Origin of the sequence: Pseudomonas sp. MWU16-30323 (assembly GCF_020515595.1) — a bacterium.
GTDB classification, from domain to species: domain Bacteria; phylum Pseudomonadota; class Gammaproteobacteria; order Pseudomonadales; family Pseudomonadaceae; genus Aquipseudomonas; species Aquipseudomonas yamanorum.
This window is the reverse complement of sequence record NZ_JAIWYM010000001.1, coordinates 397,873-455,543: the sequence shown is the minus strand read 5'-3', so window position 1 is coordinate 455,543 and position 57,671 is coordinate 397,873. Positions and strand designations below refer to the sequence as shown.

Genomic DNA, 57,671 nt, shown 5'->3' with positions numbered 1-57,671 from the left:
TCCCACCGTTTGATCGGGGTGGTCATCGGGCAGTTGGGTTGAACCTGCTGGCTGTTTTGGCCTCCTATTCAGCATTGGCCGGTGATTCAAACGGCTGTTTTCAGGTTGTTGCCCTCGCAAACGATCGAATGCATTTGCGCCCTTGAGCGGCTGTCAGCGCTCGGGTAATGTCATCAGACCCACAGGACAGAGCACGCCCATGACTTCCAAGCTGGAACAACTCAAGCAATTCACCACTGTAGTAGCCGATACCGGCGATTTTTCTACCCTCGCCAAGCTCAAGCCGCAAGATGCCACGACCAACCCTTCCCTGCTGCTCAAGGCCGCGTCGATCCCAGGCTATGCCAAGCTGCTGGACGAGGCTGTTACCGACTGCAACGGCGACGTAGGCCTGGCGAGCGACCGTTTTGCGGTAGCCGTCGGCCAGGAAATCCTGAAAGTGGTGCCCGGCCGCATTTCCACCGAGGTGGATGCCCGTCTGTCGTTCGACACTGACGCTGTACTCAAGCGCGCGCATCGTCTGATCGACCTGTACGACAAGGCCGGCGTTGGCCGCGACCGTGTGCTGATCAAGATCGCTTCCACCTGGGAAGGCATCCGTGCCGCCGAGCAGCTGGAAAAGGAAGGCATCCAGACCAACCTGACGCTGCTGTTCTCCTTCGCCCAGGCCGTGGCTTGTGCTGAAGCCGGTGTGTTCCTGATTTCGCCGTTCGTAGGCCGTATCTACGACTGGTACAAGAAGGCCAACGGCAACGACTACACCGGTTCCGACGATCCGGGCGTGCAGTCGGTGACGCGCATCTACAACTACTACAAGGCCAATGGCTACAAGACCGTGGTAATGGGTGCGAGCTTCCGTAACCTGAGCCAGATCGAAGAGTTGGCCGGTTGCGACCGCCTGACCATCAGCCCGGACTTGCTGGAAAAACTGGCTGCTGACAATGGCAAGCTGGAGCGCAAGTTGGCGCCAGGCCATGCCGGTGAGGCGCGTGTGCACCTGACCGAAGCGCAGTTCCGTTGGGAATCCAACGAAGATGCGATGGCTACCGAGAAGCTGGCCGAGGGCATTCGTCAGTTCGCCCGCGACCAGGAAAAACTCGAAGCGCTGTTGGCCGCCAAGCTCTAAAAACGGCGGCGACAAAAAGGGCGGCACCTGTGAGGGTGCCGCCCTTTTTTTGTATTAGCCGATTTCGAGCCGAACTCAGTTAAAAATGTGGGAGGGGGCTTGCTCCCGAATACAGGGCGTCAGTCGCTGCATTCACTACTGACCCGCCGCTTTCGGGAGCAAGCCCCCTCCCACACTTTGACAGTGTTTCAGCTGGAAATTAGTGCCGCTCCAGCGCGTTCACCAGATCGTGGAACGCCTCACGATTGGAGTCGTTCAAGCCCATCAGGATCTTGTGGGCTTCCAGCACCTTGATCCTTACCACTTCCTCGGACTGGTCCTGGGACGGCAGGTCGGTCAGGCATTCCGGGCACGGGATCGGGCGGTCAACGATGTTGAACACTTGATCAAAGCCCATGGACTGCAGCAGACGGGTGATGTCTTCGTGGGTGGTGACGACGGTCGGCAGCAGTCCGACCTTCTGCCGAGACAGAATGGACAACTTGGCCAACAGCCCAAGGGTGGTGCTATCGATGCTGCGGGTTTCGGTCAGATCGATCACGATCGCCGAGAAATTCAAGGCTGTGAAGATCCGCTCAATCGTCGCATCCAGCGCCGAACACAAGGTCAGGCGCACTTCACCGACAAACTTCAGGACAAACGTCCCGTCTTGCTCGGCGAATTGGATTCTTCCGGTACTCATCAAAGATTCCTGCTCAACACCAATAGGGCGATATCATCCGGCATCTCCCCTAGCGTGGCCAATCCAAAAACCTGCCGCAGGCCATCCAGGCTGCCGCCCGCCGACCTGACCCGCTGGGGTAAGGCGGCTTCTTTCTCTTTGAGTGTAGGCTCTGGCAAAAGGTCCAGGATACCGTCGGACATCAGCGTCAGGCTGAAGGTCGGCGGCAGTTCCAGGATGTGGTCTTCGTAGGTGGCTTCATTGAACAAGCCCACTGGCAAACCACGCCCTTCCAGGTAGCGCACACTGTCTGGAGTGTATAAAACCGGCAATGGCAGGTGACCGCCAATGCTGTAGGTCAAGAGACCTGTTTCTTCATCAATCACGCCGCCGACCATCGTCACGTGCTTGCCCAGCTTGCAGCTGATCAGTCCCCGGTTGATGTGGCCCAGCACTTGCGAGGGAGTGAACTCCGGCAAGGTGCCATTGCGCTTGGATTCGAACAACAGCCGTGTGGTCATGAACTTCAACAACACGGTCACGAATGCCGAGGAGGCGCCGTGGCCGGAAACGTCGGCCAGGTAGAACGCGACACGCCGCTCATCAACGCGGAAGTAGTCGACGAAATCACCCGACAAGTACAGCGACGGGATGATCTGGTGGGCAAACTTGAACTCGTCGATGCTCCACGGGCTCACCGGCAGCATGTTCATCTGCACCTGGCGACCGGCGTTCTGGTCTTCCTGGAGCAGGTTCAGGCTGGCTTCGAGTTCGCGGTTGGCGGTTTCGAGCTTTTCACGGTAACGCTGGTTTTCCAGCAGCAACCGTGCACGATCCAGGGCACGGCGCACCGAGTGCTCCAGTACGGCCAAATCTTCCAGGGGCTTGATCAGGTAGTCGGCGGCGCCCAGGCGCAAGGCCTCGACCGCATCATTCATCACACCGGCACCGGACACGACAATCACCGGCGTCTGCGGAGAAAGGTCAGTCACCTGGCGGATCAGTTCGAGGCCGCCCACCTGGGGCATGCGCAGGTCGCAGATCACAAGGTCGGGCTTGTCGCGCTCGAATACCTGGAGACCCTGGAGGCCGTTGCTGGCCTGCAGGACGCTGAAGCCACTGTCTTCCAAATAGGCCGCAAGACTCGCGCGTACTACTTCGTCGTCATCGATTATCAGCAGCGTGGCACTGGTTTTCTGCATGTGGGCAAACGGCGCCAGAATTAGGTTGGCGTAGGCCGCTCGACAATGGCCGGGCGTACTACTGGATTCGCTTTCTAGCCTCTCTGTCCTACAAAGTGCCGGGATTTTGCCCATGCACAAAGGTAAAGCAGAGGTGCCCTTCTAAGGCGCAGACGGTACTCCCATCCGCCAGGGGTTTCAAGCTCATGGCGATGGTCGCCGGGCGTCTTTACATCGCAAATCACCGGTGGTTATAAGAACGCATAAAACCGCAACTTAAAGTAAGGACCTAACCCGCGGGAAAACCTCAAATTCCGCCCACGAAAAAGGCGACCCGAGGGCCGCCTTCTTGATTCAAGCCTGACGCTTAAAAATCGTCTACAACCTTGCCATCCTTGACCTTGAACTCGCGGTTCTGCAGGTAAGCGTTACGGATGAAGGTGTATTTGTCGCCGCTGATCAGCTTCTCGGAGGACAGCAAGCTGGCACGTGTGTCGACGATATTCAGGCCGAAGGTGCTGTTGCGCCAGCCGATATCGTTCATGTAGCGGTACGGCTGGGTGTAGCTGTCCACATACTTGGACGGTGCGTCACGCAGGGTGCTTGGGCCCAGCAGTGGCAGCATCACGTAAGGGCCGCTGCCGACGCCCCAGTGGCCGAGCGTCTGGCCGAAGTCTTCGTCGTTGCGTTGCAGCCCCATTTTGGTGCCGACATCAATGAAACCCAGCACGCCGAACGTGGTGTTCATCAGCAGGCGGGCAGTGTCGACGCCAGCCGCGTGGGGCTTGAGTTGCAGCACGTCATTGGCAAAGTTGCCGACGTCACCGATGTTGCGGAAGAAGTTGTGGATCCCGTCCTGCACGAACTGCGGGGTCACGAACTGATAGCCTTGGGCCAATGGCTTGAGGGCGTAGGTGTCAACGGTATCGTTGAAGGTGAAGATAGGACGGTTGACGCTTTCCCATGGATCGTCTTCCGAGGCCGCCTGGGCCACGAAAGGAACCAGCAAAATACTCGCACATACCGATAGCTGAGCTAGACATTGGCTCCAGCGCATAGCTTGAACTCCTTGAATGGTCTGTCATGGGCGCTATGCCCTGAATGAGGCCGTCAGTATATGCCGGAAGTGCCAGATTAGGCAGCCTTGCAGAAATGTCATTCAGCAAATGCACAAAATTCCTACAAATGCCGCAGATGTAACTTGCTTGTCATCCGCGTTCGATAGCGTCACTGCTATTTCAGGGACGTCGAAATGCCACACGCCGAAATTGTTACTGCCAGCGCCCCCTCCCTGACGGCCGTACTGTTCGGGCTTAGTGGCTGCCTGGTGGACTTTGGTTCCCAGGCCCGCGCCGATTCCGCGCCTTCAAGCGATACCCATGCCACTGTCGGCGCCCTGAAGATTCTGCGCAGCCTCGAAGAACAGGGCGTGCCTTGTGCATGGCTGGATGAGCTGCCGGCGTCCGTTTCCAAGCCCCTGGCCGCCGGGCTACCCCGCTGGATCAAGGCCACCAAGCCCTCCTCCACCCGCTGGCCGGCGCCCCACGCCTGCTGGCAGGCCTTGATGGAACTGAATATCGAACGCCTGGAAGGCTGCGTCCTGGTCAGCGGCGAGCCGCGTCTGCTGCAATCGGGGCTCAACGCCGGGCTATGGACCATCGGCCTGGCGTCCTGCGGCTCACTGTGCGGGCTGTCCCCGGAGCAATGGCAAGCACTTACCGAGAAGGAACGCGAGCACAAGCGCGCCAAAGCCACCGTCGCGCTCTATGGCCTGGGCGTGCATTCGGTGATTGACCACCTTGGCGAACTGCACACCTGCCTGGCCGACATCAGCCTGCGCCAGCTCAAAGGCGAGAAGCCCTGATCGAGATCATGCACAGTCGGCGCCAGTGGATTAATCTACAGGTCAGCCCGTAGACCTTTCACGGCGTGCCGCGGTCTATGCCAGTGCCTATCGATAAAAGGAAGAACGCCATGCCTGCCCGCGAACAACTGCAAGAACAGGTCAAAATTTTGCGCGAGCAATTGGATCAGAATCCAGAAATGCCACTCGAAAAGCGCGAAGAGCTGCAAACATTGATCGCTGAACTGGAAGTTCAGGAGCCGCTGGAAGGTGCTATCCAGGACCCAAGTATCGCCGACGGTGTGAACCTGGCAGTAGAACGCTTCGAACTGGACCACCCGGGCATTGCCGGGACCTTGCGCAATATTGTGGTGACCCTGGGTAACATCGGGATTTAATAGCCGGACACCTATCAAATGTGGGAGCGGGCTTGCTCGCGAATGCGGTCCGTCAGCTGATACACAGGCTGGCTGATACACCGCTTTCGCGAGCACGCCCGCTCCCACATTTATTTTTCGTGAAGGCTACTGACGAGCCAGGCGCAGGTTCTGGAACTGCAGCTCTTCAGTGCTGCGATACGGGTTGATATCCAGCCCGCCACGCCGCACATACCGCGCATACACCGTCAGCTTTTCCGGCTTGAGCAGGCGCTGCAGGTCGAGAAAGATCCGCTCCACGCACTGTTCATGGAAGTCCGAGTGCTGGCGGAAGCTCACCAGGTATTCCAGCAGGCTGGCGTGATCCAGCGCCGCGCCGCGGTACTCCACCGCCACGCTGCCCCAGTCAGGCTGGCTGGTCACCGGGCAGTTGGACTTGAGCAGATGGCTGTGGACGCTCTCCTCCACCACGCGCGAATCGTCGCAACGCAGCAGCTCCGGACGCGGGTGCTCATAGTTGCTGACGGCAATGTCCAGGTCATCAATGCACACACCCGGCAACGCGACCACGCCTTCGGCTTCAACCTCGCCCAGGCTGCGGATGCGCACGCCAACCGGCTTGCCGGCAGCGGCACTCAGGTCGGTGCGCAAGGTGGCCTCAAGGCTCTGCACATCGACAAACGCGGTCTGGTTCAGCGAGTTGAGGTACAGCTTGAACGACTTCGACTCAATGATGTTCGGCGAGTCGGCCGGGATGCTGAATTCACCGATGGCCACCACGGGCTTGCCGGAGGGCAACAGCCAGGACAGTTCGAAGCAGTTCCAGAAATCCACGCCTTTATACGGCAGGGTCTCGGCGCTCAGGCCCAGCTCGGCCCACTTGGCGGCGCGGGGAATGGGGAACAGCAACGACGGGGTGTAGGTGGAGATGTATTCACTGGACTTGCCCAGCGGCGAATGTTCGGCTGCGGGATGCATGGCGGAAACCTGGCTAAATAAACGCGGCTATTCTACCCGCCTTTGCATCCCAGTGGCTTACTGGCTGACCGTCAGCTTGCCCACCATGCCCGCCTGATAGTGGCCGGGGATGTTGCAGGCAAACTCCAGGCCGGTGGCCTTACTGAAGGTCCAGGTCAGTTCAGCGGTCTTGCCCGGTTCTACCAACACACTGTTGGGGTCGTCGTGTTTCATGCCGCCCATGTCGCCGTGGCCCATCGCACTGTGGTCCATTTTGCCCATGCCGGTAGCCGTCAGCATGCCGCTGGCCTGCATCTTGAGCATTTCTTGCTGATGCGCGGCGTGCATCGCAGCGTCACCGAGGTTGAACTCGTGGAGCAGTTGGCCTTTATTGATCAATACGAAGCGCACAGTCTCACCGGCTTTTACATCGATGGCCTTGGGCGAAAAGGAAATGTCCTGCAGTACCACTTCCACGGTGCGCGTGGCCTTGGCAGCGGGTGCAGCCTCACCGAAAGCGAAGGTTTCAGCCGGAGATGCCAGTACCGGAAAACTCAGCGCCATCAGGCAGCCCGTCAACAGCCAGGATTTACGCAAAAACATGGTCACACTCCAAAGGTTCGGAATCAGTCTGTGGGACACTTTACGAACGCGCCGCTGCCAGCCAGCTGACGGCCAGATTACAACTTTGTCAGCTTGAGCCTGCCACGGGACCTGCGATGTATAAAGCCTGTGTTCCCGTAAACCATGAGCCGCCCATGAAACTGCTGATCGTCGAAGACCAACCGAAAACCGGCCACTACCTGCGCCAGGGCCTGGCCGAGGCCGGGTTCAACACCGAACTGGTGGCCGACGGCACCACCGGCCAGCACCTGGCGCTGACAGGTGACTACGACCTGTTGATCCTCGATGTGATGCTGCCGGGTCGCGATGGCTGGCAGATCCTCCAGGCCGTCCGCAACGCCGGGCTCGACATCCCGGTACTGTTTCTTACCGCGCGAGACGCGGTGGAAGACCGGGTGCATGGCCTGGAGCTGGGCGCCGACGATTACCTCGTCAAGCCCTTCGCCTTCTCCGAACTGCTGGCCCGGGTGCGCAGCCTGTTGCGCCGTGGCAGCAGCCCGCCTCAGGAAACCAGCCTGCAACTGGCCGACCTGCGCATGGACCTGATCCGTCGCCGGGTAGAGCGCGACGGCCAGCGCATTGACCTCACGGCCAAGGAGTTTTCCCTGCTGGAACTGCTGCTGCGCCGTCAGGGCGAAGTACTGCCCAAGTCGCTGATTGCCTCTCAGGTGTGGGACATGAACTTCGACAGCGACACCAACATCATCGAAGTCGCGATCCGCCGCCTGCGCCTGAAGGTCGACGATAACTTCCCCAACAAGTTGATCCATACCGTGCGCGGTATGGGCTACGTGCTTGAGGAGCGGTTCGCTTGATGAAACGGATTTCCCTGACCAGCCGCCTGGCGCTGCTGTTTGCTGGCTGTACCGCCGCGGTTTCATTGCTGGCAGGCGTGCTGTTCAATCATGCCAGCGAGGCGCACTTTATCGAGTTGGACCAGCAACTGCTCGACGGCAAGCTGATAGCGCTGCGCAGCACATTGCAAGGTGCCGACACGCCCGAACGATTTGCCTTACGAGAAACAACGCTGCGAGAGGAACTCAATCGCCAGCCCGACCTGGCCCTGCGCATCACCGCCGGCGATCAGCGCTGGTTCGACGGCGCTCCCGGCATCACCCTGCCCCAGGCGCCTGGCCTGTACAGCGTGCAGAACGCCGGAACCGATTACCGCGTGTACAACGCGCCGCTGACGCCTGGTAACGCTGACTCTCCACGACTGACGCTGATGCTCGACATCACCCACCACCAACATTTCCTGCAACGCATGCAGCATCTGATCTGGCTGACCGTCGGTCTCTCCGCCCTGGCCACTGCCCTGCTCGGTGCCTGGGCCGCCCGCAGCGGGTTGCGGCCATTGCGGCGTATGAGCGAAGTCGCCAGCGGCGTGTCTGCCCACTCCCTGACCCAGCGCCTGCCCCAGGAACAAATGCCCGTCGAACTGGCGGAACTGGCCCAGTCCTTCAACGCGATGCTGGGTCGACTGGACGATGCCTTCCAGCGGCTCTCGGCATTTTCTGCCGACATCGCCCATGAACTGCGCACGCCACTGTCGAACTTGCTGACACAGACCCAAGTCATCCTCACGCAACCACGGGCGCTGGAGGACTACCGCGAGGCCCTGCACAGCAACCTCGAGGAACTGCAATGGATGGCGCAGTTGGTCAACGACATGTTGTACCTGGCCAAGGCCGACCATGGCCTGCTGGCGCCCAAGCGCGAAACCCTGGTGCTGGCGAACGAAGTGGATGCATTGCTGGAGTTTTTCGCGCCGCTGGCGGAGGACATCCAGGTGCGGTTGGTTCGGGAAGGTGGCGCCAACACTTCAGGTGACCGCAGCATGTTGCGCCGGGCGATTTCCAATCTGCTGGATAACGCGTTGCGGTTCACGCCACCGGGTGGTGACGTCAGCGTGAGGATTATCGAAGGTATAAAAGGCGTGACGTTGAGTGTGGAAAACACCGGGGAAGGTATTCCAGAGGCGTTGCTGCCGAGATTGTTTGACCGGTTTTACCGGGCAGATACCGCGCGGCATGAAGGGAGCAGCGAGCATGCGGGCCTGGGGTTGGCGATTACCCAGTCGATTGTGCGAGCCCATGGAGGGCGGATTTTCTGTGAGTCGGGGGCGGGGTGGACGCGGTTTGTGATGGAATTGCCGCAAAGGCATTGATGCAAGCTGTACCGGCCTCATCGCGGGCAAGCCCGGCTCCCACATTAGACTGAGTTGTTCTGACGAACGCGGTCAAATGTGGGAGCTGGCTTGCCTGCGATAGCGGTCTTAAGAATTACGAATACCTGAGGGCATGCGCCGGCTCAATCTTCGCCGCCCGATACGCCGGATAGATCGTCGCCAAAAAGCTCAACACAAACCCTGCCGAGCAGATCAGCAACACATCCCCACCCTGCAACTCCGAAGGCAGGTTGCTGACGAAATACACGTCCGAACTGAAGATATGCTGCCCGGTCACCCGTTCCAGCCAACCCACCAGTTCACTGACGTTCAGCGCGGCGATCACGCCCAGGATGCCGCCGATCAAGGTACCGACGATCCCGATCACCGTGCCCTGCACCATAAAGATCGCCATGATCTGCCGGGGCGTGGCGCCGATGGTGCGCAGGATCGCAATGTCGGCGCCCTTGTCGTTCACCACCATGATCAAGGTCGCGATGATGTTGAACGCTGCCACGGCAACGATCATCAGCAACAGCAGGCCAATCATGGTTTTTTCCATCTTCATCGCGCTGAACAGGCTGCCCTGGGTGTGGGTCCAGTCGTCGGCCTTGTAGTCGGTGCCGAGGCTGGCGGCGATATCCGCCGAGACCTTGGGTGCGGCATACAAGTCTTTCACTGCCAGGCGCACGCTTTGTACCTGGTTCGGTTCCCAATGCTGAATCTCTGCAGCGTCGGCCATGTGGATCAGGGCCATGGAGCCGTCCAGCTCAGCGCCGACCTTGAACACACCCACCACGTTCAAGCGCTGCATGCGCGGGGTGATACCACCCGGCGCGCTACTGATTTCCGGCACGATCAGGGTCAGCTTGTCGCCGACGTTCAGGCGGAAACGCCGGGCGGTGATCTCGCCGATCACCACACCGAACTCGCCCGGTTTCAGGTCTTCAAGGTGGCCCTGGACAATGTGCTGGGCCACGATCGACACCTTGCCTTCCTGGGCCGGGTCAACACCACTGATCTCGATCGGCTGCATCGCGCCCTTGTAGGAGAGCATGCCGTCCATCTGTGTGAACGGTACGGCAGCGGTGACTTCCGGATTCTTCATCGCCGCATCCGCCACCGGCTGCCAGTCGCTGATGGGCTTCACGCCAACGATGGTCGCGTGAGGCACCATACCGAGGATGCGTGAGCTCATTTCCCGCTGGAAACCGTTCATTACCGACAACACCACGATCATCGCCAGCACGCCCAGGGCGAGGCCGATCATCGAGGTCATCGAGATAAACGAAACAAAACGGTTGCGGCGCTTGGCGCGGGTATAGCGCGTGCCGATGAAAATCGATAACGGTCTGAACATTCGCGGGCACCGTTGAAAAAATAGAAAACCCGGCGCCGGGCGCCGGGCTTGGAACAGGTCAGATGGCGACCAGATGACCTTCCTGCAGGTGCAGCACACGGTCCATCTGGCGGGCCATGCTCATGTCATGGGTCACCACCAGGAACGCGGTGCGCATCTGGGTGCTCAGTTCCAGCATCAAGTCCTTGATGCCCTGGGCGGTGTGGGAGTCGAGGTTGCCGGTGGGCTCGTCGAGCATCACCAGGCCCGGGTTGTTGACCAGGGCACGGGCAATTGCCACACGCTGGCGCTCGCCGCCGGACAATTCAGCCGGTTTGTGCTCCAGGCGATGGCCCAGGCCGACCCGCTCCAGCAACGCCTTGGCACGCTGACGCGCCTCGGGAATCGCGGTCTTGCCGATCAACAGCGGCATGCAGACGTTTTCCAGGGCGGTGAACTCGGGCAGCAAGTGGTGGAACTGGTACACGAAACCCAGCGAACGGTTGCGCAACTGGCCACGGGCCTTCTCGCCCAGGGCCGACAGTTCTTCGCCGGCCAGCCAGACGCTGCCCTGGGACGGCGTATCAAGGCCGCCCAACAGGTTCAGCAAGGTACTTTTACCGGAACCGGAACTGCCGACGATCGCCACGCGCTCGCCCGGGTGCAGTTCCAGTTGCAGGTTGGACAGCACCACCACGGATTCCGGGCCTTCCTCGTAGGATTTGCCCAGGTTGCGGCAGCTCAGGATTGCTTTTTCACTCATGCCCGATTCACTCATAACGTAAAGCCTGCGCCGGCTGGGTACGTGCCGCGCGCCAGGCTGGATACAGGGTGGCAAGGAAACTCAGGACCAACGCAGCGGCGCCGACCATCAACACGTCCTGGCTCTGCACCTGGGACGGCAAGTAGTCGATGAAGTAGACGTCGGAGTTCAAGAATTTGTGGCCGATCAACACTTCCAGCCCGGCGATGGCGGCACTCACGTTCAACGCGGCGAGAATGCCGACCGCGGTGCCGATCAAGGTACCGACCACGCCGATCACCGTGCCCTGGACCATGAAGATCGCCATGATCTGCCCCGGCGTGGCGCCAAGGGTGCGCAGGATCGCGATATCGCCCTTCTTGTCATTCACCACCATTACCAGGGTGGAAATGATGTTGAAGGCGGCGACGGCGACGATCAGCAGCAACAGCAGGCCGATCATGGCTTTTTCCATGCGGATGGCCTGGTACAGGTTGCCGTGGGTACGGGTCCAGTCGCGGGCGTAGTACTGGTTTTCACCCAGGTGCTGGGCAATTTCCCACGAGGTACGCGGCGCGTCGAACAGGTCGTTGAACTTGAGGCGCAGGCCCTGCACTTGATCCGGCTTCCAGCGATGCAGGCGGGCCAGGTCGGTCAGGTTGGTGAGGCCCAGGTAGCCGTCGATCTCACCGGCGCCGACATGGAAGATGCCGACCACGGTGAAGCGCTTCATACGCGGGAACATGCCGGCCGGGGTCACGGTGACTTCCGGCGCGACGAAGGTCAGCTTGTCGCCGATGCCCACGCCGAGCTTGGCCGCGGCCTTGTCGCCGATAGCGATGCCAAAGCTGCCGGGCGACAAGTCGTCCAGTTTGCCCTGTTGCATGAAGTTATCGATGATCGAGACGTTGCGTTCCTGCGCCGGGTCGATGGCATTGAGCAGGACTTTCTGCACCTTGCCGTCGTTGGTCAACAGGCCCTGCATCTGGGTGAAGGGCGCAACCGCCAGCACTTTGGGGTTCTGCTTGACCTTGGCGGCCAGGCTTTGCCAGTCGCTGATGGGCTCACCCGACTCGATGGTCGCGTGGGGCACCATGCCCAGCACGCGGGTGCGCATCTCATGATCGAAGCCATTCATCACCGACAGCACCACGATCATCACGACAACGCCAAGGGCGAGCCCGATCATCGAGGTCAAGGAAATGAACGACACAAAATGATTGCGACGTTTTGCACGGGTATAACGCGTGCCAATAAATACGAAGAGAGGTCTGAACATGTCGGGGCTTGTTCGGAGGAAAAGAAGACGTCCTTGTGGCGGGGTCAGGTAAGCAGCTTTACACTCAGACCATCACCGCTGCCTTGGGTTCGCCATGTCGACATTAGATGAAGAAGATCGCCGCGAATACTACCGTATCGAGGACATGATCGCACTGGAAATTACCCCGCTGTCGGGCCCGGAAGCGCTGAGCAAGGAAGTGTTGCTGGATGATTCGCCGCTGTTCAATCTGCTCAGCGAATTGCACCTGAGTGAATTTGAATCCCAGCACCTGCTGCGCCAGATCGGCGAGCGGGACCGCACCCTGGCCGCCTTCCTCAAAGTGCAGAACAAACGCATGGATTTGCTCAGCCAGATCATGGCGCAAAGCCTGCTGGGCGAGATCGGCACGCCGCAGCCCGTGGTCATTTCCGAAGGCGGCATCGAATTCCTGAACCCCACGGCGATCCAGCCCGACAGCCACCTGGCGGTCAAGCTGGTGCTGATGCCACAAGCCCTCGGCCTGTTGCTGAGGGCCAAGGTCACCCATTGCGACGCCAAGACCGGCGGCTTTGAAATCGGCACGGAATTCGAAGCGATGACCGATGCCCAACGCCAGTTGCTGGCGCGCTATATCCTGCAGAAACAGGCCCAGGAACGGCGCCTGGCGCGGGAAAAAAGCGACGAATCCGACACCTGAATACGAACACCGAATGGCGCGTCGCGTCATCCATCCAGCCAGCAATCCTGGCGTAAAGGAGCAACTGTGACCCTGATTTATGGCCACCGCGGTGCCAAAGGCGAAGCACCGGAAAACACCCTGACCAGCTTCCAGGAATGCCTCAAGCACGGCGTGCGCCGTTGCGAACTGGATTTGCACCTGTCCATGGACGGTGAGCTGATGGTCATTCACGACCCGACGCTCAAGCGCACCACCGACCGGCGCGGCAAGGTCGTCGAGTATTCAGCCGCCGACCTGGTGAAGATGGACGCGCGCAAAGGCGGCCCGGGCTGGGTCACCCCCTGCCCGATCCCACGCCTGGAAGAGTTGTTCGAACAGTGCGACTTCGACCACTGGCAACTGGAAGTCAAAAGCGCATCGCGCACCCGCGCGGCAACCACCGTGCTGGCGATCCGTGAAATGGCTCAGCGTTTCGGGCTGATGGACAAGGTCACCGTGACCTCAAGCTCGCGGGAAGTGTTGAAGGCAGCGCTGGACCTCACTCCGGACCTGTCCCGCGGACTGGTAGCCGAATACGCCTGGCTTGACCCGTTGAAGGTCGCGGCCAACTATGGCTGTGAGATTCTGGCGTTGAACTGGACGTTGTGCACCCCTGAGCGCCTGGAAAAAGCCCAGCGCCAGGGGTTGCACGTGTCCGTGTGGACGGTCAACGAACCCGCGCTGATGCGCAGGCTCGCCGACTTCGGCGTAGATAGCCTGATTACAGACTTTCCCGGTTTGGCCACTGCCACCCTCGGGAATTACTGAAATCGGTCTCCCCGGCCGGCTCAGGCCACCGGCCGGAGCCGCTCAAAAAAGCCGGTTGAGGCCGTCGTAGGCCGCTACCCGATAGGCTTCAGCCATGGTCGGGTAGTTGAACGTGGTGTTGACGAAATACTTGAGGGTATTTTGCTCACCCGGCTGGCTCATGATTGCCTGGCCGATGTGCACGATCTCCGACGCTTGATAGCCGAAGCAATGCACGCCGAGCACTTCCAGGGTCTCGCGGTGGAACAGGATCTTCAGCATGCCTTGGGGCTCACCGGCGATCTGCGCCCGCGCCATGCTCTTGAAGAACGCCTTGCCGACTTCATAAGGCACCTTGGCCTTGGTCAGTTCATGCTCGTTCTTGCCGATCGAGCTGATCTCGGGAATCGTGTAGATCCCGGTCGGCACGTCGTTGACGTAGCGCCAGCTGCCGTTGTCGACAATGCTGCCAGCGGCCGAGCGGCCCTGGTCGTGGGCGGCACTGGCCAGGCTCGGCCAGCCGATCACGTCACCGGCGCCGTAGATGTTCGGTACGCAGGTGCGATAGTTCTCGTCGACTTCGATCTGGCCACGGCTGTTGACCTTGACCCCGATGTTTTCCATGCCCAGCTTGTCGGTGTTGCCAGTACGGCCGTTGCACCAGAGCAAGGCGTCGGCCTTGATCTTCTTGCCGGACTTGAGGTGCAGGATCACGCCGTTGTCCAGGCCTTCGACCCGCTCGTACTCTTCGTTGTGGCGCACGGTGATGTTGTTGTTACTGAAGTGGTAACTCAACGCCTGGGAAATTTCCGAGTCGAGGAAACTCAGCAACTGGTCGCGGTTATCCACCAGCTCGACCAATACACCCAGGCCGCTGAAGATCGAGGCGTATTCACAGCCGATCACGCCGGCGCCATAGATGATCAATTTGCGCGGGGTGTGGCCCAGGCTGAGGATGGTGTCGCTATCGTAGATACGCGGGTGGTGGAAATCGATATCCGCCGGGCGATACGGACGCGAGCCGGTGGCAATGATGATGTGCTTGGCTACCAGCTTCTCGACCACGCCGTTGGCGCAGACCACTTCGACGGTTTGCTCGTCGGCGAAGCTGCCGGTGCCGAAGAACAGGTCGACGCGGTTACGGGCATAGAAGCCGGTACGCGAGGCCACCTGTTTGGAAATGACTTTTTCAGCGCTCTTGAGCACGTCCGGGAACGAGAACCAGCGCGGCTCACCAATGGCCCGGAACATCGGGTTGGTGTTGAACTGCATGATCTGGCGCACCGAGTGACGCAAGGCCTTGGACGGGATGGTACCCAGGTGGGTGCAGTTACCGCCGACCTGGCGACGGCTATCGACCATCGCCACCTTGCGCCCTGCTTTGGCGGCGTTCATCGCCGCACCTTCTCCAGCTGGGCCGGAACCCAGTACCACCACGTCGTAGTTGTAGACAGCCATGCGTACTCCTCAGAACAGGCCAGGGCGCACGGTTGGACGCCTGGCTAAATCATGCCGCGGCCAGCGGTCATGAAGGATCAATGTGGCTCAAGTGTGTGAGCCGGGGCACAGTCTATAGAACGCTCAACGTCGCGCACATTAACCCTTGGTCGCGTCGTAGGCCAGTTTTGCCTTTACTACAGAGTGTTCGTAATTGAATTAACCTCTAGGCAAGCACCTTTCAGGACGGGCCATTATGCGACATGTGATTGTTTGTTTATTGCTGATGTTGTCGGTCCCGGCTCTGGCGAGTGAGGCTGATCGCCTCAAACAAGCCGATTTTCCGGCGCAATCTCATCAACTGGTGCTGAAAAACCAGGCCGTCCTGACCTATCTCTGGGCAGATGTGTACGCAGCCGCACTGTTCGCCCAAGCTGACCTGAGCGCCAAACAGGCGCTGGACCGGCAAAAAGACCTGCGCCTGGAGCTGTATTACTTTCGCGATATCGATCGCAACGATGTCATCAAGGCCGCCACCACCACCCTTGAACGCCAGCAAACACCCGCCGCCCTCGCCCGCCTGAAACCTGAACTGGATCAATTGCACAAAAGCTTTCGCGACATCCGCAGCGGCGACCGTTATGCGCTGGACTTCCAGCCTCAGCGCGGCCTGAACCTGGAAATCAACGGCACGGTGGTGTTCAGCAGTCGCAATGACGAATTGGCCAAGGCTTACCTGGGAATCTGGCTGGCACCAAAAGGCTTGTCCGAGAGCCTGCGTAATACCCTCCTCAACTGATCGCAAAAACCCTGTGGGAGCAGGCTTGCTCTCGAATGCGGTGTATCAGTGACTCATAAGCTGATTGACACACCGTTTTCGCGAGCAAGCCCGCTCCCACATTGGATTTTCATCACCCGGCGGCCTGCGGCAATTTGCCAGCTTGCCATCGGTTTTTTGTTGCCTGCGGTGCCTTATACACATATCGTTACAAAACTGTTCAGCGCCAGCCTCGTGCCAAAGCTTTAACAGCAAGGACGGTTGCGACCAGGGATTACTAATAAGATAGCCAAAATGAGTGCATGACATGTCCACTACAACGGGCAAGGGCAAGGCGATCTTTCGCGTTGTCAGCGGTAACTTCCTCGAGATGTTCGACTTCATGGTCTATGGCTTCTACGCCACGGCCATTGCCAAGACATTTTTCCCCACCGACAGCGCTTTCGCGTCCCTGATGCTGTCCCTGGCGACCTTTGGTGCCGGGTTCCTGATGCGTCCGCTGGGCGCGATTTTCCTCGGTGCCTATATCGACCGTCACGGCCGTAAAAAGGGCCTGGTGATCACCCTGGCGCTGATGGCCGCCGGCACCATCCTGATTGCGTGCGTGCCCGGGTACGCCACCCTGGGCGTCGCGGCGCCACTGATCGTGCTGTTCGGTCGCCTGCTGCAAGGCTTTTCCGCCGGTGTCGAGCTGGGCGGCGTGTCGGTGTACCTGGCGGAAATCGCCACCCCGGGCCGCAAAGGCTTCTTCGTCAGCTGGCAGTCCGCCAGCCAGCAAGCCGCCGTGGTATTCGCCGGCCTGCTGGGTGTAGGCCTGAACCACTGGCTCAGCCCGGAAGAAATGGGTGACTGGGGCTGGCGCGTGCCGTTCCTGATTGGTTGCCTGATCGTGCCGGTGATCTTCGTGATTCGTCGCTCCCTGGAAGAAACCCCGGAATTCCAGGCGCGTAAACACCGCCCTACCCTGCAGGAAATCGTCCGTTCGATCGGCCAGAACTTCGGCATCGTGATCGCCGGCATGGCGCTGGTGGTGATGACCACCGTGTCGTTCTACCTGATCACCGCCTACACCCCGACCTTCGGCAAGGCCGAATTGCACCTGTCGGACTTCGACGCGTTGCTGGTAACCGTGTGCGTCGGCATCTCCAACTTTATCTGGCTGCCGGTGATGGGGGCTGTGTCCGACAAGATCGGACGCAAACCCCTGCTGCTGGGGGCGACGATTCTGGCGATCCTCACCGCGTATCCGGCGCTGTCCTGGCTGGTGGCCAACCCGAGCTTCAGCCATCTGTTGATCGTGCTGCTCTGGCTGTCGTTCCTGTATGGCTCGTACAACGGTGCGATGGTTGTAGCGCTGACTGAAATCATGCCGGTAGAAGTGCGCACCACCGGTTTCTCCCTGGCCTACAGCCTGGCGACGGCGACCTTTGGTGGCTTTACTCCGGCGGCCTGTACCTACCTGATCCATGTGCTGGACAACAAGGCGGCACCGGGCATCTGGCTCAGCGGCGCAGCGGTGCTGGGCTTGATCGCCACACTGATCCTGTTCAAGGGCAACCGGCATGAACTGCGGACCGCGCAGGCTTCGATAGTCGGCGGCGCTTGATGGATTCCTATCGCAGGCAAGCCAGCTCCCACATTTGAATGTATTCACACATCAACATGTAGGAGCTGGCTTGCCTGCGATGAGGCCGGTACAAGCAACACAAAACCCACAGACATAAAAAAGCCCCGAACCAGTCGGGGCTTTTTCATTTACCGCTGATGCTTAGCGCGGAAATGCTGGCGGGTTAACCCCGGCCATGTCTTCCATCACACGAACCACCTGGCAGCTGTAACCGAATTCGTTGTCGTACCAAACGTACAGAACAACGCGGTTGTCTTGGGTAATGGTCGCTTCAGCGTCCACCACACCGGCGTGGCGCGAGCCAACGAAGTCGGTGGACACCACTTCCTGCGAGTTGACGAAGTCGATTTGCTTATGCAGATCGGAGTGCAGCGCCATGTAGCGCAGGTACTCGTTCATCTCTTCACGGGTGGCGGCTTTCTCAAGGTTCAGGTTGAGAATGGCCATCGACACGTTCGGCGTCGGAACGCGGATCGCGTTACCGGTCAGCTTGCCGGCCAGCTCAGGCAGGGCCTTGGCAGCAGCGGTGGCAGCACCGGTCTCGGTGATTACCATGTTCAGCGCGGCACTACGGCCACGGCGATCGCCCTTGTGGAAGTTGTCGATCAGGTTCTGGTCGTTGGTGTACGAGTGAACCGTTTCGACGTGACCGTTAACGATGCCGAACTTGTCGTTCACAGCCTTCAGCACCGGCACGATGGCGTTGGTGGTGCAGGAAGCGGCGGACACGATCTTGTCGTCAGCGGTGATTTCACCGTGGTTGATACCGTGCACGATGTTCTTCAGCTTGCCCTTGCCAGGCGCCGTCAGGACAACGCGGTCGATACCCGGGCACGCCAGGTGCTGGCCCAGGCCCTCGGCATCACGCCACACACCGGTGTTGTCCACCAGCAGTGCGTCCTTGATGCCGTACTGGGTGTAATCCACCTCAGACGGGTTCTTCGCGTAGATCACCTGGATCAGGTTACCGTTGGCGGTGATGGTGTTGTTTTCTTCGTCGATGACGATCGTGCCGTTGAACGGACCGTGTACCGAGTCACGACGCAGCAGGCTCGCACGCTTGGTCAGGTCGTTTTCTGCACCTTTACGCACCACGATGGCACGCAGGCGCAGGCCGTCGCCGCCACCGGTTTTTTCGATCAGGATGCGCGCCAGCAGACGGCCGATACGACCGAAGCCGTACAGCACAACGTCGGTGCCTTTGCGGGCAGCAGCGTTTTGCTGGCCAACCACGTCGGCCATTTCTTCACGCACGAACTGCTCGGCGGTACGGCCAGCGCCTTCCTTGCGGAATTTGTAGGCCAGCTTGCCCAGGTCTACCGAGGCCGCGCCGAGCTTGAGCTCGCTCATGGCTTTAAGCAGGGGGAATGTTTCGTGGACGGAGAGTTCGCTGTCGTCGGCGGAACGATGGCGAGCAAAGCGATGAGCCTTGAGAATCGCGATGACTGATTGGTTGATCAGGCTGCGGCCATAGATCGAGCTCACCACGTTGTTATTGCGGTAGAGCTGACCGATAAGCGGAATCATCGCTTCAGCGAGTGCTTCACGGTCGATCCATTCACCAAGACACTGGTCGGGCTTCTGAGTCACGGGAACCTTCCACATGTAGGGGCAGAAAAAAGGGGCTACATTATGCCGCCCGACCGCCCTCGGAGCAATGCGCGAGCCGCAACAAAACCCCTTGCAAAAAAATATCGCCGCGCTGGAGCCCAGTAAATACGTGGCTTTCAGGGCACCCCCTTCTGGGCCATTGTGACAAAGTGTCCGTAACCCTCCGAAACATACGCCGATTTCGGCACTACATAATGAGTCAAAAGACGCCTTTGTTTGTCTTAGCCACTACATTTCCTACAAACCGTAATAGGCTCAGTCAGCAACTGACAGGCGGCACTCCGGGCCGTTACAATTACCGACTTTGTCGCAACGCTTGGAGCTCAACCTTCCGTGCCCGTTCTGCGTCTACCGCTTCTCCCTGCTGCGGCAGGTAAACAGCACTGGGGCAACCTGCCCGGTGCCGCCCTGAGCCTGGCCATTGCCGAGGCTGCCAGCGCTGCCAAGCGCTTTACCCTGCTGCTCACCGCCGACAGCCAAAGTGCCGAGCGGCTGGAACAGGAGCTGAGTTTCTTCGCCCCCGATTTGCCGGTGCTGCATTTCCCAGACTGGGAAACCCTGCCCTACGACCTGTTCTCGCCGCACCAGGACATCATTTCCCAGCGCATCGCCAGCCTGTACCGCTTGCCGGAGCTGGCTCACGGGGTGCTGGTGGTGCCGATCACCACTGCCCTGCATCGCCTGGCGCCGACCAAGTTCCTGCTGGGCAGCAGCCTGGTGCTGGATATCGGCCAGAAGCTCGATGTGGAGCAAATGCGCACCCGGCTTGAGGCCAGCGGCTATCGCTGCGTCGACACGGTGTACGAGCACGGTGAGTTCGCGGTGCGTGGCGCGCTGATCGACCTGTTCCCGATGGGCAGCAAACTGCCCTACCGGATCGACCTGTTCGACGACGAAATCGAAACCCTGCGAACCTTCGATCCGGAAAACCAGCGCTCCATCGACAAGGTGCAGTCGATCAAGCTGCTTCCGGCCCGGGAGTTCCCGCTGCAAAAAGACGCGGTCACGCGCTTCAAGGCACGTTTCCGCGAGCGCTTCGACGTGGACTTCCGTCGCTGCCCGATCTTCCAGGACTTGAGCAGCGGGATTACGCCCGCCGGTATCGAGTACTACCTGCCGCTGTTCTTCGACGAAACCTCGACCCTCTTCGATTACCTGCCCCAGGACACACAGGTGTTCTCGCTGCCAGGCATCGAACAGGCGGCGGAGAATTTCTGGAATGACGTGCGCAACCGCTACGAAGAACGCCGCGTTGATCCGTCCCGTCCTTTATTGCCACCGGCCGAACTGTTCCTGCCGGTGGAGGACTGCTTCGCCCGCCTGAAAAACTGGCCGCGCGTAGTCGCCAGCCAACAGGATGTGGACGCTGGTGCCGGCCGCGAGCGCTTTCCGGCGCAAGCGCTGCCGAACCTGGCGATTGAAGCCAAGGCCAACCAGCCGCTGGAAGCGCTGTCGAATTTCCTCGGCGACTTCCCCGGCCGCGTGCTGTTTACCGCCGAGTCCGCCGGGCGCCGCGAGGTGCTGCTGGAGTTGCTGGAACGCCTGAAGCTACGGCCGAAAACCGTCGACAGCTGGCCGGACTTTGTCGCGAGCAAGGACCGCCTGGCGATCACCATCGCGCCACTGGACGAAGGCCTGCTGCTGGACGACCCGGCCCTGGCACTGATTGCCGAGAGCCCGCTGTTCGGCCAACGGGTGATGCAGCGTCGGCGCCGCGAAAAGCGCGCCGACGCCAACAACGACGCGGTGATCAAGAACCTCACCGAACTGCGCGAAGGCGCGCCGGTGGTGCATATCGACCACGGTGTGGGCCGTTACCTGGGCCTGCAAACCCTGGAGATTGATAACCAGGTGGCTGAATTCCTCACCATGGAATACGCCGAGGGCGCCAAGCTCTACGTGCCCGTGGCCAACCTGCACCTGATCGCCCGCTACACCGGCAGCGACGATGCCCTCGCGCCGTTGCACCGCCTCGGCTCCGAGACCTGGCAGAAAGCCAAGCGCAAGGCCGCCGAACAGGTACGCGATGTGGCCGCCGAGTTGCTCGACATCTATGCCCGCCGTGCCGCCCGCGAAGGTTATGCCTTCGCCGACCCGAAAGCCGACTACGCCACCTTCAGCGCGGGCTTCGCCTTCGAAGAAACCCCGGACCAGCAAACCACCATCGACGCCGTGCGCGCCGACATGCTGGCGCCCAAGCCAATGGACCGCCTGGTGTGCGGCGACGTGGGCTTCGGCAAGACCGAAGTGGCGATGCGCGCGGCGTTTATTGCGGTGCACGGCGGCCGGCAAGTGGCGATCCTCGTGCCGACCACCCTGCTCGCCCAGCAGCACTACAACAGCTTCCGCGACCGCTTTGCCGACTGGCCGGTGACCGTGGAAGTGATGAGCCGCTTCAAGTCCGCCAAGGAAGTGAACGCAGCCATCGCCGACCTGGCGGAAGGCAAGATCGACATTGTCATCGGCACTCACAAGCTGCTGTCGGATGACGTGAAGATCAAAAACCTTGGGCTGGTGATCATCGACGAAGAGCACCGCTTCGGTGTCCGTCAGAAGGAACAGCTCAAGGCCCTGCGCAGTGAAGTCGATATCCTGACCCTCACCGCCACGCCGATCCCGCGCACGCTGAACATGGCAGTGTCGGGCATGCGTGACCTGTCGATCATCGCCACGCCGCCGGCGCGCCGGTTGTCGGTGCGCACCTTCGTCATGGAGCAGAACAAAAGCACGGTCAAGGAGGCCCTGCTGCGTGAGCTGCTGCGTGGCGGCCAGGTGTACTACCTGCACAACGATGTAAAAACCATCGAGAAATGCGCCGCCGACCTCGCCGAGCTGGTACCGGAAGCACGGATCGCCATCGGCCACGGGCAGATGCGCGAACGCGAACTCGAACAGGTGATGAGCGACTTCTATCACAAGCGCTTCAACGTGCTGATCGCCTCGACCATCATCGAGACCGGCATCGACGTGCCGAGCGCCAACACCATCATCATCGAGCGCGCCGACAAGTTCGGCCTGGCGCAGTTGCACCAGTTGCGCGGTCGGGTCGGGCGCAGTCACCACCAGGCGTATGCCTATCTGCTGACACCGCCGCGCCAGCAGATCACTTCCGACGCCGAGAAGCGCCTGGAAGCGATCGCCAACACCCAGGACCTCGGCGCCGGCTTTGTGCTGGCCACCAACGACCTGGAAATCCGCGGCGCCGGCGAACTGCTGGGGGACGGCCAGAGCGGGCAAATCCAGGCCGTGGGTTTCACCCTTTATATGGAAATGCTCGAACGGGCGGTAAAAGCCATTCGCAAGGGCGAACAACCAAACCTCGACCAACCGCTGGGTGGCGGCCCGGAAATCAACCTGCGCTTGCCGGCGTTGATTCCCGAAGACTACCTGCCGGATGTACATGCGCGGCTGATCCTGTACAAACGCATCGCCTCGGCCACCGACGAAGACGGCCTCAAGGACCTGCAAGTGGAGATGATCGACCGCTTCGGCCTGTTGCCGGAACCGACCAAGAACCTGGTACGCCTGACCCTGCTCAAATTGCAGGCCGAGCAACTGGGCATCAAGAAGGTCGACGCCGGGCCGCAGGGCGGGCGTATCGAGTTCGAAGCCCAGACGCCGGTGGACCCACTGGTGCTGATCAAGCTGATTCAGGGCCAGCCCAATCGCTACAAGTTCGAAGGGGCTACGCTGTTCAAATTCATGGTGCCGATGGAGCGCGCCGAAGAACGCTTTAATACACTGGAGGCGCTGTTTGAGCGCCTCATCCCGAAATCTGCTTGAAGGACGCCCCAATGCGCCTGTTCCGCATTTTGAGCTTGTTGTTGGTGGTCGTTGCGCCTTCGGCGTTTGCCGACAGCCCGTACCTGGTGGAAATGATCCTGGTGCGGCAGAACGCCGAGCCGGCGATCAATAGCCGTGCGGCGCCGGAAAACTGGGACGCCGGCGCGCCGCGCCTGGGGACCGACAAAATGAGCCCGCCGCGGCTGGGCAATATTGTCGAGAAGCTGCAAGCCAGCAGCGAATACACCGTGTTGCTGCACAAGTCCTGGGAACAGAATCTCGGTGAGCAACCAGTGAAGCTGGCCATCAGCGACGGCCAGGAACAGTTCGGCCAGTTCCCTATCGAAGGTACCCTGAACCTGCAGCTTGGGCGCTTCACCGATATCGACGCGGACTTCTGGGTCAACCAGTTCGACGCCAACGGCAGCGTGATTGCCAGCGAACACCTCAGCCAGCAAGACGTGCGCACCAAGAACAACCAGCTCAACTACCTGGACGGCGGCCACCTCGCCCTGCTGATCAAGATCACTTCGCTGACCGCCAAGCCGCCCAGCGCACCACCGCCCGATGTCCAGGACTGATCCAGCACCATGCCCCTGACGTCGTCGTTGACCAAACCCCTGGCCCCTTCGTGGGCCAATCGCTTTAAAGAGCAAAGCCTTGAGCGCGGCCGGCGCTACGCCCTGGAAAACCGCGTGCGGATCGTCGAGTCCGGCGACAGCACCATCATTGCCAGTTGCGAAGGCTCGGGCGGCAACGTCTACCGCCAGACCATTTCGCTGCGTGAATCCGCCAAGGGCACGTTGATCCTGGTGGACAGCCGCTGCACCTGCCCCGTGCACACCAACTGCAAACACATCGCGGCGGTGCTGCTCAAGGTCCAGGAAACCCTGGCCTACCCGGCGGCGGCCCAGGACGCCGAGTTGCTGGAGAAGCTCCAGGCGGTGCTGGATAACCGCGTGGTGCTGCCGCAAGTGGTGATGGAAGATGTGCAGCCGGTGCCGCGCCTGTGGCTGGCGAGTATCGAGTTCAGCGCCTTCGAGCCGCGCAATGGCAAGATGCAGCGTTATATCCAGCACCGTGCGGCGCTGTCCTTCAACTATCTGGGCAACTACGTCAGCGGCCAGAAGAACGCCGACATCATCGTGCGCCAGGAACACCAGAGCCTGCGGATCAAGCGCCACCCCGAGGTGGAGCAGCAGTTTCGCGAACAACTGCGCCTGCTGGGCTTCAAGATCGCCACGCGCCAGAGCAAGGCCCTGCCGGAAAGCGCCGGCGAGCTGTTCGAGATGGTCAATGACAGCGCCTGGCTGAACTTCACCCTGAATGCTTCGCCGAACCTGCGCGCCCAGGGCTGGGAACTACAGATCGATGAAGATTTCGGCTTCGACTTGAGCACCGTCGACGATTGGTACGCCAGCGTCGACGAAATGCCGGAGCGCGACTGGTTTGATCTGGAGCTGGGGATCATCGTCAACGGCGAACGCCTGAGCCTGCTGCCGATCCTGTTGAACCTGATGCGCTCCCACACCGAGATTCTCAACCCGGAAAAACTCGCGCGGCGCCGCGATGACGAACTGATCCTGGTGAACATTCCCGGCCTGCCCAACGGCCACGGCCCGCTGCAAGTGGCGCTGCCTTATGGCCGGCTGAAGCCGGTGCTGGCAACACTTGGCGAGTTCTACCTGCAAGAGCCCGGCACCACCGCGCTGCGCCTGGCCAAGGCCGACGCCATTCGCCTGAACCCACTGGAAGACCTGCCGCTGCAATGGGAAGGCGGCGAAAAGATCCGCAACTTCGCCCAACGCCTGCGGGACATCAAGGATTTCAGCTGCGAAGCGCCGGAAGGCTTGAACGCAACGTTGCGCCCTTATCAACTGGAAGGCCTGAGCTGGATGCAGTCGCTGCGCCAACTCGACGTCGGCGGGATTCTGGCGGACGACATGGGCCTGGGTAAAACCCTGCAGACCCTGGCGCATATTCTCAGCGAGAAAATTGCCGGGCGCCTGGACCGGCCCTGCATGGTGGTAATGCCCACCAGCCTGATCCCGAACTGGCTCGACGAAGCGGCGCACTTTACGCCGCAGCTCAAAGTATTGGCGCTGTACGGTGCCGGGCGTAAGAAACATTTCCCTCAGTTGCAGGACTACGACCTGCTGCTGACCACCTACGCCCTGCTGCCCAAGGACATCGAGCCACTGGCTGCCCTGCCCTTGCACGTGTTGATCCTCGACGAAGCGCAGTACATCAAGAACCCCAACAGCAAAGCGGCCCAGGCGGCCCGCGAGCTGAACGCCCGCCAGCGCCTGTGCCTCAGCGGTACACCGCTGGAAAACCACTTGGGCGAGCTGTGGTCGCTGTTCCACTTCCTGCTGCCAGGCTGGTTGGGAGATGTGAAGAGCTTCAACCGCGATTACCGTGTGCCAATCGAAAAGCGCGGCAGCGATGTGCGATTGCAGCACCTTAATGGCCGGATCAAGCCGTTCCTGCTGCGTCGCACCAAGGAGCAGGTGGCGACTGAGCTGCCGCCCAAGACCGAGATCATCCACTGGGTCGACCTCAACGAAGCCCAGCGCGATGTGTACGAGACCATGCGCCTGGCGATGGACAAGAAAGTCCGCGACGAGATTACCCGCAAAGGCGTGGCGCGCAGCCAGATCATCATCCTGGAAGCGCTGCTCAAGTTGCGCCAGGTGTGCTGTGATTTGCGCCTGGTCAATGATGCAACCCTGCCGGCGAAGGGCAGCAGCTCGGGCAAGCTCGACAGCTTGATGGAGATGCTTGAAGAGTTGTTTGCCGAAGGCCGCAGGATTCTGCTGTTTTCCCAGTTCACCTCGATGCTGAGCCTGATTGAGGCTGAGCTGAAGAAGCGTGGCGTTGCCTATGCGCTGCTGACCGGGCAAACCCGGGACCGACGCACGCCGGTGAAGGATTTCCAGAGCGGCAAGCTGCAGATCTTTCTGATCAGCCTGAAGGCCGGTGGCGTCGGGCTCAATCTGACGGAAGCGGATACGGTGATTCACTACGACCCGTGGTGGAACCCGGCCACGGAGAACCAGGCGACCGACCGTGCGTATCGCATCGGCCAGGAGAAGCCGGTGTTCGTGTACAAGATGATTGCCCGGGGCACCGTGGAAGAGAAAATCCAGCATTTGCAGAAGGAAAAGTCTGATCTGGCGGCAGGCGTTCTGGATGGGCGGACGACGGGGGATTGGAAGTTGGGGAATGAGGATATCGAGGCGTTGTTTGCGCCGTTGCCTCACAAGCAGGAAAAGCGCTGACTTTAAGACCGCTATCGCGGGCAAGCCCGCTCCCACATTTGGAATGCATTTCCCTGTGGGAGCTGGCTTGCCTGCGATGGGCGTGACGCGGTCTTACTCAATTAATTGAGCATCTCGCAGCGCACCAAGCGCCGCCAACCAACGCGGATCCTGCTTGTACTCGGTCGAAGCCACAGCTTGTCCACGCATCCGCGCAATACGCGCCGACGGCGTGACCTTCATGCGCTGGGCAGCACTCAGGGCCAATTCAGCGGCCGCGCGATCGTTGCACACCAGGCCCATGTCGCAGCCTGCAGTCAGCGCCGCCTCGATACGGCTCGCAGCATCACCGACCACATGGGCGCCGGCCATGGACAGGTCATCACTGAAGATAACCCCATCGAACTGCAACTCGCCACGCAGGATGTCCTGCAGCCAGCGCCGGGAGAACCCGGCCGGTTGCGCGTCGACCTGTGGATAAATCACGTGGGCTGGCATGACAGCCGCCAACTGCTTGCTCAGGCGTGCGAACGGCACCAGGTCATTGGCGCGAATCTGTTCCAGGCTGCGCTCATCATTGGGAATCGCGACGTGGGAATCGGCTTCGGCCCAGCCGTGGCCGGGGAAGTGTTTGCCGGTAGCGGCCATGCCAGCGCTGTTCATCCCGCGAATAAAGGCACCGGCAAGCACGGCGGCGCGCTCGGGGTCGCCTTCGAATGCGCGCGTGCCCACGACTGCGCTGCGTTGGTAATCGAGGTCCAGTACCGGCGCGAAGCTCAGGTCCAGGCCGACCGCCAGCACTTCTGTCGCCATGATCCAACCGCACTGCTCGGCCAGTTGCTCGGCATTCGGGTTGTCGGCCAAGGCGCGCATCGCCGGCAGGCGGACGAACCCTTGGCGCAAGCGTTGCACCCGGCCGCCTTCCTGATCGACCGCCAGCAGCAGGTCCGGGCGCACGGCGCGAATCGCGGCGCTCAACTCACGCACCTGGCGCGGATGCTCGATATTGCGCGCAAAAATGATCAGGCCGCCCACCTCGGGCTGGCGCAACAAGTGGCGGTCTTCAGCCGTCAGCCAGGTACCGGCGACGTCCACCATCAAAGAGCCTTGCAGGGCTTGAGTCATAAAGCTTCCTTAAATAACGCACGCAGCCCGGAGCCCTCGCGAGATCGCATCGCCAGGGTTGAATCTGGAGACGGACGCTCAGCGAGAGCAACGGGCTGTGGGTAAATAGCTGAAATCGGCATGGGCGGCTAGCTTAGCGGATGCAAGCGGCCGCGCACACCCGGAGCGGGTTAAACCTTGGCCGGAATGGGTACCGACTTGCTGCGGGGGCGCAACTGGGCGGCGGCCATGGCCTGGTCGGTGACACCGGTTTCGGCACGCATGCCAGCGGCGAGAAACGGCACCATCAGGCGCATCACCTGCTCGATGGAGGTGTTCACGCCAAAGTCGGTCTCGGCAATCGCACGCAGGGCCTTGATCCCGGACATGCTGAACGCGGCAGCACCAAGCATGAAGTGCACGCGCCAGAACAGTTCGATCGGCGGAATACGCGGTGCCGCTTCGTTGACCAGCAACATATAGCGGCGGAACACCTTGCCGTACATGTCTTCAAGATAGCGACGCAGGTGCCCCTGGCTCTGGCTGAACGCCAGGCCCAACAGGCGCATGAAGATCGACAGGTCGTTGCCGCTGCGAGGTTGGACCACCAGGGCTTGCTCGACGAGGATTTCCAGCAGGTCTTCCAGGCTTGGCTTGTTTTCAGGCTTGGCCTGGCGACGTTCCAGCTCACGGTCGAGACTGATACAGAAAGGCCCCAGGAAACGTGAGAACACGGCCTGGATCAGCGCCTTCTTGGAGCCGAAGTGGTAGTTCACCGCTGCCAGGTTGACCCCGGCCTTGCTGGTAATCAGCCGCAATGAAGTTTCAGCAAATCCTTTTTCCGCGAACAACTGCTCGGCAGCATCGAGAATGCGTTCAACGGTTTCCGACTGGGCCATGGCTACTCCGCCTGACAAACACTTGTTTGAAACATACGTTTCAAGCTATGTCTTGTCAAGCCTGCAGGTCGGTTTGCGGCTGGTCGGTCAGCTATTTCATGGCCATTTAATCACATTCGCCAAGGTCTGTAGGCAGCGCTGTTTTCAGCCTGTAGGACGGATGACAAACGACCGTCCAGCGGAGTGACTGAAAACGGTGATTGCCAAGTGCAGTCCACTGTATATAATCCCAGTCACTGTATAAAAAGACAGAGCGATCAACATGCTAAAACTGACGCCACGCCAAGCTGAGATTCTGGCTTTTATCAAGCGCTGCCTCGATGACAACGGCTACCCGCCGACCCGAGCGGAAATTGCGCTGGAACTGGGATTCAAGTCGCCCAACGCCGCTGAAGAACACCTCAAGGCCCTCGCCCGCAAAGGTGCCATCGAGATGACCCCAGGTGCCTCACGGGGCATTCGCATCCCTGGCTTCGAAGCCAAGGCCGACGAGTCGACACTGCCGATTATCGGGCGGGTCGCAGCCGGTGCGCCGATCCTGGCGCAACAGCACGTCGAGGAATCCTGCAACATCAACCCAACGTTCTTCCATCCCCGTGCCGACTACCTGCTGCGAGTCCATGGCATGAGCATGAAGGACGTGGGTATTTTCGACGGCGACCTGCTGGCCGTCCACACCACACGTGAAGCCCGCAACGGCCAGATCGTCGTCGCCCGTATCGGCGATGAAGTGACGGTCAAACGCTTCAAGCGCGAAGGCAGCAAGGTCTGGCTATTGGCCGAGAACCCTGAGTTTGCGCCGATTGAAGTGAACCTGAAGGATCAGGACCTGGTGATTGAAGGCTTAAGCGTCGGCGTTATTCGCCGCTAACGGAGGCATCATGCAGTTCCTACAGACCCCACAACACACTCAGCTGTCGCTGTTTGAGGCCTTTATGGCCCAGCCCCTTGCGCCCATCCTCAAGGAAACGGTCGAAGCGCCCTGGAGCGCCGAACCCGAGGCGTTCAGTGAACTGTCGTTGCGCGGTGCTGCCGGGAGCTGCCTGAGCCTGCTGGCGCCGATCCTTCGCGAATTGAGCGAGGAACAGGATGCACGCTGGCTGACGCTGATCGCCCCACCGTCCAGCCTGACCCAGGCCTGGCTGCGGGACGCCGGCCTGAACCGCGAGCGCATCCTGTTGCTGCAACCCCGCGGCACCCAGAGTGCCCAACAGTTGACCTGCGAAGCCTTGCGCCTGGGCCGTAGCCATACGGTAGTCAGTTGGCTGAACCCGCTGACAACAGCGGCCAGGCAACAGCTGATCAGCGCCGCACGTACGGGCGATGCACAGAGCTTGAACATTCGGTTAGGATAAAACGATGCGCGGATAACTGACTCTGTCAGGGTCCGCCATGACGCGAGGCGTCTTCAGGCTTGAGAAGCCGATCTGCACGACTAAAGCTTACAAAAAAGCCGACAAACGGACTCAGTGAAGAATCCGTGGGCCGTCTTCCTTCTCAGGTTCGCCTTCAGCCAGGCGCCCCGCCATCTGCACACCTACGCTCAACATGGCTTTTGCCACTTCCACGTGCTGGCCTTGCAGGAATGCTTTTGCGTCTTCGGAAAAATCCAAAATTACCAGAGAACCCTCGTCCTCAGCCCGGCGCAGCTCGATTCGGCCGTCGGGCAATTCAACAATTTCCAGAAAGGACGTTGGCATAAAAGTCTGTTCTCCACGAAAGGCCGGCATTATATCAGTGTTGTGACGAGCGGGCTTGCCCGCATTGGGCTGAGCCGCGGCCCTCCGACAGCTGACACTGCCAGGCCTGGAAAGCCTTGGGGCTGCTTCGCAACCCAGCGGGAGCAAGCTCCCTCGCCACAAGAGCGCCAGGCGTCAGCGAGAAGCCTTCAGCACTCGTTCAGCCCATCCCGAAAACGAATGGCCAACTTCTTCAGCTCCTGTCGCCAGCTTTCCAGCTCTTCACGGCTTAATGGCGCAGGCCCCTCTTCTTCCAGGCTCACAGCCAGGATCAGCGGCTGGGTCACATCCCCCTTGGGCTTGTGGGGTACACGAGGCGGCTGGAACATCTCGGCGTGAGCTACCAGCAAGCGCGCCAACCAGCTGTCCGGGCTCTGCGCCATTTCCACCAGCTCAGCCAACTCCGGAATGGCCATGGACTCCAGCACATCACGGTTGATGATCATCTCTGCACGCGGCGAACCGGCCTGAGGCAAGCGGTAGAACCCGGCAATTTCATGGCACAAGCCAAGCAAGGCGCCATACAGGTGGAACAGCGCCGCTTCACGCCCGGCCTGTACCAGCGCGATAGCGTTCATCTCCTTTCCTTCCTCGGCGCGGCCAAGGGCTTCCAGGGACAAACCCGCGAAGTAAATTTTCTGGTTGGTACGGGTATAGAGTTCGTTGGCCATGAAGGCAGTCTCCACAACGAATAAGGCGTGATGCTGGCTGAACAGTGTCACGGATCAGCCAAGTCCACTGCAAGCGCAAAAAAAGGCCGCCTATAAAGGCGGCCTTTGTTCATGCGGCTGATCGTATCAAGCGCCCTGGCGCTTGTCCTCGACCTTCCACTTGCCACCGTCGTAGAACGCTTTCCAGCCGGTAGGCTTGCCTTCCACTTCAGTCTGCACGTACTGCTCCTTGGTCTTGCGGCTGTAGCGGATCACGGACGGGCGACCGTCCGGGTCCTTCTTCGGCGCTTCACAGAGGAAGTGGTACTTCGGATCGATCTCGTCCTTGTGGGGCACGATCTCGATCACCAGCGGAGCACGGGTCTCGCGGTTTTTGGGGAACTGGCTGGCAGCCAGGAACAGCCCCGAAGCGCCATCACGCAGGATGTAGGTGTCGTTGACCTTCTCGCACTTGAGTTCAGGCATCTTCACCGGGTCCATCTTCGGCGGCGCCGCGTCACCGCTTTTCAGCAGTTTGCGGGTGTTCTTGCACGTCGGGTTGGTGCAACCGAAGAACTTGCCGAAACGGCCGGTCTTGAGCTGCATCTCGCTGCCGCACTTGTCGCATTCCAGGCTCGGACCTTCGTAGCCCTTGATGCGGTAAGTGCCTTCTTCGATCTCATAGCCGTTGCAATCCGGGTTGTTACCGCAGATGTGCAGCTTGTGCTTCTCGTCCAGCAGGTAGGCGTCCATCGCCGTGCTGCAGATCGGGCAACGGTGCTTGCCACGTAGTACCAGCGACTCGGATTCACCCTCGTCATCGGCCGCGATTTCATCGCCCGGCACCAGGTTGACGGTAGCCTTGCAGCGCTCTTTCGGCGGCAGGCTGTAACCCGAGCAACCCAGGAACACGCCGGTGGACGCGGTACGGATCTGCATCGGGCGGCCGCAGGTAAGGCACGGAATGTCTGTCATCACCGGCTGGTTGGCCCGCATGCCGTTCTCGGCGCTTTCAGCCACTTCAAGTTTCTTCTTGAAGTCGCCGTAGAACTCGTCAAGCACGTTTTTCCAGTCGCGCTCGCCCTGGGCCACGTCATCGAGGTTCTCTTCCATGCCGGCGGTGAAGCCGTAGTCCATCAGGTTGGAGAAGCTCTCGGACAGGCGCTCGGTCACGATGTCGCCCATCTTTTCCGAGTAGAAACGACGGTTGTGCAAGGCAACGTAGCCGCGGTCCTGGATGGTGGAAATGATCGCCGCATAGGTCGAAGGACGACCGATACCGCGCTTTTCCATCTCCTTGACCAGGCTGGCTTCCGAGTAACGCGCCGGCGGCTTGGTGAAGTGCTGGGACGGGTCGAGCTTGATCAGCTTCAACACATCGCCCTGGGCCATGTCGGGCAGCACGTCGTCGTCGCCCGGCTTGGCGATTTGCGGCATCACGCGGGTGTAACCGTCGAACTTGAGGATACGGCCCTTGGCGCGCAGCTCGAAGTCACCAGCACCCACGCTGACAGTCGTCGACAGGTATTGCGCCGGCAGCATCTGGCAGGCCAGGAACTGGCGCCAGATCAGCTCGTAGAGGCGCTCAGCGTCGCGCTCCATGCCGCTCAGCTTGCTTGGCTCGGTGTTGGCGTCGGAGGGACGAATCGCTTCGTGAGCCTCTTGTGCGCCTTCCTTGCTGCTATAGACGTTCGGCTTCTCCGGCAGGTACTTCTTGCCGAACTCGCTTTCAATATAAGTGCGCGCCATCGCCACCGCGTCTTGCGACAGGTTGGTGGAGTCGGTACGCATATACGTGATATAGCCCGCTTCATACAGACGCTGGGCCATCATCATGGTCTTCTTCACGCCAAAGCCCAGGCGGTTACTCGCGGCCTGCTGCAGGGTGGAGGTGATGAACGGCGCCGACGGCTTGCTGCTGGTGGGCTTGTCTTCACGCTTGACGATGCTGTAGCTGGAAGCCTTGAGCTTCTCCAGCGCGGCCATGGCCTGGGCTTCGTTGAGCGGCTTGAAGGCCTCGCCTTTCTCGCGGGCCACTTCAAAGCGCACGTTGTTGCCCTTGGCAGTGCCCAGGTCAGCGTGCACTTCCCAATATTCTTCAGGGTTGAACGCACGAATCTCGCGCTCACGCTCCACCACCAGCTTGACCGCGACCGATTGCACACGGCCGGCGGACAGGCCACGGGCGATCTTCGCCCACAGCAGCGGCGAGACCATGTAACCCACGACGCGGTCGAGGAAGCGACGGGCCTGCTGGGCATTGACGCGGTCAATGTCCAGTTCCCCCGGTTTGGAGAAGGCTTCCTGGATTGCCTTCTTGGTAATTTCGTTGAACACCACGCGCTTGTAGCGGCTGTCGTCACCACCGATGGCTTCCCGCAGGTGCCAGGCAATTGCCTCCCCTTCGCGGTCCAAGTCGGTTGCGAGATAGATGGTGTCAGCATCCTTGGCGAGCCGGCGCAGCTCTTCGATGACCTTTTCCTTGCCCGGGAGGATCTCGTACTTGGCTTTCCAGCCATGATCGGGATCGACACCCATGCGCGAGACCAGCTGCTTGCGCGCTTTCTCTTTAGGCGTGAGCACCGGACCTTCGCCCGCAGCCGCCTTGCCGCGCTTGGCGGCAGGCTCCTTGCTGGCGCTAGCCGAACCGCTGGTGGGCAGGTCTCGGATATGGCCGATACTCGACTTCACCACGTACTCGTTACCCAAGTACTTGTTGATGGTCTTGGCCTTAGCCGGGGATTCCACAATGACCAGCGATTTGCCCATGGATCGGAAAATTCCTGAATTCGAGAAGTGAAAGGCGGTTGGCGCCTGACGCGGCAACGCTATATATAGTGGCAACAAGGTGAGGTCAAGCGCAGCATTCTGCGCGGCCTGCCTTTATTGCGCGGAAAAAAGGCTGGGTTCGACCTGGATCAAAGCAAAGCGCGGGACCTGTTCGCCGTCAACTTCGACGGTCTCCAGGAACATGCTCAAGGGACGCACCCAAAAGCCGTAATCGCCATACAGTGCTTGGTAAAACACCACTTCCTCTTCGGTCTCGGAATGCCGCGCCACATTAAAAACGCGGTACTGCGGACCTTTATAATGCTGGTAGAGCCCTGGTTCGACTTTCATGCTCTGGCCCTCTTACAAAATTTGTTAAAAAAAAATATAAAAAATTCCAAAAAACAAAAACCGGGGCACTGGGCCCCGGCTTCCGTCAGCGAAACGTTTAGATACGTTCGAAGACGGTGGAGATGCCTTGGCCGAGGCCAATGCACATGGTCGCAACCCCCAGGTTGCCGCCATTTTGCTTCATCACGTTCAGCAACGTGCCGGAGATACGAGCACCGGAACACCCAAACGGGTGACCCAGGGCAATCGCGCCGCCGTGCAGGTTAACCTTCTCGTTCATCTTGTCGAGTACTTTCAAATCTTTCAGCACTGGCAGGGCCTGTGCGGCGAAAGCTTCGTTGAGCTCGAAGAAGTCGATGTCGGAGATGGTCAGGCCTGCGCGCTTCAATGCTTTTTGTGTGGCCGGTACTGGACCATAGCCCATGATTGCCGGGTCCACACCTGCGACTGCCATCGAACGGATCACGGCCATCGGCTGGATACCCAGGTCCTGGGCACGCTGGGCCGACATCACGATCATGCACGAAGCACCGTCAGTGATCTGCGACGAAGTACCGGCTGTCACGGTGCCGCCCTTTGGATTGAAGGCAGGCTTCAAGGCCGCCAGGCTTTCCAGGGTGGTGTCTGGACGAATGGTTTCGTCGTAGTCGAACAGTTTCAGGAAACCGTTCTCGTCGTAGCCGTTCATCGGGATGATTTCATCCTTGAACTTGCCTTCCACGGTGGCCTTGTGGGCCAACTGGTGGGAACGCAGGCCGAACGCATCCTGGGCTTCGCGGGTAATGCCGTGCATTTTGCCGAGCATTTCTGCGGTCAGGCCCATCATGCCCGAGGCTTTCGCCGCGTACAGCGACATGTGCGGGTTCGGATCGACACCGTGCATCATGCTGACGTGGCCCATGTGCTCCACGCCGCCGACCACGAACACATCACCGTTACCGGTCATGATCGCTTGGGCAGCGGTGTGCAGCGCGCTCATGGACGAGCCACACAGGCGGCTGACGGTCTGGCCGGCAGCGGTGTGCGGGATCTGCGTCATCAGGGAAGCCATACGGGCGATGTTCCAGCCCTGCTCCAGGGTCTGGTTGACGCAGCCCCAGATGACGTCTTCGACTTCGTTCGGGTCGACCTTGACGTTGCGTTCCAACAATTTGCTGATCAGGTGCGCCGACATGTCTTCAGCGCGGGTGTTGCGGTGCATGCCGCCCTTGGAGCGGCCCATCGGCGTACGACCGAAGTCGACAATCACGACGTCTCTTGGATTCAAGCTCATAAATATTCTCGCTCTAGTCGTCTGGGCACTTAACCGAAGAAGCTCTGGCCGTTCTTGGCCATCTCGCGCAGCTTCGCAGTCGGGTGGTACAGCGGGCCCAGATCAGCGTATTGATCAGCCAGGGCAACGAACTCGGCCACACCGATGGAATCGATGTAACGCAGCGCACCACCACGGAATGGAGGGAAACCAATACCGTAGACCAGGCCCATGTCGGCCTCGGCTGCGGTTTCAACGATGCCGTCTTCCAGGCAGCGCACGGTTTCCAGGCACAGGGCGATCATCATCCAGTTGACGATGTCCTCGTCGGACACTTCACGCTGTTCGTAGATGACCGGCGCGAGCACTTCGTGAACCGATGGGTCGGCCACTTTCTTCTGCTTGCCCTTCTTGTCGGTCTCGTAAGCGTAGAAACCCTTGCCATTCTTCTGGCCCAGGCGCTTGGCTTCGTAGAGCGCGTCGATCGCCGAGCGGCGGTCGTCTTTCATGCGGTCCGGGAAGCCTTCAGCCATTACGTCGCGACCGTGGTGGCCGGTGTCGATGCCGACCACGTCCATCAGGTACGCCGGGCCCATTGGCCAGCCGAATTTTTCCATGACCTTGTCGATGCGCACGAAGTCCACACCGGCGCTGACCAGCTTGGCGAAACCGCCGAAGTACGGGAACAGTACGCGGTTGACCAGGAAGCCCGGGCAGTCATTGACGACGATCGGGTTCTTGCCCATTTTCTTGGCGTAGGCAACGGTGGTGGCAACGGCCAGTTCGCTGGACTTCTCGCCACGGATCACTTCCACCAGCGGCATCATGTGCACCGGGTTGAAGAAGTGCATGCCGACGAAGTTTTCCGGACGCTTGAGGGCCTTGGCCAGCAAGGTGATGGAAATGGTCGAGGTGTTGGAAGCCAGGATAGTGTCTTCTTTAACCTGGGCTTCAACTTCAGCCAGTACCGCCTGCTTGACCTTCGGGTTCTCGACAACCGCTTCAACCACCAGGTCGACGTGGCCGAAATCGCCGTAGGACAGCGTAGGACGAATGCCGTTAAGCACTTCAGCCATTTTCGCTGCCGTCATGCGGCCTTTATCCACACGGCCTACCAGCAGTTTCGCGGCTTCTGCCAGACCCTGCTCGATGCCGTGCTCGTTGATGTCTTTCATCAGGATCGGCGTGCCTTTGGACGCCGACTGATAGGCGATACCGCCGCCCATGATACCGGCACCGAGTACGGCAGCCTGTTTCACGTCGCGGGCGATTTCGTCGTAGGCCTTGGCCTTTTTCTTCAGTTCCTGGTCGTTCAGGAACAGACCGATCAAGCTCTGCGCCGCAGAAGTCTTGGCCAGTTTGACGAAGCCGGCAGCTTCGATTTCCAGGGCCTTGTCGCGACCGAAGTTCGCGGCCTTCTGGATGGTCTTGATCGCTTCAACCGGCGCCGGGTAGTTCGGGCCGGCCTGGCCAGCCACGAAACCTTTGGCGGTTTCGAACGACATCATTTGTTCGATGGCGTTGAGCTTGAGTTTTTCGAGCTTTGGCTGACGCTTGGCCTTGTAGTCAAATTCGCCGCTGATGGCGCCTTTGATCAGGTTCAGTGCGGCTTCTGCCAGCTTGTCGGGAGCCACCACGGCATCCACGGCGCCGACTTTCAGCGCGTCTTCAGCACGGTTTTCCTTGCCGGCGGCAATCCACTCGATGGCGTTGTCGGCACCGATGATGCGCGGCAGGCGCACGGTACCGCCGAAGCCTGGGTAGATGCCCAGCTTGACTTCCGGCAGGCCGATTTTCGCCGTGGCCGACATCACGCGGAAGTCGGCGGCCAGGCACATTTCCAGACCGCCGCCCAGGGCGATGCCATTGATCGCGGCAACGGTCGGCACGTTGAGGTCTTCGAAATCGCTGAAAATCTTGTTGGCTTCGAGGTTGCCAGCCACAAGCTCGGCATCGGGCAGCTTGAAGTTGTCGACGAATTCGGTGATGTCAGCGCCGACGATGAACACGTCCTTGCCGCTGGAGACGATCACGCCCTTGACCGATGCATCTGCTTTGATGGTGTCTACGGCCTGACGCAATTCATTCAGGGTTAGACGGTTGAACTTGTTGACGGACTCACCCTTGAGGTCGAATTTCAATTCGACGATGCCACTTTCAAGAGCCTTAACCGTGATGGCTTTACCTTCGTAAATCATCAACTGATCTCCACGATATGGAAGCTGAACAGTACACGTCGGACGCAGGATTCAGCGTAGACACTGACGTTACCGTCGATGCTAACGCCAATTTGCCAGGCACACCCGCCAACGCGATAGTCGGGATTCTGTACGAACGGTCTGAAAGACAAACGCTCAATTCATACGCCCGTTTGATTTGGGTACGTCACCTTCAGCCAAATCCGAAGAATTGTCAATCGCTCGAAAGGGCCGCAAAAACGCGACTTTTCAGTCATTTCAGAACCCGGGGCAGCCGGCATCGCCCCGCCAATGTTTAATCATTCGCGAAATCAATAATGTGAATTTTGATTTAAAGGGCTGTACAGAACCGAATATGCGGCTAGGCTAGCGGCACGTAAAACGAATTACCGGCCTGCCTGGCCAACTCCAGCCCGATGATACTTTCGGGCTTTTTAATGCCTGCAGAAATCTCAGGCCAGCGCCTTGAGCACCGCATCAATGTCGTGCAACACGCTCAACTCGCCCTTCTCGCCCCAGTACAGGGTGATCATTTGCTTGTCGGCTTCGACTTTGTAGACGTTCTCAGGCAGCGTCGCAAAATGCGGCAACAACTTTTCATCAACGCAGATTTCCTGCCACTGATTGACCCACACCCCCGGTTCCGACTGCCAATAACTCCAGGTCACAAGCTTGGTGCCGCGCCGTGGCCGGTGATACTGCGCGCACGGGCTCGGTGGCTCGTGCTTGAGCCAGTGCGGCCACTCCTGGGGTGTCAGTTGCATGGCCAAACCGATGCGCCGCGCCTCCATGCGCAAAGCCATGCGCCCGCTCGAATGGCGCGAAGGACGCAGCCACGCCAGCGGACTCAAAACCAGCGCAAGGATTGACACCACTATCCAGACCGTCATATGTGTACTCCCGAATTTCTTGATGAGCGGATTTGACCTGACGCAACCCCATCCGCTTGAAACAAGCCATACTGAACTTATCGCTTTCCTTTGGAGAAACTCCTCATGCCCTACGAACATATTCTGGTCGCCGTGGACCTGACCGAAGAATGCGACCCCGTGATCAAGCGGGCCGTAGGCCTTGCAGGCGATTCGGTGAAGCTGTCCCTGGTGCATATCGTCGAACCGATGGCCATGGCCTTTGGTGGCGACGTGCCAATGGACCTTTCCCAGCTGCAACAGCAGCAGTTCGACCAGGCCAAGGAGCGTCTTGATCGACTGATCAACAAGTACCCGGCCCTGAAAAAAGACCAGAGCCACCTGACCTACGGCCAGCCGCGCCAGGAAATCCACCACCTGGCCAAGGAACAGGGTTGCGACCTGATCGTGGTCGGCAGCCACGGCCGCCACGGCCTGGCCTTGCTGCTGGGCTCCACCGCCAATGACGTGCTGCACGGCGCACCTTGCGATGTGCTGGCCGTGAAACTGGTAAAGAGCTCGTAAGACCAACCGCAATCTAATGTGGGAGCGGGCTTGTGTGGGAGCGGGCTTGCTCGCGAAAGCAGTGGATCAGTCGACAAATATAGGGACTGACACACCGCATTCGCGAGCAAGCCCGCTCCCACATTTGAACCGCGTTTCGCACAAAAAACCCGGCGCCCATACTAATGAGCGCCGGGTTTTTTATTGCGCTTGAATCACTCAGGCATCCAGCTCGGCCCAGCGCTCAACCAGGGCTTCCAGCTCGCTGTTCAACTGCTCGAGGGATGCAATCACCTTGGCGGTTTCGGCAGCAGGGCGCAGATAGAAACTCGCGTCCGCCATTTCAGCTTCAACGGCAGCGATCTGCTGTTCCTTGGCATCGATATCGCCCGGCAGCGCTTCCAGCTCGCGTTGCAGCTTGTAGCTGAGCTTCTTCTTGGCTGCGGGCGCTTCTTGCGCAGGGGCAGGAGCAGCAGCCACCGGGGCAACCACGGCCGAGGTCAGGTCAGCCTTGCCGGATTTGCTCTCGGTCACGCCCAGCAGGCGCGGCGAGCCGCCCTGACGCAGCCAGTCCTGATAACCCCCGACGTATTCACGCACCTTGCCTTCACCTTCGAAGACCAGGGTGCTGGTGACCACGTTGTCGAGGAATGCCCGGTCGTGGCTGACCATCAGCACGGTGCCGTTGAAGGTCAGCAAGACCTCTTCCAGCAGTTCCAGGGTTTCAACGTCGAGGTCGTTGGTCGGTTCGTCGAGCACCAGCAGGTTGGCTGGCTTGCTGAACAGCTTGGCCAGCAGCAGGCGCGCACGCTCACCACCGGACAAGGCTTTAACCGGCGTACGTGCACGCTGCGGGCTGAACAGGAAGTCGCCCAGGTAGCTCAACACGTGGCGGCTCTGGCCATCGATGTCGATAAAGTCGCGACCTTCGGCGACGTTGTCGATCACGGTTTTTTCCAGGTCCAACTGGTGACGCAACTGGTCGAAGTAGGCCACGTCGATGCGCGTGCCCTCTTCCACTTTACCGCTGGTCGGCTGCAGGCCATTGAGCATCAGCTTGAGCAAGGTGGTCTTGCCGGTACCGTTGGCGCCGAGCAGGCCGATACGGTCGCCCCGCTGCAGGACCATGGAGAAGTCCTTGATCAGGAACGGGCCGTCCGGGTGATGGAAGCTGACGTTGTCCAGCACCATCACTTGCTTGCCGGACTTGTCGGCCGTTTCCAGCATGATGTTGGCCTTGCCGGTGCGCTCGCGACGTTCACTGCGTTCAACACGCAGGGCTTTCAAGGCACGCACACGGCCTTCGTTACGGGTACGACGGGCCTTGATGCCCTGGCGAATCCACACTTCTTCCTGGGCCAGGCGCTTGTCGAACAAGGCGTTGGCGGTTTCTTCGGCAGCCAGGGTGGCTTCCTTGTGCACCAGGAAGCTGGCGTAGTCGCCGTTCCAGTCGATCAGGCCACCGCGGTCCAGTTCGAGGATGCGTGTGGCGAGGTTTTGCAGGAAGGAACGGTCGTGCGTGATGAACAGCACGGCGCCCTGGAAATCCTTGAGGGCTTCTTCAAGCCAGGCGATTGCGCCGATGTCCAGGTGGTTGGTCGGTTCGTCGAGCAGCAGCAGGTCCGGTTCGGAAACCAGGGCCTGGGCCAGCAGGACGCGGCGACGCCAGCCGCCGGACAATTCGGCGAGGGTCTTGTCGGCCGGCAGCTGCAGGCGGCTCAGGGTGCTGTCGACCAATTGCTGCAGGCGCCAGCCGTCACGGGCTTCGAGGTCTTGCTGGACGTGCATCAGCTTGTCCAGGTCTTCTTCGGTGACGCAGTTCTGCGCCAGGTGATGGTATTCGGCGAGCAGTGCGCCCACACCATCCAGGCCTTCGGCAACCACGTCGAACACTGTCCGTCCGTCGGCCACCGGCAATTCTTGCGGCAATTCGCCAATCTTGAGGCCGGGGGCGCGCCATACAGAGCCTTCGTCGGGCTTCTGGTCGCCTTTTACCAGCTTCATCATGCTGGACTTGCCGGTGCCGTTGCGGCCGATGATGCACACCCGCTCACCACGGGCGATCTGCCAGGACACCTTGTCCAACAACGGCATAGCGCCGAAAGCAAGGGACACATCGCTGAATTTGAGCAGGGTCATACGCTTCTCCAAAAACTGGGCGCGCATTCTACCTGACTTAGGGCGCGAGGCGGCCGGCATTTTCGCCGTTGACATGTTCTGTTGGACATTTCAGATGAACTTGAACGAAGCGACCGGCAAAGCTTTCACCGGCTGCGGGCAAAAGGCTAAGCTAGGGGCAATCAGTGTCGGCGACGTCGGCACTAGTCCAGATTCCTCTGCACGGACGTCTCATGCGCAGTCGCCTTTTCAGCTTTTTATCTTGTCTGCTTCTTTCTGCCACCGCCGTTCAATCCGCCCAGGCCGTGGACCTCACCACCCAACGTCAATATTACGATGAAGCCAAGCGAGCCCTCGCCAAAGGCGACAGCGGCCCGTACTTCCAGTACAGCCAGGCCCTGGCCGACTACCCGTTGACGCCATACCTGGCCTACGACGAACTGACCGCGCGCCTGAAAACCGCGAGCAACGAGGAAATCGAACAATTCCTCGCCAAGAACGGCGACCTGCCCCAGGCCAACTGGATGAAGCTGCGCTGGTTGCGCTGGCTGGCCGACCGTGGCGACTGGCAAACCTTTGAAAAGTACTACGATCCAAAACTCAATTTCGTCGAACTGGACTGTCTGCACGGCCAGTTCCAGCTGACCCATAACCAAAAAGCCGAAGGTTATAAAACCACCGAGAAGCTCTGGCTGACCGGTAAATCCCAGCCTGCTGCCTGTGATGCCACCTTTGGCCAGTGGGCCGCCGACGGCCAACTGACCGAACAGAAAATCTGGGACCGCGCCAAACTCGCCGCCGAAGCCCGCAACTACCCGCTGGCCAACAGCTTGGTGAAAACCTTGCCGACCCTCGGCGCCCAAGGCCGCCTGATGGTGGACGTGGCGCAGAAGCCCGACATGCTCAGCGACCCGTCGCGCTTCCTGCCGGCCAACGAGGCCATGTCCGACGCCGTCGGCCTTGGCCTTCGCCGCCTGGCACGTCAGGACCCGGACAAGGCCATGGCCCTGCTCGACGGCTATGCCAGCAGCATGCACTTCTCTCGTGACGAAAAAGTGTCGATCGCCCGGGAAATCGGCTTGACCCTGGCACGCCGCTACGACCCGCGCGCCCTCGACGTGATGACCAAATACGATCCGGAACTGCGGGACAACACCGTTTCCGAATGGCGCCTGCGCCTGCTGCTGCGCCTGGCCCGCTGGGAAGACGCCTACCAGTTGACCCGCAAGCTGCCCCAGGACCTGGCCACCACCAACCGCTGGCGCTACTGGCAGGCCCGCAGCCTGGAACTGGCAGAGCCGAAAAACCCGCAAGCCCTGGTGATGTACAAGGGCCTGGCCAAGGAACGTGACTTCTACGGCTTCCTGGCGGCGGATCGCTCCCAGTCGCCGTACCAACTGACCAACAAGCCGCTGGTGATGAGCCAGGCGCTGATGAACAAAGTGCGCAACACCCCGGGCGTACGCCGGGCCCTGGAGTTCTATGCCCGCGGCCAGATCGTTGATGGCCGTCGCGAGTGGTACCACGTGAGCCGGCACTTCAACCGCGACGAAATGGTCGCCCAGGCCAAGCTGGCCTATGACATGAAGTGGTACTTCCCGGCGATCCGCACCATCAGCCAGGCGCAATACTGGGATGACCTGGATATCCGCTTCCCGATGGCCCACCGCGACACCCTGGTGCGTGAAGCCAAGGTCCGCGGCGTGCATTCAAGCTGGGTGTTTGCGATCACCCGCCAGGAAAGCGCCTTCATGGACGATGCGCGCTCCGGCGTCGGCGCCACCGGCCTGATGCAGCTGATGCCCGGCACCGCCAAGGAAACCGCACGCAAATTCAGCATCCCGCTGGCCTCGCAACAGCAGGTGCTCGACCCGGACAAGAACATCCAGCTCGGCGCAGCGTACCTGAGCCAGGTCCATGCCCAGTTCAACGGCAACCGCGTGCTCGCCACCGCTGCCTACAACGCTGGCCCGGGCCGCGTACGCCAATGGCTGCGCGGCGCCGACCACCTGAGTTTCGATGTGTGGGTGGAAAGCATCCCGTTCGACGAAACCCGTCAGTATGTGCAGAACGTGCTGTCTTATTCGGTGATCTACGGGCAGAAGCTCAACGCACCGCAGCCGCTGGTGGATTGGCATGAGCGGTATTTTGATGATCAGTAAGGGGGGCAGCTGCAAGCAACTAGCTTGAAGCTGAAAGAAAAGTGCCCGCATTGAGAGATGCGGGCATTTTTTATGGCGCTGCCGGGGACTCGCTTTGCACCGCTTCTGCCAGCGCAAGGTTCAAGGCTTGAAGCATGAACTCGACAAAGGGAGTTGCCTCTGCCTGCTTGTCCGCCGCCGACAATGCGGCGTAATAAGCGTCCTGTTGCTCGCGAATCACCGCCTCTACCGGCAAGTAAGCCAGCACCGGGCGCCACTGACTGAGAATCAGGGTTTGCCATAAGCGGCCCATGCGCCCGTTTCCATCGGCAAAAGGATGGATAAACTCGAATTCGTAGTGAAAGACGCAGCTGACGATCAGTGGATGCCAGTCAGAGGCGGACTGCCACTTCAGCAAATCATCAACCAAATGCGTAACACGGCTCGCCGGCGGCGCCATGTGCACCAACTGTTCGCCCCGATAGATCCCTACGCCCGCCTGGCGAAACCGACCCGCATCGTCGATCAATCCATACATCAATAACTCATGGGCACGCAGCAGGTCCGCACGTTCGCCCGGTGCCCACTGCGGCATAGACTCGTAAGCGGAAAAAGCGTTGCGTACTTCCTGAATCTCCCGGGGCAAGCCCAGCACACGCTTGCCTTCCAGCACTGCGGTCACCTGCTCGACATTCAGGGTATTGTTCTCGATAGCCAGCGAAGCCTGAATCGTACGAATCCGGTTGCCACGCCTCAATTGCGGGGTCTGCCGGTTGTCGTCGCCCGCTGAAAGCTGACCAATCTGCTCACTGATATCAGCAACCAGACTCAACATCTTGGCAGTCAGGGTCAACGGAGGTTGATAACGGCTCATATCCTCATCCAAGTCTGTAACGAAAGCCGACATAATGCCCTAAGGGACGGTCGCACCACAGCCTCAATGCCTCAATCAACGTCAGTGCCATCACTGAACTGCAACGCCGCCAGCCGTGCGTACAGTGGATTACTCGCAATCAGTTGCTGATGCGTCCCCACCGCCACCAGCTTGCCTTGGTCCATCACGGCAATCCGGTCGGCGTTCTTCACGGTGGCCAACCGGTGGGCGATCACCAGGGTGGTGCGCCCTTCCATCAACTGCGGCAGCGCTTGCTGGATCAAGTGTTCACTTTGGGCGTCCAGCGCGCTGGTGGCTTCGTCCAGCAGCAGGATCGGTGCATCCACCAACAAGGCCCGGGCGATGGCCAGGCGTTGGCGCTGGCCGCCGGAAAGGCCCATGCCGCCGTCGCCCAGGTGGGTCTGGTAGCCGTCGGGCATTTGCAGGATGAAATCGTGGGCGTGGGCGATGCGCGCCGCTTCTTCGACCTGGGCAAAGGTGGCCGATGGATTGCCGTAGCGGATGTTCTCTTCGACCGTGCCAAAGAACAGCGCCGGGCTCTGGGACACCAGGGCGAAACCGCGGCGCAGGTCCAGCGGGTCGAGGTCGGTCAGCGGGTGGCCTTCAAGCAGGATGCGGCCTTGCTGCGGATCGTAGAAACGCAGCAACAGATCGAAGATCGTCGATTTGCCCGCGCCCGACGGACCGACCAGGGCCAGGGTTTCACCGGCATTGATGCTCAGGCTCAAGCCGTCGATGGCAAAACGATCCGGGCGCGAGGGATAGGAGAAGCGCAAATCCTGGATTTCCAGGCGGCCGCTGACCCGCTCCGGCAGCTTGATCACGTTTGCCTCGGGCGCCTTGATCTCGTTGCTCGATTGCAGCAACTCGCCAATCCGCTCTGCTGCACCGGCCGCTCGCTGCAACTCGCCCAGCACTTCACTCAAGGTGCCGACGGCACTGCCGACGATCAGGCTGTAGAACACGAACGCGGCCAGTTCACCACCGGAAATCCGTCCGCTAATCACGTCCATTCCGCCGACCCAGAGCATGACACCCACGGCACCCAGCACCAGCATGATCACCAGGGTAATCAGCCACGAACGCTGCAGGATGCGTTTGCGCGCGGTGGTGAACGCGTCTTCCACCGTCACCGCAAACCGCCGCTCGTCCTGCACCTGGTGGTTGTAGGCCTGCACCGTCTTGATCTGGCCGAGGGTCTCGGACACGTAGCTGCCCACGTCGGCGATGCGGTCCTGGCTCAGGCGCGACAGGCTGCGCACCCGGCGGCCGAAGATCAAGATCGGCGCCAGCACCAGCGGCAGCGCGATCACAACGATGCTGGTGAGCTTGGGGTTGGTGACAAACAACAGCACGATCCCGCCGATCACCATCAGGGCGTTGCGCAGGAACAGCGACAGCGAGGAGCCGATCACCGATTGCAGCAAGGTGGTGTCGGTGGTCAACCGGGACTGGATTTCCGAACTGCGGTTGTTTTCGTAGAAACCCGGATGCAAGTAGATCAAATGGTTGAACACCTGCCGCCGGATGTCGGCCACCACCCGCTCGCCGATCCACGACACCAGGTAAAACCGCGTAAAGGTGCCCACCGCCAGGCCCAGCACCAGAATCATGAACAGGCCGATGGACTGGTTGAGCAGGTGCGGCGACTGGGTCATGAAGCCCTGGTCCACCAGCAGGCGAATGCCCTGCCCCATGGACAAGGTGATGCCGGCGGTGACGATCAACGCCAACAAGGCCCCCAGGGCCTGCCAGCGGTAGGGAGCGACGAAGCGGCTGGCCAGGCGAATCGCGCGGCGTTGACGGGCTGAGAGCATGGCGGGTTTCACCTGAGGGTGGGAGACGGGAACCTACAGAGCTACATGGGGGGAACTTGAGTGAATCACAATGAGTCAGGTTAATTATGCTTACGAACCTGGCCCCTAGAGGCTATCGGTCTAAGGCCTGGCTGGAAATTTGTATCGGTTTCTGCTGGAGTGGGCATTCGATCTGCTGACCGCGCAAGGAGTTGTAACAACGCGGTCACGCAGTGATTTTAAAGTAGGTACACAACCTGATGAGGAGACGGGCCATGTCCTTGCAAAACAGCAGCAATGCCAAGATTGAAGTGATCCGCCAACCGCAGCAGTTGCCTTGCTCGTACATCGACGCTCAAGGCCGCGAAGTGCAAATCACCGAAGAGATGATCCAGAGCGCCTGCGCCGAACTGGAACAGAAATTGGTCAAGCCTGCCAAGCGAGGCTGAATCGCCCACGCTCTTTTAAACCCGGCCTTGATGGCCGGGTTTTTTATGCCTTCAGATTGCCTGCGCGCCCAATGCCGCCACAATGCTCGACAAGACCGCAGACTCGCCGTTGATTCGCACCTTCAACCCCTCAATCTCGCGCCGCGGCGCGTAGTGCTTGCGCAGTTGGTCAAACGCCTTGCGCTGCTTGTCCACGGTGCCTACCAGGCTGCGGCGGAAATCCGCGTCATCACGGCGCGGGTCGTACACGCCACGGCACAGGGCCGCCAGCGCCCAGGCCGGGTCGGTATTGGCGTTGAGGGTGACCTCGGCCAACCAGGGTTCCGGTAGCAAGTCGTTGAGTTGAATCGTCGCCTCCTGACCAAAGTACCGGCACAGCGCCTGGTAGATCTGCGCCGTACCGCGCTGCCTGCCGTCCAGGCTGTAGCCGGCGATATGCGGGGTGGCCAGCACACACAAGTCGGCCAGGTCGACGTCCACCTGGGGCTCGCCTTCCCACACATCCAGCACGGCCTGCAGGTCTTCGCGTTCCAGCAGCACCTCCTTGAGGGCGGCGTTGTCCACCACCGGGCCACGGCTGGCGTTGATCAGCCAGGCGCCGGGCTTCAGTTGGTTGAGGCGCTCGCGGTCGAACAAGTGCCAGGTAGATCCGTTGCCGGATTTGTTCAGCGGCGTGTGCAGGCTGATCACATCACACTGCTCGACAATCTGCTGCAGGCCGACATAGTCACCGCCCTCGGCGATCTGCCGGGGCGGGTCGCACACCAGCACCTTCCAGCCCAACGCCTTGAGCACCTTGACCAGGCGCCCGCCGACTTCACCGGCCCCCACCACACCATAGGTGCGTTGGGCCAGGTCGGCGCCTTCGATCTCGGCCAGGGTCAGCAGGCTGCCCAGCACATAGTCGACCACGCCACGGGCGTTGCAGCCGGGGGCGCTGGACCACTGGATGCCGGCGCGCTGGAAGTAATCAAGGTCGAGGTGGTCGGTGCCGATGGTGCAGGTGCCGACAAACCGCACGGGTGTGCCTTCGAGCAAAGCCCGGTTGACGTTGGTCACCGAGCGCACCAGCAGCACATCGGCCTGTTCGATCGTCGCGCGGTCGATGGACCGGCCTGGAACCCGGCGAATCTCGCCAAATCCTTCGAAGAATGCATCGAGCAGCGGGATATTTTCGTCGGCAACAATCAGCATGGCAGGCTCCTTTCGCGGATCAGCAGTGTACAGCGGTTTTCCTTGTGGCGAGGGAGCTTGCTCCCGCTGGAGTGCGGAGCGCTCCCAAATGAAGCACTGTGTTTTTTTCAGGTACACATCGGTTGTCCGTTCTGGGGCTGCTGCGCAGCCCAGCGGGAGCAAGCTCCCTCGCCACAGCAAGCTCCCTCACTACGGCAAGCTCCCTCGCCACAAAAAGCAATATTTGCGCTGGGCTGTGTTTACAAATCCACAACACAGGTTTTTTCCTGACCAACACGTCAAGGCGTAGAATGCGCCGTCCTGCGCTCCCCCTATCGGACATCCGTACGTGAACACTGCCACAACCACCACCGCCCTCTCCCGCCCCGCCCGCGTCAGCCTTGAAGTGCGCAATCTGCTGGCCCTGGCCCTGCCGATCATGATCGGGCAACTGGCGACTACCGCCATGGGCTTTGTCGATGCCGTGATGGCCGGGCGTGTGAGTTCCCGGGACCTGGCGGCAGTCGCCCTGGGCAACTCCATCTGGATCCCGGTGTACCTGCTGATGACCGGCACCCTGCTGGCCACCACGCCGAAAGTCGCCCAACGCTTCGGCGCCGGCACCCACGGTGAAATCGGGCCGCTGGTGCGCCAGTCGATGTGGCTGGCGCTGGTGGTGGGGATTACCGCGCTGCTGTTGCTGATCAGTGCCGAACCGATCCTGCATGTGATGAAGGTCGATCCCGAGCTGATCAAGCCGTGCATGGACTACCTGCACGGCATCGCCTCGGGCATGCCGGCCATTGCGCTGTATTACGTGTTGCGCTGCTTCAGCGACGGCCTGGGCCGAACGCGGCCGAGCATGGTCATGGGCCTGTGTGGGCTGGCGCTGAATATTCCGCTGAACTATGTGTTCATCTACGGCCACTTCGGCGTGCCGGCCATGGGCGGCATCGGTTGTGGCTGGGCCACGGCGATCGTGATGTGGGTGATGATGCTCGGCCTCGCCGCCTGGACCCGCTGGGCACCGGTGTATCAGAGCAGCGAGCTGTTCAAGCGTTTTGACTGGCCGCAATGGTCGGTGATCAAGCGCGTATTGAGCATTGGCTTGCCGATCGGGATCGCGGTGTTTGCCGAGTCGAGCATTTTCGCGGTGATCGCGCTGCTGATCGGCAGCCTCGGCGCCACCGTAGTGGCCGGGCACCAGATTGCGCTGAACTTCAGCTCGCTGGTGTTCATGATTCCCTACTCCCTGAGCATGGCCGTCACCGTGCGCGTGGGCCAGGCCCTGGGCCGTGGCGAACCCCGTGAGGCGCGCTTTGCGGCAGGTGTCGGGATGGGCACGGCGCTGGTGTATGCCTGCCTGTCCTGCAGCCTGATGCTGCTGTTTCGCGAACAGATCGCCACCCTCTACACCCAGGACCCGCTGGTGATCCAGGTGGCGGCCATGCTGATTGTGTTTGCGGCGCTGTTTCAGTTCTCGGACGCGATCCAGGTCACGGCCGCCGGCGCGTTGCGCGGTTACCAGGACACACGGGTGACCATGGTGCTGACGCTGTTTGCGTATTGGGGCGTGGGCTTGCCGGTGGGCTACGCGCTGGGGCTGACCGAGTGGCTGGGCCAGGCGCGCGGCCCGAGCGGCTTGTGGCAGGGGCTGATCGTGGGCCTGAGCTGTGCGGCGGCGATGCTGGTGATCCGCCTGGTGCGCAGTGCACGCAAGCGGGTTCGCCGGGCCTAAGCGGACTTCTTGCGGATCCAGTACAGGTAAGTGCCCGCCTGTTCCTGCTGGTCCACCAGTTCATGGTCGAGAAACACGCAGAACTTGGGGATATCGCGACGGGTCGACGGATCGGTCGCGATCACCTTGAGCAAGCCGCCGGGCGCCAGGTCACGGATGTGCTGGTGCAGCATCATCACCGGCTCCGGGCAGTTGAGGCCGGTGGCGTCCAGGGTGCCATCGACCGGGGTGTCAAAAATGTCGCTCATCATTCACTCCTGAAACAGGCCGCCAGTTTAACGGGCCTTTGGCTTCTTCACATCCAACCGGCGCAAATGGCAGGTCACTTCTTCACGGTCGTGGTACAGCTGCTTGCAGCCAATCTCCACCCGAATGCCCCGTTCCTTGAAGCCTTCCGCGATGCGTTCAAGCAGGCGCTTCACTTCGGCATAACGCTGCTTCATCGGCAACTTCAGGTTGACCACCGCCTCGCGGCAATGCCCTTCGCCAATCCAGGTTTCCAGCAGGGCCGCGTTACGCGCCGGTTTCTCGACGATGTCGCAGACCATCCAGTCCACCGGCTGCTTGGGGGTGTAGATGAAGCCGTCGGCCATCAAGTGCTGTACCAGGCCGGTGTCCATCAGGCTTTCGGCCATCGGGCCGTTGTCGATAGCGGTCACCAGCATGCCACGGTTGACCAGTTGCCAGGTCCAGCCCCCAGGCGCTGCGCCGAGGTCGACGCTGGTCATGTCGCTGTGCAGACGCTCGTCCCACTGATCACGAGGGATAAAGTGGTGCCAGGCCTCCTCCAGCTTCAAGGTCGAACGGCTTGGCGCGTCTCGCGGGAACTTCAGGCGAGGGATGCCCATCGGCCACATGGCCGAATTGTTCGACTCGGCCAGGCCCATGAACACTTCGCGGCCACTCTTGAAGGTCAACAGCAGGCGCGGCTTGCTGGCGTCTTCCACCAGCTTGCCGGCGGCCATCAATGCTTTGCGCAGGTGCACTTCGAATTTCTTGCAGAAGTTCGACAGCTCCTTGCCATCGTTGGTGTCGACCATCTCCAGCCACAGGCTGCCGCACACCGGGAAATCCCGCAGGTGCGCCAGGATCACGCTGATGCGGTCGGTTTCCGGCAAATCGATGAACACCCCGCGCGCCCACTGCCTTGGGAAGATCAGCTCGGCAAAGCGTTGGCCGCGCATCAGGCGCTGGGCGCCGTCTTCTTCGGTGCAGACAAATTCGGCGCAGGCGCTGCCGGTCTTGGCCTTGGCATAGCCAGAAACGTTCAGGCGTGCGGCGTGTTCCGCGATCTCGGAACAGACTTCGCCTTCAAAACCCGGGCGGCAGTGCATAAAAAGGGTGTTCATCAACTCTCCTGGATCACGGGCGTGCTATAGCGCAATGCCTGTCATGAAAACGCGCGCATGATAGCCGAGTTCGGAACCTTGGACTTATTGATAGAGTCCAGTAATTAGCCAGCTACTTAAAACAGGGCTAATTTATAAGCTCTGTTCGTCCCGTCAGGTCCGTAGCCGTGCGGACCATAAGGAGTCATGTAATGTCATCCCTTGATAGTCTGAGAACCCTTAAAACCTTACAGATCGACGACAAGACCTATCACTACTTCAGCCTGCCCGAAGCCGCCAAGAGCCTGGGCGATCTGGACAAGCTGCCGATGTCCCTCAAGGTGCTGCTGGAAAACCTGCTGCGCTGGGAAGACGAAAAGACCGTCACCGGCGCCGACCTCAAGGCCATTGCCGCCTGGCTCAAGGAGCGCCGCTCCGACCGTGAGATCCAATACCGCCCCGCCCGCGTGCTGATGCAGGACTTTACCGGCGTGCCCGCCGTGGTCGACCTGGCTGCCATGCGCGCCGCCGTGGCCAAGGCCGGCGGCGACCCGCAGCGCATCAATCCGCTGTCCCCGGTGGACCTGGTGATCGACCACTCGGTGATGGTCGACAAGTTCGCCACCACCGGCGCCTTCCAGGAAAACGTCGACATCGAAATGCAGCGCAACGGCGAACGCTACGCGTTCCTGCGCTGGGGCCAGAGCGCCTTCGACAACTTCAGCGTGGTACCGCCGGGCACCGGCATCTGCCACCAGGTCAACCTGGAATACCTCGGCCGCACCGTGTGGACCAAGGATGAAGACGGCCGCACCTACGCCTTCCCCGACACATTGGTAGGTACCGACTCCCACACCACCATGATCAACGGCCTCGGCGTACTGGGCTGGGGCGTGGGCGGGATCGAAGCGGAAGCCGCGATGCTCGGGCAGCCCGTGTCGATGCTGATCCCGGAAGTGATCGGCTTCAAGCTCACCGGCAAGCTGAAAGAGGGCATCACCGCCACCGACCTGGTGCTGACCGTCACCCAGATGCTGCGTAAAAAGGGTGTAGTCGGCAAGTTCGTCGAGTTCTATGGCGACGGTTTGGCCGACCTGCCCCTGGCAGACCGCGCCACCATCGCCAACATGGCCCCGGAATACGGCGCCACTTGCGGCTTCTTCCCGGTGGATGAAGTCACCCTGGACTACCTGCGCCTGTCGGGCCGTCCTGCGGAAACCGTCAAGCTGGTGGAGGCTTACACCAAAGCCCAGGGCCTGTGGCGCAATGCAGGCCAGGAACCGATCTTCACCGACAGCCTGGCCCTGGACATGGGCAGCGTCGAAGCCAGCCTCGCGGGGCCAAAACGCCCGCAAGACCGTGTTTCCCTGCCGAACGTCGGCCAAGCCTTCAGCGACTTCCTCGACCTGCAATTCAAACCGACCAACAAGGAAGAAGGCCGCCTGGAAAGTGAAGGCGGTGGCGGTGTTGCGGTGGGCAACGCCGACCTGATCGGTGAAGCCGACTACGACTTCGAAGGCCAGACCTATCGCCTGAAAAACGGCGCGGTGGTGATCGCCGCGATTACCTCCTGCACCAACACCTCCAACCCGAGCGTGATGATGGCGGCGGGCCTGGTGGCGAAAAAGGCCGTGGAGAAAGGACTGAAGAGCAAGCCATGGGTGAAAACTTCCCTGGCACCCGGCTCCAAGGTGGTCACCGACTACTACAAAGCGGCGGGGCTGACCCAATACCTCGACAAGCTAGGCTTCGACCTGGTGGGTTATGGCTGCACCACCTGCATCGGCAACTCCGGGCCGCTGCCCGAGCCGATCGAAAAAGCCATCCAGAAAGCCGACCTGGCGGTAGCCTCGGTGCTTTCGGGCAACCGTAACTTTGAAGGCCGGGTGCACCCGCTGGTGAAAACCAACTGGCTGGCGTCCCCGCCCCTGGTGGTGGCCTATGCCTTGGCCGGCACCGTGCGCATGGACATCAGCAGCGAACCGCTGGGCACCGGCTCTGACGGCAAACCGGTGTACCTGCGGGACATCTGGCCCAGCAGCAAGGAAATCGCCGATGCTGTCGCGCAAGTCAGCACCCAGATGTTCCACAAGGAATACGCCGAAGTGTTTGCCGGCGACGAACAGTGGCAAGCCATTGAAGTGCCGCAGGCCGCCACCTACGTGTGGCAAAAGGACTCCACCTACATCCAGCACCCACCGTTCTTCGACGACATTGGCGGCCCGCTGCCGGTGATCGAGGACGTCAAGGGCGCCAACGTGCTGGCACTGCTGGGGGACTCGGTGACCACCGACCACATCTCCCCCGCCGGTAACATCAAGACCGACAGCCCGGCCGGCAAATACCTGCGCGAGCAAGGCGTCGAACCGCGGGACTTCAACTCCTACGGCTCACGTCGCGGCAACCATGAAGTGATGATGCGCGGCACCTTCGCCAACATCCGCATCCGCAACGAAATGCTCGGCGGTGAGGAAGGCGGCAACACGATCTACATCCCGACCGGCGAGAAAATGCCGATCTACGATGCCGCCATGAAGTACCAGGCCTCGGGCACCCCGCTGGTGGTGATCGCCGGCCAGGAATACGGCACCGGCTCAAGCCGCGACTGGGCGGCCAAGGGCACCAACCTGCTGGGGGTCAAGGCGGTGATCGCCGAGAGTTTCGAGCGGATTCACCGCTCCAACCTGGTAGGCATGGGTGTGCTGCCCCTGCAGTTCAAGCTGGACCAGAACCGCAAGGCCCTCAAGCTGACCGGCAAGGAGAAGATCGACATCCTCGGGCTGACCCACGCCGAGATCGAGCCGCGCATGAACCTGACGCTGGTGATCACCCGTGAGGATGGCAGCAGCGAGAAGGTCGAGGTGCTGTGCCGCATCGACACCCTGAATGAGGTCGAGTACTTCAAGGCGGGCGGGATCCTGCACTACGTGTTGCGGCAGTTGATTGCCTCGTAACTGACACGCGCTACACAAAACACCGCCTCCCGAGGCGGTGTTTTCATTTTTACCGTGGACGACGGTCGTTATACTGCCGCCCTCAGATTTTGACGGTCACAAGGATTTCTCATGCTTGCATTGCCATGGCTGTACCTGGCGCTTCTTTCCATTGGCTATGTATTCGCCTTGAGCTACGGGCAATTGGGTTTGATGGCGGCGTTGTCCGTCGCCATGTTGCTGTTGGCCGGATTTGCCGTGCGCCAGCAGCGAAACCCTTGGGTGCGCTATCTCGGCCACGGCCTGTTTATCGTGCTGGCGCTGGGGTTGGCCATGCATTGGCTGCCGGGCTTCTACAACGGTCGCGGGATCGCACCGCAGCGCTTTACCGCCGACGCCGTACCTTTTTCGATGTACCTGAACCAGGACAAACCGCTGATCGGCTTCTGGCTGCTGCTGGCCTGCCCGTGGATTGTGGCGCGCCGGTCATTGCGCCTGTCGATCTATGCCACGGCGCTGGCATTGACCCTGACGGCGATTGCCGCACTGGGCGGTGCTGCGTTGCTGGGGGTTATCAGTTGGGCGCCGAAGTGGCCGGAGCAGGCGTGGCTGTGGGTGCTGAACAACCTGCTGCTGGTGACGCTGGTGGAGGAAGCGCTGTTTCGCGGGTATATCCAGGGTGGGTTGAGCCGGCGGTTCAAGCAGTTGCCCTATGGTGAAAACCTCGCGCTGTTACTGGCAGCGCTTTTGTTCGGCCTGGTCCACCTGGGCGCAGGCTGGCAGTGGACCCTGCTGGCAACCATCGCCGGCCTGGGATACGGCCTGGCGTATCGCTTTGGTGGGTTGGGCGCGGCGATCGTCACGCACTTCGGCTTGAACCTGCTGCATTTCGGGTTGTTTACCTATCCGATGCTGGCGGGCTGAGGCTGAGCCGATTGTTGCAAAAATAAGTTAAATAAAACCCCGTAGCGGCCGACAACCCATCAAAGCCTTGCGGATTGAACAATCATGCGTAATAACCAACCCGTTACCCAGCGCGAACGTACCTTCCCCGCTCAGCAACGGTTGATCTCCACCACGGATGCCAAAGGCGTGATCACCTACTGCAACGACGCCTTTGTCGAGATCAGTGGGTTTTCCCATGACGAACTGTTGCGTGCCCCGCACAACCTGGTTCGTCATCCGGATGTTCCGGCGGCAGTGTTCGCACACATGTGGTCGACGCTCAAACAAGGCTTGCCATGGATGGGCATCGTCAAGAACCGCTGCAAGAGCGGTGATCACTATTGGGTCAACGCCTATGTGACACCGGTCTTCGACGGCAATCAGGTGATCGGCTACGAGTCGGTGCGGGTCAAGCCCACCGCCGAGCAGATTCGTCGTGCCGAAGCGCTTTACCAGCGTATCAACCAGGGCAAGCCGGCCATCCCGCGCCGTGACAAGTGGCTGCCGGTGTTGCAGGACTGGATGCCGTTTATCCTGGTCAGCCAGTTGAGCTTTCTGATTGGCGCCTGGCTCAATTCCCACTGGGGCTTTGCCCTGGCCGCCGCGCTGTCGGTACCACTGGGCCTGTTGGGCCTGAGCTGGCAACAACGCGGGCTCAAGCGTTTGCTGCGCCTGGCCGAACAGACCACGTCCGACCCGCTGATTGCGCAGATGTACACCGACAGCCGCGGCGCCCAGGCACGCCTGGAGATGTCGATCCTCAGCCAGGAAGCGCGCCTGAAGACGTGTCTTACCCGTTTGCAGGACACGGCTGAGCACCTTAACTCCCAGGCGGCGCAGTCCAATACCCTGGCGCATAACAGCTCCAGCGGTCTTGAACGCCAACGTGTGGAAACCGAACAGGTGGCTACCGCAGTCAACCAGATGGCCGCGACGACCCAGGAAGTCGCCAGCCACGTGCAACGCACCGCCGATGCCACCCAGGAAGCCAATCGACTGACCGGCCGTGGCCGTGATATCGCGGGCGAAACCCGCGAGGCGATTCAGCGCCTGTCGGTAGCGGTCGGGGAAACCGGCGTGACCGTGACCCAACTGGCCAAGGACAGCGATGAAATCGGCGGCGTGGTGGACGTGATCAAGGGCATCGCCGACCAGACCAACCTGCTGGCACTGAACGCGGCCATCGAAGCGGCCCGTGCCGGCGAGATGGGCCGGGGGTTCGCCGTGGTGGCCGACGAAGTGCGGCAATTGGCCCAGCGTACCAGCGAGTCCACCGGGCAGATTCACGCGCTGATCGCCAAGCTGCAACAGACCGCCAACGCCGCCGTACAGACCATGGACGCCGGGCATCGCCAGGCGGAGGAAGGTGTGGCGCGGGTGATGGAGGCGGACCAGGCGCTGGTCGGGATCAGCGAGGCGGTGGCGCACATCACTGATATGACGGCGCAGATTGCGGCGGCGACGGAGGAGCAGAGCTCGGTGGCGGAAGAAATCAGCCGTAATATCAGCACCATTGCGTTGCTGGCGGACCAGACGTCGGAACAGGCGCTGAACTCGGCGCAGTTGAGTGAAGAGCTGACGCATACCGCCAATACCCAGTACTCGCTGGTAGAACGCTTTAATCGGTAATCGACTCACCTGTGGCGAGGGAGCTTGCTCCCGCTGGACCGGGCTGGCGCTCCAGTGCGCAGCGCTCCCTGGATTTTGGGGCCGCTACGCAGCCCAGCGGGAGCAAGCTCCCTCGCCACAGGTTTCACTCAAGACCAGCGAGAAACCCCGAGACTGCCACCGCCGCAGCCTCCAAATGCTGCTCATGGCTAAACCCCGAAGCCTTCAACGGCTTCAAATCATGATCCCCCGCCACCCGCCACATCACCTCGATACTCGGCGACAGCACATACCCTTCCACCGCCGCCCGATTGCCCAGCGCGTCCCGCTCGCCCTGCACAATCAACGTCGGCGTCTTCAGCCCGGCCAGATGCTCGGTCCGTGGCTTCTCCGGCTTGCCCACCGCATAGAACGGATAACCCAGGCACACCAGCGCATCGGCGCCCAATTCATCCGCCAGTAAACTGGCCATCCGCCCGCCCATGGACTTGCCGCCTACCGCCAGTTTCCCAGCGACATGACGTCGCACCTCGGCATACACCTCACGCCAGCATTCCAGCAGTTTCGGTGCCGGGTTCGGCGGGCGTTTGCCCCCGTCCACACGACGCTGGGCCATGTACGGAAACTCGAAGCGCAACACGTTCACGCCATGCCCGGCAAGGCGTGCAGCGATGTCGTTCATGAAGCCCGAGTCCATCGGCGCGCCCGCGCCGTGGGCCAGGATCAACGTCGCGGGCGTACGCGCGATAGACCCTGTCGCGGCATCCCACAACCAGCCGCGTTCCCGCACACACTGCGCCCATTGATCCCCGTCAATACTGGCCTTGTGCTCTTTGCCCATGCTTGCCTCGCTTTTTAGTCTGCCTATAACTCCAGCCCAAGTGCCGCATTGGCTTGGGTTGAACCGTGGATGGGGAACCATGAACACTACTTTAAGTACCGCCTATAACTACAAGGTGGTCCGCCAATTCGCCATTATGACGGTGGTGTGGGGCATCGTCGGCATGGGGCTCGGGGTTTTTCTCGCAGCCCAGTTGGTATGGCCCGAACTCAACTTCAATTTGCCCTGGACCAGTTTCGGCCGTTTGCGCCCGCTGCACACCAACGCGGTGATCTTTGCCTTTGGCGGTTGCGCGCTGTTTGCCAGCTCCTTCTACTCGGTGCAGCGCACCTGCCAGACCCAGCTGTTCGCGCCCAAACTCGCGCAGTTCTGCTTCTGGGGCTGGCAGTTGGTGATTGTGCTGGCCGCGATCAGCTTGCCGCTGGGCTACACCACCTCCAAGGAATACGCCGAGCTGGAATGGCCGATCGCCATTCTCATCGCCGTGGTCTGGGTGGCCTACGGCGTCGTGTTCTTCGGCACGGTGATGAAGCGCAACACCAAGCATATCTACGTCGGTAACTGGTTCTTCGGTGCGTTCATCATCACCGTGGCTATCCTGCACATCGTCAACCACGCGTCCCTGCCGGTGAGCTGGACCAAGTCCTACTCGGCCTACGGCGGTGCGACGGATGCCATGGTGCAGTGGTGGTACGGGCATAACGCGGTAGGCTTTTTCCTCACCGCAGGCTTCCTCGGGATGATGTACTACTTCGTGCCGAAACAGGCCGAACGTCCGGTGTATTCCTATCGCCTGTCCATCGTGCACTTCTGGGCACTGATCACCCTGTACATCTGGGCCGGCCCGCACCACTTGCACTACACCGCGTTGCCCGACTGGGCACAGTCCCTGGGCATGGTGATGTCGCTGGTGCTGCTGGCACCGAGCTGGGGCGGGATGATCAACGGCATGATGACCTTGTCGGGCGCCTGGCATAAGTTGCGCAGCGACCCGATCCTGCGCTTCCTGGTGGTGTCTCTCGCGTTCTACGGCATGTCGACCTTCGAAGGGCCGATGATGGCCATCAAGACGGTCAACGCCCTCTCCCACTAC

47 protein-coding genes and 1 pseudogene (1 of these 48 running past the window's edge) are annotated in these 57,671 nt (G+C 60.7%); 22 read left to right on the top strand and 26 right to left on the bottom strand.

Translation table 11 applies throughout. The annotated features are described in order from the left end of the window. Positions 1-199: 199 nt before the first annotated feature. Positions 200-1,126: a transaldolase gene (gene tal, locus LIY45_RS02100; protein ID WP_226475145.1), complete on the top strand. Its 927-nt coding sequence runs from the start codon at positions 200-202 to the stop codon at positions 1,124-1,126. Positions 1,127-1,325: 199 nt separating this feature from the next. On the opposite strand, the gene rssC is transcribed toward tal, so the two are convergent. The 3 genes from rssC to LIY45_RS02085 all read right to left on the bottom strand — a co-directional run bounded on the left by rssC (position 1,326) and on the right by LIY45_RS02085 (position 4,025). Continuing rightward, the gene (rssC, locus tag LIY45_RS02095; protein WP_068587814.1) at positions 1,326-1,808 is read right to left on the bottom strand and encodes an anti-sigma factor antagonist RssC; all 483 of its coding nucleotides are present in this window, start codon (positions 1,806-1,808) and stop codon (positions 1,326-1,328) included. Next, a complete protein-coding gene (rssB, locus tag LIY45_RS02090) occupies positions 1,808-2,989 on the bottom strand; it encodes a two-component system response regulator RssB (protein ID WP_017477221.1) in 1,182 nt (393 codons plus the stop codon). The genes rssC and rssB overlap by 1 nt, the downstream gene beginning before the upstream one ends. Positions 2,990-3,335: 346 nt before the next feature. Next, positions 3,336-4,025 (bottom strand): VacJ family lipoprotein, encoded by a 690-nt coding sequence (locus LIY45_RS02085; RefSeq protein ID WP_226475144.1) that lies wholly within the window; start codon positions 4,023-4,025, stop codon positions 3,336-3,338. A 195-nt stretch (positions 4,026-4,220) separates the two neighbouring features. Between LIY45_RS02085 and LIY45_RS02080 the strand changes: the two genes are divergently transcribed. Both LIY45_RS02080 and LIY45_RS02075 read left to right on the top strand, forming a co-directional pair. After that, positions 4,221-4,832 (top strand): hypothetical protein, encoded by a 612-nt coding sequence (locus LIY45_RS02080; RefSeq protein WP_017477219.1) that lies wholly within the window; start codon positions 4,221-4,223, stop codon positions 4,830-4,832. Between the two features lie 110 nt (positions 4,833-4,942). Next, on the top strand, positions 4,943-5,209 hold the full coding sequence (locus LIY45_RS02075) for a DUF4404 family protein (protein ID WP_003218929.1): 267 nt from the start codon (positions 4,943-4,945) through the stop codon (positions 5,207-5,209). 126 nt (positions 5,210-5,335) lie between these two features. Here the strand turns inward: LIY45_RS02075 and queF are convergent, their stop codons facing one another. Next, entirely contained in the window at positions 5,336-6,166 is an 831-nt protein-coding gene (gene queF, locus LIY45_RS02070; protein ID WP_226475143.1) for an NADPH-dependent 7-cyano-7-deazaguanine reductase QueF, read from the bottom strand. A gap of 57 nt (positions 6,167-6,223) precedes the next feature. Further along, on the bottom strand, positions 6,224-6,748 hold the full coding sequence (locus tag LIY45_RS02065; protein WP_226475142.1) for a cupredoxin family protein: 525 nt from the start codon (positions 6,746-6,748) through the stop codon (positions 6,224-6,226). A gap of 155 nt (positions 6,749-6,903) precedes the next feature. On the opposite strand from LIY45_RS02065, the gene LIY45_RS02060 reads away from it, so the two are divergent. Both LIY45_RS02060 and LIY45_RS02055 read left to right on the top strand, forming a co-directional pair. After that, positions 6,904-7,584, top strand: a complete 681-nt coding sequence (locus LIY45_RS02060) for a heavy metal response regulator transcription factor (RefSeq protein ID WP_226475141.1) — start codon at positions 6,904-6,906, stop codon at positions 7,582-7,584. Continuing rightward, positions 7,584-8,936: a heavy metal sensor histidine kinase gene (locus LIY45_RS02055; RefSeq protein WP_275948691.1), complete on the top strand. Its 1,353-nt coding sequence runs from the start codon at positions 7,584-7,586 to the stop codon at positions 8,934-8,936. Before LIY45_RS02060 ends, LIY45_RS02055 begins: the two co-directional genes overlap by 1 nt. 115 nt (positions 8,937-9,051) lie before the next feature. Here LIY45_RS02055 and LIY45_RS02050 read toward each other — a convergent pair whose 3' ends face one another. The 3 genes from LIY45_RS02050 to LIY45_RS02040 are packed head-to-tail and all read right to left on the bottom strand — an operon-like array spanning position 9,052 to position 12,296. After that, positions 9,052-10,296, bottom strand: coding sequence for a lipoprotein-releasing ABC transporter permease subunit (locus LIY45_RS02050; protein ID WP_226475139.1), 1,245 nt, complete (start codon positions 10,294-10,296; stop codon positions 9,052-9,054). Between the two features lie 58 nt (positions 10,297-10,354). After that, positions 10,355-11,038: a lipoprotein-releasing ABC transporter ATP-binding protein LolD gene (lolD, locus tag LIY45_RS02045; RefSeq protein WP_017477213.1), complete on the bottom strand. Its 684-nt coding sequence runs from the start codon at positions 11,036-11,038 to the stop codon at positions 10,355-10,357. 7 nt (positions 11,039-11,045) lie between these two features. Further along, positions 11,046-12,296, bottom strand: coding sequence for a lipoprotein-releasing ABC transporter permease subunit (locus LIY45_RS02040; RefSeq protein WP_063032243.1), 1,251 nt, complete (start codon positions 12,294-12,296; stop codon positions 11,046-11,048). Between the two features lie 94 nt (positions 12,297-12,390). Here LIY45_RS02040 and LIY45_RS02035 point away from each other — a divergent pair, with 94 nt between their 5' ends. Beyond that, entirely contained in the window at positions 12,391-12,975 is a 585-nt protein-coding gene (locus LIY45_RS02035) for a PilZ domain-containing protein (protein ID WP_003218944.1), read from the top strand. Positions 12,976-13,041: 66 nt separating this feature from the next. Then, positions 13,042-13,764, top strand: coding sequence for a glycerophosphodiester phosphodiesterase (locus LIY45_RS02030; protein WP_010176343.1), 723 nt, complete (start codon positions 13,042-13,044; stop codon positions 13,762-13,764). 42 nt (positions 13,765-13,806) lie between these two features. On the opposite strand, the gene sthA is transcribed toward LIY45_RS02030, so the two are convergent. Then, on the bottom strand, positions 13,807-15,201 hold the full coding sequence (gene sthA, locus LIY45_RS02025) for a Si-specific NAD(P)(+) transhydrogenase (protein WP_017477210.1): 1,395 nt from the start codon (positions 15,199-15,201) through the stop codon (positions 13,807-13,809). A 235-nt stretch (positions 15,202-15,436) separates the two neighbouring features. On the opposite strand from sthA, the gene LIY45_RS02020 reads away from it, so the two are divergent. Further along, the gene (locus LIY45_RS02020; protein ID WP_226475138.1) at positions 15,437-15,979 is read left to right on the top strand and encodes a chalcone isomerase family protein; all 543 of its coding nucleotides are present in this window, start codon (positions 15,437-15,439) and stop codon (positions 15,977-15,979) included. A gap of 286 nt (positions 15,980-16,265) precedes the next feature. Further along, entirely contained in the window at positions 16,266-17,564 is a 1,299-nt protein-coding gene (locus LIY45_RS02015; protein ID WP_017477208.1) for an MFS transporter, read from the top strand. A gap of 162 nt (positions 17,565-17,726) precedes the next feature. Here the strand turns inward: LIY45_RS02015 and LIY45_RS02010 are convergent, their stop codons facing one another. Continuing rightward, positions 17,727-19,190, bottom strand: a complete 1,464-nt coding sequence (locus LIY45_RS02010; RefSeq protein WP_023659083.1) for a glyceraldehyde-3-phosphate dehydrogenase — start codon at positions 19,188-19,190, stop codon at positions 17,727-17,729. A gap of 339 nt (positions 19,191-19,529) precedes the next feature. On the opposite strand from LIY45_RS02010, the gene mfd reads away from it, so the two are divergent. From mfd to LIY45_RS01995, 3 genes are read left to right on the top strand one after another with little or no spacing between them, the layout of a single operon-like run. Next, complete coding sequence (mfd, locus tag LIY45_RS02005; RefSeq protein ID WP_226475137.1) at positions 19,530-22,979, top strand: transcription-repair coupling factor; 3,450 nt, start codon at positions 19,530-19,532, stop codon at positions 22,977-22,979. A gap of 11 nt (positions 22,980-22,990) precedes the next feature. Then, complete coding sequence (locus LIY45_RS02000) at positions 22,991-23,560, top strand: CsiV family protein (protein ID WP_226475136.1); 570 nt, start codon at positions 22,991-22,993, stop codon at positions 23,558-23,560. Between the two features lie 9 nt (positions 23,561-23,569). Continuing rightward, complete coding sequence (locus tag LIY45_RS01995; protein WP_226475135.1) at positions 23,570-26,260, top strand: DEAD/DEAH box helicase; 2,691 nt, start codon at positions 23,570-23,572, stop codon at positions 26,258-26,260. 93 nt (positions 26,261-26,353) lie between these two features. Here LIY45_RS01995 and nagZ read toward each other — a convergent pair whose 3' ends face one another. Both nagZ and psrA read right to left on the bottom strand, forming a co-directional pair. Next, a complete protein-coding gene (gene nagZ, locus LIY45_RS01990; RefSeq protein ID WP_226475134.1) occupies positions 26,354-27,364 on the bottom strand; it encodes a beta-N-acetylhexosaminidase in 1,011 nt (336 codons plus the stop codon). A 170-nt stretch (positions 27,365-27,534) separates the two neighbouring features. Further along, positions 27,535-28,242, bottom strand: coding sequence for a transcriptional regulator PsrA (gene psrA, locus LIY45_RS01985; protein ID WP_017477203.1), 708 nt, complete (start codon positions 28,240-28,242; stop codon positions 27,535-27,537). A gap of 262 nt (positions 28,243-28,504) precedes the next feature. On the opposite strand from psrA, the gene lexA reads away from it, so the two are divergent. Further along, positions 28,505-29,113, top strand: a complete 609-nt coding sequence (lexA, locus tag LIY45_RS01980) for a transcriptional repressor LexA (protein ID WP_003172575.1) — start codon at positions 28,505-28,507, stop codon at positions 29,111-29,113. A gap of 10 nt (positions 29,114-29,123) precedes the next feature. Beyond that, positions 29,124-29,597 carry an SOS-induced cell division inhibitor SulA gene (sulA, locus tag LIY45_RS01975; protein WP_017477202.1) on the top strand — a complete coding sequence of 158 codons (474 nt, stop codon included), beginning with the start codon at positions 29,124-29,126 and terminating at the stop codon, positions 29,595-29,597. A gap of 111 nt (positions 29,598-29,708) precedes the next feature. Here sulA and LIY45_RS01970 read toward each other — a convergent pair whose 3' ends face one another. From LIY45_RS01970 to LIY45_RS01940, 7 genes are all read right to left on the bottom strand, one after another. Beyond that, positions 29,709-29,942 carry a hypothetical protein gene (locus tag LIY45_RS01970; RefSeq protein WP_003218969.1) on the bottom strand — a complete coding sequence of 78 codons (234 nt, stop codon included), beginning with the start codon at positions 29,940-29,942 and terminating at the stop codon, positions 29,709-29,711. 188 nt (positions 29,943-30,130) lie between these two features. After that, positions 30,131-30,652, bottom strand: a complete 522-nt coding sequence (locus LIY45_RS01965; RefSeq protein WP_063032262.1) for a DUF6586 family protein — start codon at positions 30,650-30,652, stop codon at positions 30,131-30,133. 126 nt (positions 30,653-30,778) lie between these two features. Further along, entirely contained in the window at positions 30,779-33,400 is a 2,622-nt protein-coding gene (topA, locus tag LIY45_RS01960) for a type I DNA topoisomerase (RefSeq protein ID WP_017477200.1), read from the bottom strand. A 114-nt stretch (positions 33,401-33,514) separates the two neighbouring features. After that, complete coding sequence (locus tag LIY45_RS01955; RefSeq protein ID WP_010176359.1) at positions 33,515-33,751, bottom strand: DUF1653 domain-containing protein; 237 nt, start codon at positions 33,749-33,751, stop codon at positions 33,515-33,517. A 97-nt stretch (positions 33,752-33,848) separates the two neighbouring features. Further along, positions 33,849-35,024 (bottom strand): acetyl-CoA C-acyltransferase FadA, encoded by a 1,176-nt coding sequence (fadA, locus tag LIY45_RS01950; protein ID WP_003218978.1) that lies wholly within the window; start codon positions 35,022-35,024, stop codon positions 33,849-33,851. 29 nt (positions 35,025-35,053) lie between these two features. Then, a complete protein-coding gene (gene fadB / locus LIY45_RS01945; protein ID WP_063032264.1) occupies positions 35,054-37,201 on the bottom strand; it encodes a fatty acid oxidation complex subunit alpha FadB in 2,148 nt (715 codons plus the stop codon). A gap of 452 nt (positions 37,202-37,653) precedes the next feature. Beyond that, positions 37,654-38,091, bottom strand: coding sequence for a hypothetical protein (locus tag LIY45_RS01940; RefSeq protein ID WP_226475133.1), 438 nt, complete (start codon positions 38,089-38,091; stop codon positions 37,654-37,656). 105 nt (positions 38,092-38,196) lie between these two features. On the opposite strand from LIY45_RS01940, the gene LIY45_RS01935 reads away from it, so the two are divergent. Then, positions 38,197-38,634, top strand: coding sequence for a universal stress protein (locus tag LIY45_RS01935; RefSeq protein ID WP_003218985.1), 438 nt, complete (start codon positions 38,197-38,199; stop codon positions 38,632-38,634). Positions 38,635-38,832: 198 nt separating this feature from the next. Here the strand turns inward: LIY45_RS01935 and LIY45_RS01930 are convergent, their stop codons facing one another. After that, positions 38,833-40,752, bottom strand: a complete 1,920-nt coding sequence (locus tag LIY45_RS01930) for an ATP-binding cassette domain-containing protein (protein WP_226475132.1) — start codon at positions 40,750-40,752, stop codon at positions 38,833-38,835. A gap of 212 nt (positions 40,753-40,964) precedes the next feature. Here LIY45_RS01930 and LIY45_RS01925 point away from each other — a divergent pair, with 212 nt between their 5' ends. Then, the gene (locus tag LIY45_RS01925) at positions 40,965-42,893 is read left to right on the top strand and encodes a transglycosylase SLT domain-containing protein (protein ID WP_017477195.1); all 1,929 of its coding nucleotides are present in this window, start codon (positions 40,965-40,967) and stop codon (positions 42,891-42,893) included. An 88-nt stretch (positions 42,894-42,981) separates the two neighbouring features. Here the strand turns inward: LIY45_RS01925 and LIY45_RS01920 are convergent. Then, positions 42,982-43,746, bottom strand: a pseudogene (locus tag LIY45_RS01920) (Fic family protein); the annotation flags it as partial. A 71-nt stretch (positions 43,747-43,817) separates the two neighbouring features. Next, positions 43,818-45,584: an ABC transporter transmembrane domain-containing protein gene (locus LIY45_RS01915; RefSeq protein ID WP_226475131.1), complete on the bottom strand. Its 1,767-nt coding sequence runs from the start codon at positions 45,582-45,584 to the stop codon at positions 43,818-43,820. A gap of 254 nt (positions 45,585-45,838) precedes the next feature. Here LIY45_RS01915 and LIY45_RS01910 point away from each other — a divergent pair, with 254 nt between their 5' ends. Next, a complete protein-coding gene (locus LIY45_RS01910) occupies positions 45,839-46,012 on the top strand; it encodes a PA1571 family protein (protein WP_010176367.1) in 174 nt (57 codons plus the stop codon). Between the two features lie 51 nt (positions 46,013-46,063). Here the strand turns inward: LIY45_RS01910 and pdxB are convergent, their stop codons facing one another. Next, complete coding sequence (gene pdxB / locus LIY45_RS01905; protein WP_226475130.1) at positions 46,064-47,206, bottom strand: 4-phosphoerythronate dehydrogenase PdxB; 1,143 nt, start codon at positions 47,204-47,206, stop codon at positions 46,064-46,066. A 328-nt stretch (positions 47,207-47,534) separates the two neighbouring features. Between pdxB and LIY45_RS01900 the strand changes: the two genes are divergently transcribed. Further along, a complete protein-coding gene (locus LIY45_RS01900) occupies positions 47,535-48,923 on the top strand; it encodes an MATE family efflux transporter (RefSeq protein WP_226475129.1) in 1,389 nt (462 codons plus the stop codon). Here LIY45_RS01900 and tusA read toward each other — a convergent pair. Together tusA and rlmM are read right to left on the bottom strand one after the other, a co-directional pair. Beyond that, on the bottom strand, positions 48,920-49,171 hold the full coding sequence (tusA, locus tag LIY45_RS01895; RefSeq protein WP_088424520.1) for a sulfurtransferase TusA: 252 nt from the start codon (positions 49,169-49,171) through the stop codon (positions 48,920-48,922). The two genes, LIY45_RS01900 and tusA, sit on opposite strands and share 4 nt — an antisense overlap. A 27-nt stretch (positions 49,172-49,198) precedes the next feature. Next, positions 49,199-50,272, bottom strand: coding sequence for a 23S rRNA (cytidine(2498)-2'-O)-methyltransferase RlmM (gene rlmM / locus LIY45_RS01890; protein ID WP_226475128.1), 1,074 nt, complete (start codon positions 50,270-50,272; stop codon positions 49,199-49,201). Between the two features lie 191 nt (positions 50,273-50,463). On the opposite strand from rlmM, the gene acnA reads away from it, so the two are divergent. From acnA to LIY45_RS01875, 3 genes are all read left to right on the top strand, one after another. After that, the gene (gene acnA / locus LIY45_RS01885; RefSeq protein WP_010176371.1) at positions 50,464-53,205 is read left to right on the top strand and encodes an aconitate hydratase AcnA; all 2,742 of its coding nucleotides are present in this window, start codon (positions 50,464-50,466) and stop codon (positions 53,203-53,205) included. A gap of 111 nt (positions 53,206-53,316) precedes the next feature. Then, positions 53,317-54,108: a CPBP family intramembrane glutamic endopeptidase gene (locus LIY45_RS01880; protein ID WP_017477188.1), complete on the top strand. Its 792-nt coding sequence runs from the start codon at positions 53,317-53,319 to the stop codon at positions 54,106-54,108. An 84-nt stretch (positions 54,109-54,192) separates the two neighbouring features. Beyond that, positions 54,193-55,758 (top strand): PAS domain-containing methyl-accepting chemotaxis protein, encoded by a 1,566-nt coding sequence (locus LIY45_RS01875; RefSeq protein ID WP_226475127.1) that lies wholly within the window; start codon positions 54,193-54,195, stop codon positions 55,756-55,758. 124 nt (positions 55,759-55,882) lie between these two features. Here LIY45_RS01875 and LIY45_RS01870 read toward each other — a convergent pair whose 3' ends face one another. Beyond that, positions 55,883-56,578, bottom strand: coding sequence for an alpha/beta family hydrolase (locus LIY45_RS01870; protein WP_226475126.1), 696 nt, complete (start codon positions 56,576-56,578; stop codon positions 55,883-55,885). A gap of 79 nt (positions 56,579-56,657) precedes the next feature. Between LIY45_RS01870 and ccoN the strand changes: the two genes are divergently transcribed. After that, positions 56,658-57,671 carry the 5' portion of a cytochrome-c oxidase, cbb3-type subunit I gene (ccoN, locus tag LIY45_RS01865; RefSeq protein ID WP_017477185.1) on the top strand. Its footprint extends 411 nt past the window's final position, so only the first 1,014 of its 1,425 coding nucleotides appear in the window; it begins with the start codon at positions 56,658-56,660; its stop codon lies beyond the right edge, outside the window.

What these genes read in the sequence shown, in the direction of transcription:
- tal (WP_226475145.1), top strand. Translation starts at nt 200, where the DNA reads ATGACTTCCAAGCTGGAACAACTCAAGCAATTCACCACTGTAGTAGCC.
- rssC (WP_068587814.1), bottom strand. Translation starts at nt 1,808, where the DNA reads ATGAGTACCGGAAGAATCCAATTCGCCGAGCAAGACGGGACGTTTGTC.
- rssB (WP_017477221.1), bottom strand. Translation starts at nt 2,989, where the DNA reads ATGCAGAAAACCAGTGCCACGCTGCTGATAATCGATGACGACGAAGTA.
- LIY45_RS02085 (WP_226475144.1), bottom strand. Translation starts at nt 4,025, where the DNA reads ATGCGCTGGAGCCAATGTCTAGCTCAGCTATCGGTATGTGCGAGTATT.
- LIY45_RS02080 (WP_017477219.1), top strand. Translation starts at nt 4,221, where the DNA reads ATGCCACACGCCGAAATTGTTACTGCCAGCGCCCCCTCCCTGACGGCC.
- LIY45_RS02075 (WP_003218929.1), top strand. Translation starts at nt 4,943, where the DNA reads ATGCCTGCCCGCGAACAACTGCAAGAACAGGTCAAAATTTTGCGCGAG.
- queF (WP_226475143.1), bottom strand. Translation starts at nt 6,166, where the DNA reads ATGCATCCCGCAGCCGAACATTCGCCGCTGGGCAAGTCCAGTGAATAC.
- LIY45_RS02065 (WP_226475142.1), bottom strand. Translation starts at nt 6,748, where the DNA reads ATGTTTTTGCGTAAATCCTGGCTGTTGACGGGCTGCCTGATGGCGCTG.
- LIY45_RS02060 (WP_226475141.1), top strand. Translation starts at nt 6,904, where the DNA reads ATGAAACTGCTGATCGTCGAAGACCAACCGAAAACCGGCCACTACCTG.
- LIY45_RS02055 (WP_275948691.1), top strand. Translation starts at nt 7,584, where the DNA reads ATGAAACGGATTTCCCTGACCAGCCGCCTGGCGCTGCTGTTTGCTGGC.
- LIY45_RS02050 (WP_226475139.1), bottom strand. Translation starts at nt 10,296, where the DNA reads ATGTTCAGACCGTTATCGATTTTCATCGGCACGCGCTATACCCGCGCC.
- lolD (WP_017477213.1), bottom strand. Translation starts at nt 11,038, where the DNA reads ATGAGTGAAAAAGCAATCCTGAGCTGCCGCAACCTGGGCAAATCCTAC.
- LIY45_RS02040 (WP_063032243.1), bottom strand. Translation starts at nt 12,296, where the DNA reads ATGTTCAGACCTCTCTTCGTATTTATTGGCACGCGTTATACCCGTGCA.
- LIY45_RS02035 (WP_003218944.1), top strand. Translation starts at nt 12,391, where the DNA reads ATGTCGACATTAGATGAAGAAGATCGCCGCGAATACTACCGTATCGAG.
- sthA (WP_017477210.1), bottom strand. Translation starts at nt 15,201, where the DNA reads ATGGCTGTCTACAACTACGACGTGGTGGTACTGGGTTCCGGCCCAGCT.
- LIY45_RS02020 (WP_226475138.1), top strand. Translation starts at nt 15,437, where the DNA reads ATGCGACATGTGATTGTTTGTTTATTGCTGATGTTGTCGGTCCCGGCT.
- LIY45_RS02015 (WP_017477208.1), top strand. Translation starts at nt 16,266, where the DNA reads ATGTCCACTACAACGGGCAAGGGCAAGGCGATCTTTCGCGTTGTCAGC.
- LIY45_RS02010 (WP_023659083.1), bottom strand. Translation starts at nt 19,190, where the DNA reads ATGTGGAAGGTTCCCGTGACTCAGAAGCCCGACCAGTGTCTTGGTGAA.
- LIY45_RS02000 (WP_226475136.1), top strand. Translation starts at nt 22,991, where the DNA reads ATGCGCCTGTTCCGCATTTTGAGCTTGTTGTTGGTGGTCGTTGCGCCT.
- LIY45_RS01995 (WP_226475135.1), top strand. Translation starts at nt 23,570, where the DNA reads ATGCCCCTGACGTCGTCGTTGACCAAACCCCTGGCCCCTTCGTGGGCC.
- nagZ (WP_226475134.1), bottom strand. Translation starts at nt 27,364, where the DNA reads ATGACTCAAGCCCTGCAAGGCTCTTTGATGGTGGACGTCGCCGGTACC.
- psrA (WP_017477203.1), bottom strand. Translation starts at nt 28,242, where the DNA reads ATGGCCCAGTCGGAAACCGTTGAACGCATTCTCGATGCTGCCGAGCAG.
- lexA (WP_003172575.1), top strand. Translation starts at nt 28,505, where the DNA reads ATGCTAAAACTGACGCCACGCCAAGCTGAGATTCTGGCTTTTATCAAG.
- sulA (WP_017477202.1), top strand. Translation starts at nt 29,124, where the DNA reads ATGCAGTTCCTACAGACCCCACAACACACTCAGCTGTCGCTGTTTGAG.
- LIY45_RS01970 (WP_003218969.1), bottom strand. Translation starts at nt 29,942, where the DNA reads ATGCCAACGTCCTTTCTGGAAATTGTTGAATTGCCCGACGGCCGAATC.
- LIY45_RS01965 (WP_063032262.1), bottom strand. Translation starts at nt 30,652, where the DNA reads ATGGCCAACGAACTCTATACCCGTACCAACCAGAAAATTTACTTCGCG.
- topA (WP_017477200.1), bottom strand. Translation starts at nt 33,400, where the DNA reads ATGGGCAAATCGCTGGTCATTGTGGAATCCCCGGCTAAGGCCAAGACC.
- LIY45_RS01955 (WP_010176359.1), bottom strand. Translation starts at nt 33,751, where the DNA reads ATGAAAGTCGAACCAGGGCTCTACCAGCATTATAAAGGTCCGCAGTAC.
- fadA (WP_003218978.1), bottom strand. Translation starts at nt 35,024, where the DNA reads ATGAGCTTGAATCCAAGAGACGTCGTGATTGTCGACTTCGGTCGTACG.
- fadB (WP_063032264.1), bottom strand. Translation starts at nt 37,201, where the DNA reads ATGATTTACGAAGGTAAAGCCATCACGGTTAAGGCTCTTGAAAGTGGC.
- LIY45_RS01940 (WP_226475133.1), bottom strand. Translation starts at nt 38,091, where the DNA reads ATGACGGTCTGGATAGTGGTGTCAATCCTTGCGCTGGTTTTGAGTCCG.
- LIY45_RS01935 (WP_003218985.1), top strand. Translation starts at nt 38,197, where the DNA reads ATGCCCTACGAACATATTCTGGTCGCCGTGGACCTGACCGAAGAATGC.
- LIY45_RS01930 (WP_226475132.1), bottom strand. Translation starts at nt 40,752, where the DNA reads ATGACCCTGCTCAAATTCAGCGATGTGTCCCTTGCTTTCGGCGCTATG.
- LIY45_RS01925 (WP_017477195.1), top strand. Translation starts at nt 40,965, where the DNA reads ATGCGCAGTCGCCTTTTCAGCTTTTTATCTTGTCTGCTTCTTTCTGCC.
- LIY45_RS01915 (WP_226475131.1), bottom strand. Translation starts at nt 45,584, where the DNA reads ATGCTCTCAGCCCGTCAACGCCGCGCGATTCGCCTGGCCAGCCGCTTC.
- LIY45_RS01910 (WP_010176367.1), top strand. Translation starts at nt 45,839, where the DNA reads ATGTCCTTGCAAAACAGCAGCAATGCCAAGATTGAAGTGATCCGCCAA.
- pdxB (WP_226475130.1), bottom strand. Translation starts at nt 47,206, where the DNA reads ATGCTGATTGTTGCCGACGAAAATATCCCGCTGCTCGATGCATTCTTC.
- tusA (WP_088424520.1), bottom strand. Translation starts at nt 49,171, where the DNA reads ATGAGCGACATTTTTGACACCCCGGTCGATGGCACCCTGGACGCCACC.
- rlmM (WP_226475128.1), bottom strand. Translation starts at nt 50,272, where the DNA reads ATGAACACCCTTTTTATGCACTGCCGCCCGGGTTTTGAAGGCGAAGTC.
- acnA (WP_010176371.1), top strand. Translation starts at nt 50,464, where the DNA reads ATGTCATCCCTTGATAGTCTGAGAACCCTTAAAACCTTACAGATCGAC.
- LIY45_RS01880 (WP_017477188.1), top strand. Translation starts at nt 53,317, where the DNA reads ATGCTTGCATTGCCATGGCTGTACCTGGCGCTTCTTTCCATTGGCTAT.
- LIY45_RS01875 (WP_226475127.1), top strand. Translation starts at nt 54,193, where the DNA reads ATGCGTAATAACCAACCCGTTACCCAGCGCGAACGTACCTTCCCCGCT.
- LIY45_RS01870 (WP_226475126.1), bottom strand. Translation starts at nt 56,578, where the DNA reads ATGGGCAAAGAGCACAAGGCCAGTATTGACGGGGATCAATGGGCGCAG.